Here is a 55,674-nt window from a genome sequence, read left to right as displayed (position 1 = left end):
TCTACCTCAGCCTGTACCGCAACCAGCTCATCGGCGGAAACCACTTCGTCGGCCTGGACAACTACAAGCAGGCCTTCCAGGACGACCAGTTCTGGTCCTCCCTGGAGCGGGTCTCGCTGTTCCTGGTGATCCAGGTGCCGATCATGCTCGGCATCGCGCTGTTCGTGGCGCTCGCGCTGGACAGCGGCCGGCTCTTCGGCCGGGACTTCTTCCGGATCTCGATCTTCCTGCCGTACGCGGTGCCCGCCGTGGTCGCCACCCTGATGTGGGGCTTCATGTACGGCACCCAGTTCGGTCTGGTGGGTGACATCAACAGCGCGTTCGACATCACGCTGCCCGACCCGCTGTCCGCGAACCTGGTCCTGGCGTCGATCGGCAACATCGTCACCTGGGAGTTCGTCGGCTACAACATGCTTATCTTCTACTCCGCGCTGCGGGTCATCCCGAACTCGCTGTACGAGGCGGCGGAGATCGACGGTGCCGGGCAGTTCCGCGTCATCACGGCCATCAAGCTCCCCGCGATCCGAGGTGCCCTCGTCATCGCGACGATCTTCTCGATCATCGGCAGCTTCCAGCTCTTCAACGAGCCGAGCATCCTGCGGCCGTTGGCGCGCAACGCGATCACAACGGACTACACGCCGAACTTCTACACGTACTCGCTGTCCTTCAACGGACAGCAGCACAACTACTCCGCGGCGGTCGCCATCATCATGGGGCTGATCACCATGGTCATCGCCTATGTCGTGCAGCTTCGCGGCATGCGCAAGGGAGCCTGAGCCATGAGCACCCCCGTCACCACCGACTCCCCGTCCGCGCCCGCCGCGTCCGGCGGAGGTCCCAGGAGCGCGCCCCGCCTGCGCACGCCCCGCAAGAAGCACTCCCCCGGGCGCCCCAAGCGCAGCGTGCTGCTGACCGTGCTCACCGGTCTGATCCTGGTCTACACCGTGGTGCCGCTGCTGTGGCTGGTCATCAACGCGACCAAGACCCAGGCGGGACTCGCCGACTCCAACGGCCTGTGGTTCGCCCACCACTTCGCCCTCTGGTCCAACATCCACGACACGTTCACCTACCACGACGGCATCTTCGTCCGCTGGCTGCTGAACACCCTGCTCTACGTCGTGCTCGGCGCCGGCGGTGCCACCTTCCTGTCGATCCTCGGCGGGTACGCGCTGGCGAAGTTCAACTTCCCCGGCAAGCGCGCCATCTTCGCCGTGGTCATCGGCGCCGTCGCCGTCCCCGGTACGGCCCTCGCGGTGCCGACCTTCCTGATGTTCAGCAAGATGGGGCTCACGGACACCCCGTGGGCGGTGATCATCCCCTCGCTGGTCTCGCCGTTCGGCCTGTACCTGATGTGGGTGTTCGCCACCGAGGCCATCCCCGTCGAACTGCTCGAGGCCGCCCGGATCGACGGAGCGGGCGAGGTGCGGACCTTCTTCCAGGTCTCGCTGCCGCTGCTCGCCCCCGGTGTCGTGACGGTCCTGCTGTTCACCACGGTCGCGACATGGAACAACTACTTCCTGCCGCTGATCATGATCAAGAACCCGGACTGGTACCCCCTGACCCTGGGCCTGGACGCCTGGAACTCCCAGGCCCAGACGATCGGTGGTGACGTCATCTTCAACCTGGTGATCACGGGTTCGCTGCTCACCATCGTGCCGCTGATCGCCGCGTTCCTGCTGCTGCAGAAGTACTGGCAGTCGGGTCTCGCCGCCGGAAGCGTCAAGGAATAACCCAACCCTCAAGAAGTCCCACCCACGAAGAAGTGGAAGCACCTCCATGCGCAGAACCACCAGCCGCCTGCTGCGCGGCTTCGCCCTCCTCTCCGTCCTCTCCCTCGGGGCGACGGCGTGCGGCAGCTCGGACGACAGCGGCTCCAGCTCCAAGGCGGTCTCCGCCTCCGACATCCAGGCGGCTCTCAAGAAGGGCGGCTCGGTCACTGTCTGGGCCTGGGAGCCCACGCTGAAGACGGTCGCCGCCGACTTCGAGAAGAAGTACCCCAAGGTCAAGATCAACCTCGTCGGCGACCGGTCGGGCGACAAGCACTACACCGCGCTGTCGAACGCGATAGCGGCCGGCAAGGGCGTCCCGGACGTCGCCCAGGTCGAGTACTTCGCGCTCAGCCAGTACTCCCTCACCAAGGGCCTCACCAACCTGACGCCGTACGGCGCCGACAAGCTGGCCTCCAAGTACACGGCCGGTCCGTGGAACGCGGTGAGCGACGGCGACAAGGTCTACGGCCTGCCGATGGACTCGGGCCCGATGGCGATGTTCTACAACAAGAAGGTCTTCGACAAGTACAAGATCGCCGTCCCGACCACGTGGGACGAGTACGTCGTCGCGGCCCGCAAGCTGCACAAGGCCGACCCGAAGGCGTACATCGCCGCCGACGCCGGTGACGCGGGCTTCACCACCAGCATGCTGTGGCAGGCCGGTGCGCACCCCTACAAGGTCGACGGCACCAAAGTGACGATCAACTTCGAGGACGCTGCCGCCACGAAGTTCACCGACACCTGGCAGAAGCTGATCACCGAGAAGCTCGTCGCGCCCATCAACGGCTGGACCGACGACTGGTACAAGGGCCTCGGTGACGGCACCATCGCCACCCTGACCACCGGCGCATGGATGCCCGCCAACTTCGTCAGCGGTGTGGCCGGTGCCTCCGGTGACTGGCGCGCGGCCCCGATGCCGCAGTGGACCGCGGGCGGCAAGGCCAGCGCGGAGAACGGCGGTTCGTCCCTCGCCCTGCCCACGCTGGGCAAGAACAAGGAACTCGCCTACGCGTTCGTCGAGTACGCCAACGCCGGCGCCGGCGTCCAGACCCGCGTCGACCAGGGCGCCTTCCCGGCGACCAAGGCGGAGCAGCAGTCCGCGGCGTTCCAGAACAAGGCGTTCCCGTACTTCGGCGGGCAGCAGGCCAACAAGATCTTCGCCCAGTCCGCGTCCGAGGTCGCTTCCGACTGGTCGTACCTGCCCTTCCAGCAGTACGCCAACTCGATCTTCAACGACACCGTCGGCAAGGCCTACATCTCGGGCACCACGCTGGCTCAGGGTCTGAAGAGCTGGCAGGACGCCTCCGTCAAGTACGGCAACGAGCAGGGCTTCACGGTCTCGAAGTGACCCGCTCGAAGTAACCGGCACCTCCTCGGGAGCCGCCGCCGAGCAGCAGCTCACTCGGCGGCGGCCGCCCGGAATCCACCACACCTCTCGAATCGCCTGTGCAGTAACCGGAAGGACCACCATGATCTCCACCCTCCTGTCCCAGTTGCGGCACGGGCCGGACGGTGACACCACCCCCCGCCTCGCCTACGGCGCCGACTACAACCCGGAGCAGTGGCCGCGCGAGGTGTGGGACGAGGACATCCGGCTGATGCGCGAGGCCGGCGTCAACATCGTCTCGTTGGGGATCTTCTCCTGGGCCCGCATCCAACCCGCCCGGGACGCATGGGACTTCGGGTGGCTGGACGAGATCATGGACCTGCTGCACGCGGGCGGCATCGGCGTCGACCTGGCCACCGCCACCGCGTCCCCGCCGCCGTGGCTGAGCACGGAGCACCCGGAGATCCTCCCGGTGACCGCCGCCGGCGAGACCCTGTGGCCGGGCGGCCGTCAGCACTGGCGTCCCACCTCGCCGGTCTTCCGCGAGCACGCGCTGCGCCTGGTGCGGAAGTTGGCCGAGCGGTACGCCGACCACCCCGCGCTCGTGGCCTGGCACGTCTCGAACGAGCTGGGCTGCCACAACGTCTACGACTACTCCGACGACGCGGCCCGCGCCTTCCGCGACTGGCTGCGCGCCCGCTACACCACGATCGACACGCTCAACCAGGCCTGGGGCACGGCGTTCTGGTCCCAGCGGTACAGCGACTGGGAGCAGATACTGCCGCCCCGGCTGGCCGCGTCCTTCCCGAACCCCACCCAGCAGCTCGACTTCAAGCGCTTCTCCTCGGACGCGCTCAAGGACCATCTGCGCGCGGAGCGCGACCTGTTGCGCGAGATCACCCCGGATGTGCCGGTCACCACCAACTTCATGGTGATGGGCAACACCAAGGGCATGAACTACGCCGACTGGGCCGCCGAGATCGACTTCGTCTCCAACGACCACTACGTCACGCCGGGTTCGCAGGACCGCGACGAGCTGTCCTTCTCCGCGAACCTCGTCAGCGGCATCTCCGCCGGCAAGCCGTGGTTCCTGATGGAGCACTCCACCAGTGCCGTCAACTGGCAGCCCGTCAACGTGGCCAAGCGGCCCGGCGACCTGGCCCGCGACTCGCTGCTGCACGTCGCGCACGGCGCCGACGCCGTCTGCTACTTCCAGTGGCGCCAGTCGGCCGCCGGCGCGGAGAAGTACCACTCGGCGATGGTGCCGCACGCCGGTGCCGACAGCGAGGTCTTCCGCGCGGTGGCCGAACTCGGCCGCACGCTGCGGACGTTGGCCCCGGTCGCCGGCACGGACCGCGAGACGGCCCGGGTCGGCATCGTCTTCGACTGGGAGTCCTGGTGGGCGAGCGAGCAGGACTCGCACCCCACCGACCGGCTCGACTACCGCCAGGAGGCCCTGGACTGGTACTCCGCCCTCCTCGACCTCGGCGTCCGGGCCGACGTCGTCACCGCGCAGACCGCCCTGGACCGCTACGACGTGGTGATCACGCCGGTGCTGCACATGATCCCGGCGGCCCTCTCCAAGGAACTCACGCGGTACGTCGAGCAGGGCGGCCACCTGGTCTCCACGTACTTCTCCGGTGTCGTCGACGAGAACGACCACGTCTGGCTCGGCGGCTATCCGGGCGCCCTGCGCGACCTGCTGGGCATCCGCATCGAGGAGTTCGGCCCGCTGCTCGACGGCGACACGGTCGAGCTGGACCTCGGCGACACCGCCACGGGCTCCCTGTGGACCGACCGGATCACACTGGCCGACCCCGAGGTGGAGGTGCTGGCCCACTACCGCAGCGGTGCGCACACCGGCCGCCCCGCCGTCACCCGCCGTGCGGTGGGCGGGGGTTCGGCGGCGTACGTCTCCACGCGGCTCGGCCGCGACGGCCTCGCCGGTCTGCTCCCCCAGTTGCTCGCGCCCGCCGAGGTCACCAGTGAACTCCCGGACGGCGCACGGGGAGTTGTCGAACTGACCGTGCGCCGGGACAGCGACAGCCGCTATCTGTTCCTGGCCAACCGGACCGACGGGACAGTGCCGTTGACCGGACTGTCCGGGGAACTGCTGGTCGGCAGCGCGGGCGAGGACGGTTTCCCCGTGCTCTCCCCCCGGGATGTCGCCGTGGTACGCCGGCCCGTCAGCTGAGTTCGAGCAGCCCGCGGCGGACGGCCTCCGACACGGCCGCCGCCCGGTTGTCGACCCTGAACTTGCGGTAGATCCGCACGAGATGGGTCTTGACCGTGGCCTCGCTGAGGAACAACGCCTCGGCGATGGCCCGGTTGCTGCGCCCCTCGGCCATCAGCCGGACCACCTCGACCTCGCGCCGGGTCAACTCCTGCGCGGGATCGACCATTTGGCCGACGAGTTCGCCGACGATCTCCGCCGCCAGCCCGACCGAGCCGGCGGCGGCCGTACGGACCGCCTGGAAGAGTTCCTCCGGCGGCCCCGCCTTCAGCACATAGCCGCGCGCGCCCGCCTCCAACGCCCGTACGACATCGGCCCGTCCGGCATAGCTGGTCAGCATCACCACCGCCACACCGGGAGCCTGGGCGGCGAGCCGACGGACGGCCTCGACGCCGTCGATCGCAGTGCCCGGCCCGGCGAACCGCAGGTCCATCAGCGCGACATCGGGCGTCAACCGGGCCGCCAGGCGTACGGCTTCCTCACCACTGCCGGCCTCGGCGACCACGTCGAGGTCCGGCTCGCCGTCGAGCAGGGCGCGCAGCCCGGCCCGTACGACGGTGTGATCGTCCGCGACGAGGAGGCGGAGCGGTCCGGCGGTCATGAGACGGACACCGCGGTGAGAGGTGCGAGCGACTCGATCCGGGACGGGGCCAACACGGTGGCGCGGACCCTGGTCCCCCGTCCCGGCACGCTGCTCACGTCGAGGTCTCCGCCGCACTCCCGCAGTCGTGCCCTGGCGGCGGGCAGCCCGAATCCGCGGTCCGCGCGGGCATCGGCCGCGAAGGCCGCTGCGGGGTCGAAGCCCCGCCCGTCGTCGGTCACTTCGAGTTCCACGCGATCCCTGTGCCGCCGGAAGGTGACCCACACGCTGCCCGCACGGGCGTGTTCGCGTACGTTCGCCAGCGTGCTCTGGGCGACACGGAACAGGGTGGTCGCCGCGTGCTCGTCGAGTTCCGGGCGATACGCGCCGACCGCGCGGAACTGGACCCGGACTCCGACGCCTTCCGTCCTCGACCGGGCGCACAGCAGACGCAGTGCGCCTTCCAGACCTTCCTCGGCGACGGCGGCGGGAGTGAGATCGCGGATGATCCGCCGGGTCTCCGTCAGATTCGCGCCGAGGCCGTCGACCACGGCACGGACCCGGGTACGTGCCTGGTCCGGGCGCTCGTCCCAGTCGCGCTGGGCGGCCTGGAGCAGCATCACGCTGCCGGCGAGTTCCTGGGCCAGCGTGTCGTGCAGGTCGCGGGCGATACGGGTCCGCTCGGCCAGCACACCCGCCGCACGCTGTTGCTCGGCGAGGGTGTCCCGCGTGGCCCGCAGCTCCTCCACGAGCCGCTGGCGGACGGCCGCGTCCCGCTGCTGGTTCCGGTAGAGGGCGACGGTCGCCCACACCGCCGCGACGGGGACCAGCACGACTTCGGGATCGAACCGGTCCGCGGACCGGACGAGCACGCCGACGAGTACGACCGTGATCACGGCCACCGTCACCACGGCGGCGCGCCGGCCGAGCACGCGCAGGGCGGCGCAGGCGAGCGGCACAGCGCACCACACGTAGGCGGTCATCAGGGGCGCCCGGGTGAGGAAGGTCAGAACGGTCCACAGCACGAGCAGTACGGGGATCCAGGCGCGTCTGCCGAACGGCCCGAGCCGGTCCCACCACGTCAGCCCGCCCGCGTACACCAGGGCCAGTGCCCCGCTGAGGCTCACGATGTACCAGCACAACGGGTCGTCGATCAGGGCGAGTCGGACCAGGCCCGCCCCGACGACGAGGAACAACGCGAGGTGGGAGACGCGGTCCAGGGTGTGCCGACTGCCGCGAGCGGTCAGCGGAGCGCGAGCGGTCACGGCAGATCCCCTTGGGACGAAAGATCCGGACAGGGCTCCCGAGTCTATCGACCACCTGTATGACCGGTGTGAACGGTGGGTTCCGTCACGCGCCCGGGTGCAGTCCCAGCCAGCCCGGCGAGGGATCGCCCTTCACCTCGCCGAAGTAGAGGGCGAAGGTCTGCTTCCAGCGCTCGACCGCCGCGCGGTCGGCCATGAAGCGGGGGAAGCCGTCGATGTTCGCGTTCGGGTACTCCCAGATCGGCTTCAGTCCGGCGGGGAGCGTGATGTCGGTGCGTACCGACCAGCCGTTGAAGGACGCCTGCTGCTGGGCCTTGGACAGCTGCCAGTTGAGGTACAGCTTGGCGGCCGTCGGGTTCTTGGCCTGCTTCAGGATCGCGGCGCGCTGGCCCCAGGCCATGAAGGGGTGGCCGTCGGGCACGACCCACTTCGCCGGAGACGTGGAGACCAGCGTGCCCGCCGTGGCGATACCGATCGCCCGCTGCCCGCCGTAGACGGCGTCTCCCGGGGAGTTGCTGCCCCGGGCGAACCGCACGTCCTGCCCGGCGAGCGCGGCCACCCACTCCCAGCCGTACCGCTGCGCGTACAGCGTGTAGAGGTAGAGGGCCGCGTCGTCGTCGTTCGGGTACGACGAGGCGATCTTCCCCTTCCACTTCGGGTCGATCAGTTCGAGCGGGGACTTCGGGGCGTCCGCGCCGACCGCGGCGACGTCGTACAGGAAGCTGAAGGCGATCGCGGCGATGGCGACCCAGGCGCCCTGCGGGTCCTTGAAACCGTCGTGGACCTTGGAGAACCCGGCCGGCTTGTAGGGCAGCAGCCGGCCCTGCTCCTTCCAGCGCGTGAAGTCCTGCAGGGTCTGGAGCTGTACGACGTCGGGTACGAGGGTGCCGGTCGCGAACTGGTTGTCCACGCGGACGTCGTGGTACTTGCTGTAGTCGACGACCAGCGTCAGGTCGATACCGGGGAAGCGCTTCCTGAACGCCGCCTTGGTGGCGTCCTGCTGGGTCGACGTGTCACCGCCGGCGTAGATCACGAGCCTGCCGCCGTCCGCGAGAGCGGCCCGGTACAGCTCGTCGAGCGTCCTGGTCTCCTCCCGCGGGGACCGGAGGGACGGGGCAGCGGCGGCGGGAGTGCCCGCGACACCGAGCGCGCTCATCCCGAGGGCGGCACCGGCTCCGCCGGCAAGTACACGTCGTCTGCTGAGGAAGCTGGACACGCTCTGGGGCCTCTCTGACGGGGGGGTAGGCCATGGGCTGCGTGGGCGGCAACCCGGTGCCATGGTCATCCGTGATTCTTCAGCCGCCCGGGGGTAGTTCGCGTCGTCCGTACGGAGCGAGGGGGGTGCGGGAGGTTGAAGCCGCGTTCAACCGATCGGTTGAACGGCCTGACGCCCCGGCTCTGCACTTCATACCCCCAGGGGGTATAGTCCTGCCCGACGTACAACCAGAGAGGGGCGGGTTCATGGAAGCGATCGGGCACGCGTTGTCCATTGCCGGTTCGATGACCTGGGAGGTCACCTGGGCACTGATCCTCGGCTTCACACTCTCCGCCGTCGTGCAGGCGGTGGTACGCCGGTCGACGGTCGTACGGCTGCTCGGTGACGACCGGCCGCGCACGCTCGTACTGGCCGCCGGGCTGGGCGCGGCCTCGTCCTCGTGTTCGTACGCGGCCGTCGCGCTCGCCCGTTCCCTGTTCCGCAAGGGTGCGAACTTCACCGCGGCGATGGCCTTCGAGATCGCCTCCACCAACCTGGTCGTCGAACTCGGCGTGATCCTGGCCCTGTTGATGGGCTGGCAGTTCACGGCCGCGGAGTTCGTCGGCGGGCCGATCATGATCGTCGTCCTCGCGGTGCTGTTCCGCCTCTTCCTGCGTCAGCGCCTGCTGCACGGGGCGCAGGAGCAGGCGGAGCGCGGGCTGGCCGGTTCCATGGAGGGGCACGCGGCGATGGACATGTCGATCGGGGGCGAGGGGAGCTTCGTCCGGAGGCTGTTCTCGCGGGACGGGTTCACGTCCGTCGCGCACATCTTCGTGATGGAGTGGGCCGCGATCCTGCGCGACCTGGTGGCCGGGCTGCTGATCGCGGGCGCGATCGCGGCCTGGGTGCCGGACAGCTTCTGGCACACGTTCTTCCTCGCGGACCATCCCCTCGCCGCGAAGCTGGTCGGCCCGCTCGTCGGCCCGCTGGTGGCCATCGCGACCTTCGTCTGCTCGATCGGCAACGTGCCCCTCGCGGTGGTGCTGTGGAAGGGCGGGATCAGCTTCGGCGGGGTGATCGCCTTCATCTACGCCGACCTGCTGATCCTCCCGATCCTGAACATCTACCGGAAGTACTACGGCGCCCGGATGGCCGGCTTCCTGCTGGTCACCTTCTTCACCGCCATGGCCGTCGCCGGCTACCTCGTCGAGTTCGCCTTCGGCGGTCTCGGGCTGATCCCCGACCAGGCCGACGCGAAGATCCCCGACGACGGGATCACCTGGAACTACACGACCTGGCTGAACATCGCGTTCCTGCTGCTGGCCGCGAGCCTGGTCGTACGGTTCCTGCGCAGTGGCGGCCCGGCCATGCTGCGGATGATGGGCGGTTCACCGGATCACGGCGAGCAGGAGACGGACCACGAGCACCACCCTCACCACTAGCCGGAGACGCGACCTCCCGCCGAATTCCCACGCCGTCCCGGTCAGTTAACTGTAAAGAACCTTGACAGACAATTGGTCTAGTCCAAATATGGTCGCTGTTCGCCCCGGTCTGGGGCGGCTTCTCTCCTTTCACCATGGGAGCGTCAATGAGACGACCTGGGCCTCTTCGCGCGTCACTGTCCTGCGCGGCCGTAACCGCCTTGTCCACGGGACTTGTTGCTCTCGGCGGGGGTGACGCGAGCGCGGATCATCGCGCACAGCCCATGCCGGACCACGTGGCGGCACCGTACTTCGAGGCGTGGACCGGTGAGAGTCCGGCCGCGCTCGCGGCGGCCTCGGGCAACAAGTACCTCACGATGGCCTTCCTGCAGACCGAGGCGGCCGGCTCGTGCACGGCGTACTGGAACGGTCTGCCCGCCCAGCCGATCGCCAAGTCCACCTTCGGCGAGGACATCGCCACGATCCAGGCGCGCGGCGGCAACGTCATCCCGTCCTTCGGCGGCTACAGCGCCGACACCACCAACACCGAACTGGCCGACAGCTGCACCGATGTCGACGCCATCGCCAAGGTCTACGAGAGCCTGGTCACGACCTACGGCGTGAGCCGGATCGACCTCGACGTCGAGGCGGACTCCATCAACAACACCGCCGGTATCGACCGCCGCAACAAGGCGATCGCGAAGGTGCAGCGCTGGGCCGAACGCACCGGCCGCAGCGTCGAGTTCTCCTACACCCTGCCGACCACCACCACCGGACTCGAGGCCAACGGCCTGGCCCTGCTGCGGAACGCGGTCGACAACGGCGCGCGTGTCGACGTCGTCAACATCATGACGTTCGACTACTACGACGGCGCCACCCACGACATGGCCAAGGACACCGAGACCGCCGCCACCGGTCTGCACGGCCAACTCGCCGCGCTCTACCCGAAGAAGAACCCGGCGAAGCTGTGGAAGATGATCGGCGTCACCGAGATGCCCGGCATCGACGACTTCGGTCCGGCGGAGACCTTCACCACTCAGAACGCGGTCACCGTGAAGAAGTGGGCCGTCGCCCGGGGCATCAACACGCTCTCCTTCTGGGCGCTCCAGCGCGACAACGGGGGCTGCGTGGGCACCGGGGGCGCCAACGACTGCTCCGGGATCGCCCAGGACACCTGGTACTTCAGTCACACCTTCAAGTCGTTCACCCGGAGGTGACGGGAAGGGTCAACTCCCAGGTGTCGACGCCGTAGTCGAGGGTCATGCCGTGCCGTTCGTACAGTGCGAGCGCGTTGCTGGTGTTGTCGGTGTCCACGCCCAGGCCGATCCGGTCGCGGCCCAGTGCCGCGTAGTGGCCGAAGCCGTAGCGCAGGAGGTGGCTGCCCAGGCCCCGGCCGCGGGCCTGGCGCAGGACGGCGAGGTTGCCGATCCAGGCCATGGAGGCGCGGTCGTTGTGGCTGCGGAGCATCGCGGCGTCTCCGAGGCCGTCGACGTGGGCGATCCAGATCAGTGACCAGTCGACCCGCTCGGCGTCGATGTCGTCCAACCACTGTGTGTAGGTGCGGTACTGGAAGTCGAAGTGCTCCGTCATGGCTTCCTGGAGCAGTGCGTGGGCGCGTCGGCGGTCCGGTTCCGTCAGGCAGGGGCGCAGGGTCACACCGGGCGGGGAGGTCGGCAACACGTCTGCCGTGGGAGACAGTTGACGGGCCATCACGTTGTAGCGGCGGACCGGTCCCCAGCCCCGGTCCCGCAGCGCGCCCACGTCCATGGTGGGGGCGAGAGTGAGGTGCAGGTGCACCACCGCCCGGGGTGCGCCGTTGGCGGCGGCCCGTTGCGCGGCGCGGGCCTCCATCAGGTCGAACAGGTGCAGGGCGCCCGCGAGTCGGCCCGGCAGGATGTAGTGGTCGATGTCGATCCGCTCGCCACCCGAGTCGTCCCAGAGGAGTCCGTATCCGATCAGGCGATCGCCCTCGAAGAGCAGCCAGGAGTCGTGCTCCAGGTCCACTTCGGGGTGTTTCAAGTCCGTCTGGATCTCGGCGAGTTCGGTGTCCGCGCGGCCGATCTCCAGAAGGTCGATCTCGTTCAGCAGGGCGCACACCGCCGTCGCGTCGTCCGGTGTCACCGGGCGCACGCTCAGGCCGGGCGGCGGAGAGGTGGGGGCGGTCATGGACCCACTGTCGGGTGATCGCACCCGGCTCGCAACGGGGTTTCCGATCCCCCGTGCGTTCAGGCCTCCATCAGTTCGCGCACCAGCGGCGCCACCTTCGTGCCGTACAGCTCGATGTTGGTCATGAGGGTGTCGTGGGGCATTCCGGTGATCCCGTACTTCAGGTTGAAGCGGGTCGCGTCGAGGGTCTTGAGGGTGTCCGCGATCTTCCGGGCGACGGTCTCGGGTGATCCGACGTGCAGTGCGCCGCCGGGGCCGACGTCCCGCATAAGGCTCTCGCGGGTCGGGGTGCGGAACCCGCGTTCCCGCGCCACGCTGCGGATCAGCTCCTGGAAGGCCGGCACGAACTCCTCCACCGCCTGTTCGTCGGTGGCGGCCACATGGCCGGGCGCGTGCACGCCGATGGGCCGCGCGGGGTGGCCGAACTCCGCGAGCGCCCGCCGGAACAGCTCGGAGAACGGGGCGAAGCGGGCTGTGTCACCGCCGATGATCGCCAGCATCAGCGAGAACCCGTACTGGGCGGTGCGGATCACCGACCGGGGGCTGCCGCCGACGCCGATCCAGGTGGGGATCGAGCCCGTCTCGCTGTGCGGGTAGACGGAGAGGCCGTCGAGGGCGGCACGGGTGCTGCCGGACCAGGTGACGGGCTTCTCCTTGAGCAGTTCCGCGAACAGGGCGACCTTCTCCTCGAACAACTCCTCGTAGTCGTCGAGGTCGTAGCCGAAGAGCGGGAACGACTCGGTGCTCGATCCTCTCCCGAGGATCACTTCGGCGCGGCCCGCGGAGACGGCGTCGAGGGTGGCGTAGCGCTGGAAGACGCGGACGGGGTCGTCGGAGCTGATGACGGTCACGGCCGAGCCGAGGTGGATGTGCTCGGTGCGCGCGGCGACGGCCGCGAGGACGACGTCGGCGGCCGAGAGCGGCATCGCCTCGGTGTGGTGCTCGCCGATGCCGAAGTGGTCGACGCCGACCTGGTCGGCGAGGACGCCTTCCTCGACGAGGCGTCGGATGGCCTGGCCGTGGGTCAAGGGCGCGCCCTCGGCGTCGTTCGTGACGTCACCGAAGGTGTCCAGGCCGAGCGTGATACCGAAGGGGGTGGTCATCTCGTGCTCCTTGGGGCTGCTCGGTGGGTCAGGTGGCGATGCGGCGCATCACGCCGAGGAGCCGGGGCAGGTCGGCGGCGTCGACGTGGTCGAGGACATGGCGCCGGACGCTGGCGAGATGGGCGGGCCATGCCTCCTGGAGGCGGGCGAGGCCCTGGTCGGTGAGGACGGCGTTCCAGCCGCGGGCGTCCTCGGGGCAGCGTTCGCGTCCGACCAGGCCCTGTGTCTCCAGGCGGGTGACAACGCGGGTCATGCCGCTCAGCGAGAGGTTGCAGACGGAGGCCAGCTCGCTCATGCGCATCCGCCGGTCCGTGGCCTCGGACAGGTGCATGAGGGTCGTGTACTCGGACAGCGGCAGGCGCTGCTCGCGCATCATGTCGGCGTCGACGGCCCGGGGCAGCACGAGCATCACCCGTGCGAGTTCGCGCACCAGTTCCTCCTCGTGCGGACTCATGGGGCGCAGTGGCTGCTCGGGCGTGGTCATGCCGCCAGCTTACTTGATTGACGAAGCAAGCACATGGGGTGCACCGTGCGCCGGCGCGGACCTGTCGTGCTCACCCGAGGGGCAAGGCGGGTCCCGTCGTGTCCGTGTGGTCGTGATAGCGCAGCAGGAGCATCGCCGCGTCGTCGTGCAACGGCCCGGCCGTGTGGCGGACCAGGTCCTCGCGCAGGGAGTCGAGCGCGCTCTGCGCGTCGGGCTCCTTCAGGAGGTGGGCGCGCTCACCGAGCGGGTAGAAGGTACCGCGGTCGTCGCGGGCCTCGGTGACGCCGTCGGTGTAGAGAAGCAGCTGCTCGCCCGGTGCGAAGCGCACGGAGAACGGCTTCGGGTTCTCGCCGCCCGGTGCGCCGCCCAGGCCCAGCGGCGGGGCGTAGGCGGGCGGCGCCGGGAAGTCGGCGGTGCCGTTCTGGCGTACGACCATCGGGGGCGGGTGGCCGTAGTTGAGGAACAGGACCTCGTGGTCCGTGCCGATCTCGGCGAGGACGGCGGTCACGAACTTCTCGTCGGACAGGACGCGGGAGACGCTGCGTTCCAGGCGCTCGCCGAGTCCCACCAGATCGGGTTCGTCGTGCGCGGCCTCCCGGAACGCGCCGAGCACCACGGCGGCCGTCTCGACGGCGGCGAGCCCCTTGCCCTGCACGTCGCCGACGATGACCCGCACGCCGTGCGGGGAGGCGACCACCTCGTAGAGGTCACCGCCGATACGGGCCTCCGCGACGGCCGAGGTGTACGAAACCGCCGCCTGGAGGGGGCCCGCGGTCAGGGGCACCGGCCGCAGCAGGACGCGTTGCGCCACCTCCGCGATGGATCGCACGCTGGCGAGTTCGGCCTCGCGGTGTCCGCGCATCACGGCGGCGGCTATGCCCGCGCCGGTCACGCCCACCACCGACACCATCGCCAGGAACCCTCGGCGTTCCTGGAACAGGCCGTCGTACAGGCCGAGTCCGACGCACAGGGCGAGCGCGGCGGCGCCGAACCACGCCGTACGACGCCAGCCGCCGACCAGTCCGGCGAAGGCCGGGCCGAGGGAGGCCAGAGGCAGGAATCCCAGTCCGGGGCCGGTGAGGACGTCGCCGACCGCGACCACCGCCATCACCGCGGCGGGCAGCCAGGTCAGCACGGAGAGACTGCGCTGCGGCTTCGCTGCGGCCATGGTCCACTCCAAGTGCGCCGGCGGCTTCCGGGAGCCACCTTCCGCAGGGGCCCCTCCCCCACCTTTGGACATCGCAAGGCTGCCAGGCAATCCCCTCGGTGCGCCCGGCGCTTTACCCAATTGAGTCCGAGAACGGACATTTCCCGATCGACGGCAACCATGTGGCGCCGCCTGGTTGGCGATCACGGACTGCGGGCAAGTGAACCGTGTAGGACCGGCCGCGCAAGACCTGCGACGGCCCCGGTGCGGTCGCGCCGCGGGGATACCGGGTTGTCCTAGGAGGGGAAGTGATTCGCCATGCGTACGCATCGGCGTACCCATAGGCGTGCTGTACGCGTGGAGTACCTGCTGCCCGACGAGGCGGCGTCGGCGGGTCGGGCACGACGGCTGACCTCGGAGTTCCTCGCCCGTTCCCGCCCTCAACTGGCACGGGTGGACGCGGAGCAGATCGACGACGCGACGCTCATCGTGTCCGAACTGGTCGCCAACGCGACCGAGCACGGTCGCGGCGAGTGCCGGCTGCGCCTCCAGCTGTCCGACGAGAAGGTCACGGTCGAGGTCTACGACCGCAGTCCGACCCCTCCCCATGTGCGGCCGTTGACGGCCGAGGGCGAGAGCGGGCGCGGTCTGGCCATGGTGCGCTGCCTGGCCCACCGGCTCGACGTCACGCCACTCACCGGGGGCGGCAAGCGGGTGCGCGCGATCCTGGCCATCTGACCCGGCACCCGGGCTCCGACGGACTTAACAGCAAGGCAACGCGGGCGTACTGCCGAGCGAAACCTGGCCGCGCGATTTTTTACTCTACGAACGTAGAGAAAAAGATCCCCGGAGGCTCGTATGGCTGTCGCCCGTCATCCTCTCGACCCACTCGCCCCGCTCGCCCCGGAAGAGATCACCGTCGCCCGCGAGCTGCTCGCGGCGGCCGGACTGGTCGCGGAGACCACCCGCTTCGCCTATCTCGGGCTCCTCGACCCGCCCAAGTCGGCTCCGGCACAGGACGATCGCCGACTTCGGGTCCTGCTGCTCGACATCGGCGGCGGCCCCTCCTGCGACGCGACGGTCTCACTGACCGAGGCGCGGGTCGACTCGCACCGGCTGATCGACGCCGCGACGGAGGGACAACTCCCGGTCCTGGACGCGGAGTTCGCGCTCGTCGAGGAGATCCTCGCCAAGGACGAGCGCTGGCTGGACGCCCTCGCCGCCCGCGGCCTCGACGTCGGCTCGGTGCGGGTCGCCCCGCTGTCCGCGGGCGTGTACGACGCGGAGTACCCGCAGGAGCGGGGCCGCCGCATCCTGCGCGGGCTGGCCTTCGTACAGGAACACGCCAAGGACCACGCGTGGGCGCACCCCGTCGACGGACTCGTCGCCTACGTGGACGTCCTGAACCGGACCGTGGACCAGGTCATCGATCTCGGCCCGGTACCGGTGCCCGCGGAGTCGGGGAACTTCGACGACCCGGCCGTCACCGGCCCGCCGCGCACCACCCTGAAGCCCATCGAGATCACCCAGCCGCAGGGCCCGAGCTTCGCCCTCGACGGCAATGCGCTGACGTGGGAGAACTGGTCGCTGCACATCGGCTTCGACGCCCGCGAGGGGCTGATACTCCATCAACTCGCCTTCGCCGGGCGCCCGGTGATCCATCGCGCGTCGATCGCCGAGATGGTCGTCCCGTACGCCGACCCCTCCCCCGTCCGGTCCTGGCAGAACTACTTCGACACCGGCGAGTACCTCATCGGCCGCTACGCCAACGCGCTCCAGCTCGGCTGCGACTGCCTCGGCGACATCACCTACCTGGACGCCGTGATCGCCGACGAGACCGGCGCACCGCATACCCTCACCAACGCCGTCTGTCTGCACGAGGAGGACTACGGCATCCTCTGGAAGCACACCGACCTCTGGGCGGGCACGGCCGAGACCCGGCGGCAACGGCGCATGGTGCTCTCCTTCTTCACCACGGTCGGCAACTACGACTACGGCTTCTACTGGTACCTGTACCTCGACGGCACGATCGAGTTCGAAGCCAAGGCCACCGGCGTCGTCTTCACCTCCGCCCACCCCGGCGGCGACTACCCCTACGCCACCGAACTCGCTCCCGGTCTCGGCGCCCCTTACCACCAGCACCTGTTCAGCGCACGGCTGGACATGGCCGTGGACGGTCCCGTGAACCGTGTCGAGGAGGTCGAGACGGTCCGGGTGCCGAAGGGACCCGACAACCCGCGCGGCAACGCCTTCGCCCTCAAGCGCACCCCGTTGACGCGGGAGAGCGAGGCACAGCGGATGGCCGACGCGGGCGTGGACCGGGTGTGGCACATCTCCAACCCCGAGTCACTGAACCGGCTCGGCCGGCCGGTCGCCTACGCGCTGCACCCCGAGGGCAAGCCGGCCCTGCTCGCCGATCCCGAGTCCTCGGTGGCGGCCCGCGCGGCCTTCGCCACCAAGCACCTCTGGGTCACCGCCTACGACCCGGCCGAGCGGTATCCGGCGGGCGACTTCGTGAACCAGCATCCGGGCGGGGCCGGGTTGCCCGCGTACGCAGCCGCCGACCGGGATCTCGACGGCCAGGACCTCGTCGTCTGGCACACCTTCGGCCTGACCCACGCACCGCGTCCCGAGGACTGGCCGATCATGCCGGTCGACACCACGGGCTTCACGCTCAAGCCGGTCGGCTTCTTCGACCGCAACCCCACCCTCGACGTACCGCCCAGCACCTCCGCCCACTCCGCCTGCGGAACGGGCTCAGGAGGCTGTCATGTCTGAACGGACCATCAGCGCGGGCACAGTTGAGGCACCGTCAAAACTCCGTGGCTCCATCGGCGTCGGCGGCATCGTGTTCATGGTCGTCGCGGCGGCGGCCCCCCTCACGGCCATCGGCGGCGCCCTCCCGGTGATGCTGGCCATCGGCAACGGCCCCGGCGTACCGGCCGCCTACCTGCTGGTCGCCGTCGTCCTGCTGCTGTTCAGCGTCGGCTACGCGGCGATGAGCCGCCATGTCGTCGACACCGGCGCCTTCTACTCCTACGTCACCGCCGGGCTCGGCCGGACCACCGGCACCGGAGCGGCAGGGCTGGCCCTGCTCACGTACAGCGCGATCCAGGCCGGGATCTACGGCCTGTCCGGCGTCACGCTGCAAGGGCTGGTCGTGAAGTACGGCGGGCCCGACCTGCCCTGGTGGTTGTGGGCCGGTGTGCTGTGGGGACTGGTCGCGGTGCTGGGCTACCGCAACATCGAGGTCGGCACGAAAGTGCTGTCGGTGCTGCTGATCCTGGAGGTCGGCATCGTCACGGTGATGACGGTGGCGATCCTCGCCCAGGGCGGCGCGCACGGCATCGACTTCGACTCCTTCACGCCCGGTGCCTTCACCACGGGGTCGGCGGGCATCGGGGTGATGTTCGCGGTCGCCTCCTTCGTCGGCTTCGAGGCGACCGCCATCTACAGCGAGGAGGCGAAGGACCCCAAGCGCAGTGTGCCCAGGGCGACTTACCTCGCGGTCATCGCCATCGGCGGCTTCTACGCGCTGTCGAGTTGGGCGGTCGTGCTGGCCGTCGGTACGCACGACGTGCAGGGCGCGGCGGCCAAGGACACGACCGGGCTGGTCTTCACCGTGGCCGGTCAGTACGTGGGCCCGGCCGCCTCCGACACGATGGAAGTCCTGCTGCTGACCAGCCTGTTCGCCGCGCTGCTCGCCTTCCACAACGCGATCTCCCGCTACCTCTTCTCCCTCGGCCGTCAGGGCGACGCCCCCGCCGTCCTGGGCCGCAGCCACGCCAAGCACGGCTCGCCGCACGCCGGTTCGCTGGTGCAGAGCGTGTCGGCGGCCGTGGTGGTGGGGGCGTTCGTCCTCGCCGGGTCGGATCCGGTCCTGGAACTGTTCACCTGGATGAGCGGTCTGGCCACGCTCGGGGTGCTGGTGCTGATGATCCTGGTCGGGGCCGCGATCATCGCCTTCTTCGCCCGCACGGGCACGGACACCCGACTCTGGCACACCCGGCTCGCGCCGGCGCTCGGCGCCCTGGGGCTGTGCGGGATCACGTTCATGGTGCTGGCCAACTTCACCACCCTGATCGGCGGTTCGGCCGGGCTCGCGCGGCTCTTCGAGGGGATCGTCGTGCTGTTCTTCGGGGTCGGGGCCGCCTCGGCCGTCGTCCGGCGCCGTCGCGATGCATGACGTCCTCCCGGCCGCCGTCGCACTGACGGGCTCCGGTCTGTGCCTCGCGGGGCAGGTGCCGGGGCCCGTACGACGCTGGGCTCCGCACGCCGTCGTCCTCGGCGTGACGGCGGGGATGGTGGTGGGGAGCCCGGGGCCGTATCCGCTGCTCGCGGGCGCCGCCGTGACGGCGGGGATGTGTCTGTTCGCCCGAGGACCCTTCGCCGCCGACCTCGCCGTGATGGCCGTGGTCACGGCGGCCATGGCCCGGCTTCCGCAGGGGCATCACGATCACACCGGCGGCCACGGGTTGTTCGCGCTGGCGGTGGTGCTGTGGGTGCTGGCGCGAGCGGGCGCCTTCCTGCACCGGGCGCTACGTCCCGGAACGCCCAGCGCCGGTCCGCCCGGCGGGCTCGGCGGGCTCGGCGGGCTCGGCGGGCTCGGCGGGCTCGGCGGGCTCGGCGGGCTCGGCGGGCTCGGCGGGCTCGGCGGGCTCGGCGGGGCGATGATGGCGCTGGGGATGGCCGGCATGCTGGCCTGACCGGTGCGGATCGGCGCGGAACGGCGCGGAACGGCGCCGGAGCGGCTGGATTAAGGTCGGGGCATGCCCAAAATCGTCGATCATGAGGCTCGGCGCCGCGAGATCATCGAGGCCGTATGGGCCCTGATCGCAAGACGCGGGCTCGACGCCGTCACCATGCGCGACCTCGCCGCCGAGGCCGGATACGCCAACGGCGCGCTGGCCGGCTATTTCCGCAACAAGGACGAGATCCTTCTCGCCGCCTTCCAGCACGCCTTCGAGAGCACCAATGTCCGCGCCCGCGAGTCCATCGCCGACGCGACCGGCCTCGCCGCCCTGCGTCTGCTCTGCCTGGAGATCATTCCGCTGGACGACGTGCGTCTCATGGAGGCCCGGGTCGTCATCGCCTTCTGGGACCGCGCCGTTCACGACGCGCGCATGGCCGAGGTGCACGAGAACGCCATGGCGGCCTGGCGCGAGCAGATGCGCGGCTACCTCCAACAGGCCCGCAGGCAGGGCGACATCGGCACGAGCACGCCCGACGACGAGGTCGTCGACACCCTCCTCGCGGCTCTCATGGGGTTCCAGATCAACGCGGTCCTGCTGCCCCACAGCACCACGCCCCGGCGTCAAGAGGCGGTGCTCAACGGCTTGTTGGGCGCGTTGCGGCCATAGCCGCGGGTGGACGAAACCGTCCGGCTGCGCGTCCTGCCCCACCTCGCCGACGGCAACTGGCAGCTCGGCCGCTGGACTTGGCGGAACACCGCCCATCTCCCATGGGTGCCGCCCGACACATGGTTCAGCGTCAACGCGTTCTTCGATGTCACGGGTGACCGTCAACTGACGCACTGGGACGTCAACTTCCAGCATCCGACGCGCCGGACGCCCAACCGTTGCCCGCCGAACGGGGGTTGGGAAGCTGGCGTCCCGAACTGCACTGGTCGACTCCCCAACTTCCCACCGACGTCCCGGCCTTGAGCTAGCCAACACCGCCCGGAGCCGCCGGCTGGCCGAAACGCACCGGCAGTTCGGTCAGGCCCCGTAGCAGCGTGCTCGTTCGCCACGTCAGCGTCGCGGGGTCGGTGGCGAAGGCGAGGTCGGGACGGTGATCCAGCAGGAGGCGTACGGCGACGGCGGCTTCGGCGCGGGCCAGGGGTGCGCCCAGACAGTGGTGGAGGCCGTGGCCGAAGGCGAGGTGCCCCGGGCCCCGGCGCCGCAGGTGGAAGCGGTCGGGATCGGGGAAGTGGAGGGGATCGCGGGAGGCCGCGGCCAAGGAGATCTGTACCGCGTCACCGGCCTGGACGCGGGTGCCCGCGAGGTCCAGCGCCTCGGCCGCGAAGCGGAACGCGGTGGCGTGGACGGGCGCGCTGTACCGCAGCGCCTCCTCCACGGCGGCGCCGACCAACTCCGGTTCCGCCCGCAGGAGTTCGAGCTGATCGGGGTGGGTGAGCAGGGCGTGGACGGTAGCGGAGATCAGGTTGACGGTCGTCTCGTGTCCGGCGACCAGGAGGAGGAAGGCCATTCCGAGGAGTTCCTCGGAGGTGAGGGGGGATTCGGGGGCGGGTACGCGGGCCGCGGCGACCAGGTCGCCCAGCAGGTCGGCCTCTCGTGTGCCGCGCTTCCGGTGGATCAACTCGGTCAGGTAGGCGCCCAGAGCGGCGGCGGCCGAGGCACCCGTCTCGGGCGAAGCGGGCATGACGAGTTCGTTCGACCAGGCGTGGAACACCGTACGGTCCGCGGCGGGCACCCCGAGCAGGTCGCAGATCACCGTGACGGGCAGTGGCAGGGCGTACCGGCTCACCAGATCCGCCGTTCCGCGCGTCGGAAGCTCGGCGAGCAGATCGACGGCGATCGCCTCGATACGCGGGCGGAGCGCGGCGATCCGCGCGGGGGTGAAGTGGCCCGCGACCAGGCGCCGTAGCCGCGTGTGGTCCGGTGGGTCGGTCTGCAGCATGTTGCGGCCGAGGGCGTGTCCGCCGTCGTCCTGCCAGGTCGCGGAGTGCCGGATGTCGTTCCGCAGGCGGGGGTCGCTCAGCGCGGCGCGGGCCGCGTCCCGGGTGACCACCAGCCAGGTTTCGCCGCTCTCCGGGACCAGGACCCGGTGTACGGGACCTTGGGCGCGCAGGGCCGCGTAGAAGAGGTGGGGGTCGGGGGCCAGGTCCTGCGGGATGGGTGCCGGCACGGCACTCCTTTCGGTGGTCACCGGACGTGCGGGTCGCGTGGTCAGAAGGAGGCGCGCCATACGGCATGCACCGTGTGCGCGAGGACCGTTCCCTGGACGTGGCCCGCCCGGGCGGCTGCCGGGCGGCGGGTGTCGGCGGTCATGTCGCGGCCCATGGCGCGCCGGGCCGCGCGGTCCGGGGTGATCAGGGTGATCTCGGCTCCCCGGGCGGCGAGTCGGGCCGCCTGCTGGTGGGCGCCGGGGTGCGGGCCGACGGCCGTCGGGATCGGTGAGACGGCCAGGACGTGGCGGTGGCCGTCGGCCAGGTGCACATTGGTGGTCGTACGGCTGCCGCCGTCGATCCAGCGCCGGCCGGCCGCCGTGACGGGCGGTGCGACGAGGGGTACGGCGCAGCTCGCGGCGACGGCTTCGCGGAGGGTCGCCTTCGCGTCCGCGTCGAAGGTGTCCAGCGATCCGGTCACGGCGTCGACGGCCGTGATCCGCAAGGCTCGGCCGGGCCAGTCCCGTGCGCCGCGCAGCCACGCGCCGACCGCGTCCAGGAAGTCGGACTCGGGTCCGATGGGTGCGCCGAGGGCCGCCCGGCCCAGCCGTTGTACCGAACGCTGCGGATCGCGGGAACCCAGCGCCGCCCACAGGAAACGGGCCGTCTGCGCCGCGGTGACCCTCAGCTCGATCTTGTCGGCGCCGGCCAGTTGACGCTCGTACAACTCCCGCGATGCCTCGCCGGACGCGAGCCGTGCGCCGAAGATCGCACCCGCCGAGGTGCCGATGATCACGTCGGCGCGGTCGAGGTCGACGCCGGCGTCCGCGAGTCCGGCGAGCACCCCCGTCATCCACGCCCCGCCGACGGGCCCACCACCACCCAGGACCAGTGCTGTGCCACGCATGACGCCACCCCCTTGCCACAAAAATGGGGACCACTCCCCACTTGATGGATGGACGATAGCATCACTACCGGGGAGCACTCCCCACTAATGCGGAGGGTGATGATGACGAGCGCGAACGACGCGACGGCGCCTGTGCGACGCCGCGACGCACGGCGCAATCGCGAGCTTCTGATCGAGGCCGCCCACGAGGTCTTCACCGAGCAGGGCCTGCACGCGCCGATCGACGTGATCGCCCGCAGGGCCGGCATCGGCAACGCCACCCTGTACCGGCACTTCCCCACCCGTGCCGCTCTCGTGGACGCGGTCTTCCACGACCTGCTCACCGACACGATGACCATGGGCGAGCAGGCGCGCACCGCCGACGACGCCTGGGCGGGCCTGACCGGCTATCTGCACACCGTCTTCGCGGGACTCGCCGCCGACCGCGGCACCAACGACCTCATGACCACCCACCTCGACGGTGTCGACTCGCTCCAGGCCGTGCACGCCCACAACCGCCGTACCGTGGAACTGCTGCTGAGCCGCGGCCGGGACCAGGGGGCGATCCGCGCGGACGTCACCCCGGAGGACGTCCTGTTCGCACTCGCCGCCCTGGGCCGGACCGTCCCGTCCCTCACCGCGTCCGCCGGCCCCGACGCCTGGCGCCGCCCCCTCACCCTCCTCCTCGACGGCCTGCGCGCCACGCCCACCGCCCCGGCACTCCCCTCCCCCGCCCTCACCCCGGCCCAACTCAACGACACACTGCAAGGCCTCTGACCGCCCGGCCGACTCGGCTACGGCGTGAACACGTCGTCGGGGACCGGTAGTTCGCCGGCGTCGGCCACGGCGAAGCCGGTGGCCGCGGGAACGGCGGTACGGGCCGAGGCGGTGAATCCGGCGGACCGTTCCAGGCCGACCACCGTCCGGGGCCGGCACCGGTCGACGACCGTCGCGGTGAGCGCTCCGGTACCGCATCCCCCGCCCGGCCGGCGCGCGCCGGGCCCGCACCCGGGCCATGCGACGAAGCTCTCGGCGACCCGGCGGCTCCACCGGCGCATGTACCGCTCGCAGGCGTCTCCCGTCGCCCACATATCGTACCGCCGCCCCTCCGTACCGACCACGCTCCCGCCGGCGGGCCCGCCGTCAGCCGCGAGGGCGCTGGTACCGCTCGGGAGCCGCGAGGGCGCTGGTACCGCTCGGGAGTCGGGCGTCGGACAGACCGCTGCCCGGCGCCGAAGGCCGGTCCCCCGGTCCTTCGGCGCCGGGCAGCGAGTCCCCGTGCGTTCAGCGTGCTGCGGTCAGGACTCGACCCCGGCCTCCTGGCGCGCGGCGACCGGCTCGGGCTTCTCCTCCTCCGGCGCGGCCTGGCGTACGGCCGGGATCGCCGCCGCGACCAGGGCCGCGAGCAGGGCGACGCCGCCACCGACGAGGAGGCCGGTGCGGAAGCCGCTCTCGGAGGTGAAGGTGTAGCCGCCGGCCGTGTTGGTCATCTGGGCGAGGACCACGCCGATCACCGCCGCACCGATGGAGGTGCCGAGGGAGCGCATGAGGGCGTTGAAGCCGTTGGCGGCGGCGGTCTCGGAGAGCGGGACCGAGCTCATGATGAGGGCGGGCATCGCGCCGTAGGCGAGGCCGACGCCGCTGTTGATGACGATGATGACCACCATGAGGCCCCAGGCGGAGCCCATCAGGCCCATCGACAGGGCGTAGCCGGCGGTGATCACGAGCACGCCGCTGATCAGGGTGAACTTGGGGCCGCGGGCGTTGGTGAGCTTTCCGCCCAGCGGGGAGACGATCATCATCATGATGCCGCCGGGCGCCATCCAGAGGCCGGCCGCGAGCATCGACTGGCCCAGGCCGTAGCCGGTGGCCTCGGGGAACTGGAGCAGCTGCGGTATGACCAACAGGCTGGAGTACATGCCGACGCCGACGAAGACCGAGGCGATGTTGGTGATCAGGACCCGGGGTCGGGCGGTGGTGCGGAGGTCGATCAGCGGGTCGCTCGTGCGCAGTTCCCACACGCCCCAGGCCAGGAAGGCCACGAGCGCGACGGCGAACAGGCCGAGGACGGTGGCCGAACCCCAGCCCCAGTCGGCGCCCTTGGAGATGCCCAGCAGCAGACAGACGAGGCCGACGGCGAGGCCGACGGCGCCGGGGGCGTCGAAGCGCTGGCCCTTGGCGGCGGCCGGTACGTCCGGGATCAGGAACCAGATCAGCGTGGCGACCACCACGGCGAGGGCGGCCGAACCCCAGAACAGGGCACGCCAGTTGGCGTACTGGGCGATGGCCGCGGCGATCGGCAGACCGAGGCCGCCGCCGATGCCCATGGAGGCGCTGACCAGCGCGATGGAGGGGCTGAGCCGCTCCTGCGGTACGACGTCCCGCAGCAGGGCGATGCCCAGCGGGACCATGCCCATGCCCATGCCCTGGAGACCGCGTCCGACGATCATCGGGACGATGGAGGAGGACAGGGCGCAGACCACCGAGCCCACGATCAGCGGGACGGAGCAGGCCAGCAGCATGCGGCGCTTGCCCAGCAGGTCGCCGAGGCGGCCGACGACCGGCACGCACACGGCCGCCACCAGCAGGGTGGCCGTGATCACCCACGCGGCGTTCGAGGACGAGGTGTGCAGCATCTTCGGCAGATCGGCGATGAGCGGCGTGACCAGCGTCTGCATGATCGCGGCCGTGGTGCCGGCGAAGGCCAGCGTGGCGACCACGCCGCCTGCGCGGGCTGAGGGCTGGGGGGCGTCCATGACGGGACTCCTCGGCATGTCTGTTCAGTCGGGAGGTGAAGGGATATGCATCGTACACATCGTATGTATCGTCCATGTGATCTGGATGATGCATACCGCCGTGCGAGGATGTGCCGGACCGCCCCGAACCGCACGAAACGGCGGCGGCATCGGCGGGAAGCAGGAGGCAGCGGACCGATGGACAGGCGTACGCGCGAGATCGAGTACGAGCAGATGCTCCTCAGCCGGCACGGGCTCCTCGCACAGCGGGGCGGTCGCCGCAAGGACGGCGTGCTGGAGCGCAGCGCCTACATCCTGCTGAGCCGGATCCGCGTCCAAGGGCCCATGTCGATCGGCGAGTTGAGCGACGCCTTCGGCCTCGACACGTCCACCCTCAACCGGCAGACGGCGGCGGCCATGCGCTCCGGGCTGGTGGAGCGCATCCCCGACCCGCAGGGCGGCATGGCCCGCAAGTTCCGCATCACGGACCTGGGCGCGCGGATGCTCGACGAGGAACGCGAGGGTCTCGTCCGGTCCCTGGACCAGATCATGGACGACTGGTCGGACGAGGACATCGACACCTTCGCGGCATTTCTACGACGCTTCAACACCGACATCGAACGGATCGGCGGGCGTCCCTGGCCACGGCCGTGAGCCCCGCCCCGTGACCACGCACGGGGCGGGACGGTCGGTTCACGCCGGGCGTGCTCGTGTCAGGAGGAGCGGCGCGCGCGGCCGGCCGCGAACATCGCACCGGCACCCAGGGCGACCACGAGGGCCGCGCCACCGGCTATGAGGCCGACCGGCGCGTTGGAACCGGTCTCCGCCAGCGGCTGCTTGTCGCCGTTGGGGGTCGGCTTCGGCGTGGGCGACGGCGTCGACTTCAGCGGCGGGACGTGCGCGGACGTGGGAGGCGTCGTCGACGGCTTGGGGGTGACCGGCGGGGTCGACTCCTCGGCGGGAGGCGTGCTGCCGGCCGGGGCCGACGGCGTCACCGGCGGGGCCGAGGCCGGCTGGGTCGGCGTCGGGGTGGGCGAGTCCGGCGTGCTGGGGGTGCACTTCTTGTCGCCGCCGTTCCAGGCCGCGATGAGGTGGTACGGCGTCGTGATGTTGTCGGGCTCGTAGGGGAGCGGGCCGTGGCCCTCGCCCGTACCGCCGTCGTAGGTGACGTCGTCGCCGTACAGGTCGATCTGGCCGTAGCAGTCGGGCGACTTGACCTTCAGCTGCTGCCAGGTGTGCTGGGCGTCGTCCGCGCCGGCGACGTCCTTGGCGGTGAGGTAGACCGTGGCCTTGTCGACCATGGTCTGGTGGCCCGAGGTGTACCAGGTGGAGCCCTCGGTGGTGTATTCGGCGAGGGAGACGGGGTACTTGCAGCTGTCTCCCACTCTCTGGTCGGGAGCGAGCCGGACCTGGACGGTGCCGGGGACGGTGTCCCACTGGTGGAATCCGCCCTGCGAGGTCCAGTCCGCGCCGACAACGTTTCCATCGGCGCCGACGATGCGGTACTGCACGGTGGCGGACTGGCATGAGGCGCCGTCGGTGGCGCTCGCCGGGCCGGCCGCGAGCACGGGCGCGGCGGCGGCGAGGAACGCGGTGGCCGCGAGGGCGGACAGGGAGGGGAGGTGGAGCGAACGTGACAAAGTGAGCCTCGACGATGGTGAAAGGTGTGGGAGGTGGCAGATCACGAGCGGCGGGCGCACGAAAGGAAACGATCTAGGGCGTGCGCGACCGGACCGCTCGCATGTGCTTCAGTGAAGTCACAGCGAAGCTGGCTGAATTGTTGTCACCTTTCACAACTCCCGTCAATCCTTCACCAGTTGGCCACAGGTCAAGATCGCGGCATCACCGCGACCAGATGCCAACGCAGACCCTCCAACTCGACATACAGACCGGGGTCGACCAGCTCGTCGCCGTCCCGGTCGTAGGTCCGGTCGGCGAGGAGTTCGGTGAGCCGGTGGGAGCCACCGCGCAGGTCGGCCCACGGGAGGCGGACCCGCCCCTGGGCGGGCTGGTCGGAGAGGTTCACGACGACCACGTGGCGGCCGGAAGCGGTGGTCCAGGACCAGGCGACCAGGTTCTCGTGGGACGGATTGTCCGGCCAGCCGGTGCAGTCGAGCAGTTGCCACGTCCCTTCTGTGCGCATGCCGGAGGAGGCGACCGCGGCGAGCAACTGGTGGTGGAACGCGCGGAGTTCCTTGTCGACGGGCTCCTCCGGCCGACGGGACAGGAACACCGGTGGCCGCACCTTCCGTCCCTCGAACTGGCCCTCGTGCCACAGCGTCGCACCCGGCAGGGTCGCGATGGTGATCGCCGCCGCCCGCTCCCGCTCGGGTGACAGGGTGGCGGCGGCCCGGGGTTCGTCGTGGTTCTCCAGGAAACGGACCAGGCCGCGCTGGTAGCCGAGGTCGGCCTGCAGATGGCCGTGCACCGATTCCGCACCCTCGTGCAGCAGCCGGTCGTAGAGCCGTTTGTCGTAGCAGTGGTCGAACCCCTGCTGCTGGAGGGCCCATTCGAGGTCCCAGTACGCCTCGGCGACGAAGAGGAGGTCGGGGTGACGCTCGCGGACCTTGGGGATGACGTACGGCCAGAAGTCCTCGGCCGGTGCCGTGCCGGCCCGTTCTCCCCAGGTCTTCGCGAACACGTCGGTCATCAGCAGCATGGCCATGTCGCAGCGCACGCCGTCCGCCTGGTCGCCGATCGAGACCAGGGTGTCGACGGCCGCCGTACGCGACTCGTCGCTGAAGGCGTTGAGTTGGACGACGTCGGGCCAGGGCGGGAAGTAGGGGTCGCGGCCCCGGGCGAACACCCGGCCGCCGGCTTCGAGGAAGGCTGCGGGGTCGCGGGCCAGGTCGTCCGGGGTGCCCTGGACCAGGCAGCCGGGGCGCTCGGTCAGCCAGGGGTGGTCGGGGGCCACATGGTTGGGGACGTGGTCGAGGATCAACCGGACGCCACGGGAGGCCAGTTGGGCGCGGGCAGCAGCCAGCCCTTCGGGGCCGCCGAGGGACGCGTCGACGACGTAGTTCCGTACGCAGTACGGCGATCCGGCCACGTCCTCCGGGCGGAGGTCGGGCAGCGCGGCGCGGAAGGATGCCTGGAGTGAGGCGTCGCGCAGCGCGATCTCCAGTCCGGCGGGGCTGCGTTCCCACACGCCCATCAGCCAGACGGCGTCGACGCCGTCGAGCGCGACCTCGTCCCAGGCGGCCTCGGGCACCTCGCCGAGGGTGACGGGGTGGCCGTAGCGGCTGCTCAACTCCCCTAGCCAGATGAGGGTGTTGATCTCGTAGATCACCGGGTGGTCGGGCCAGGCGGTCATGACAGCGGCTCCTCTCGGTCGCCGGTCGGGCGCAGGCTCTCGCGGCCCCTGGCCGACCACTCGCCGTCGCCCAGGGTGCGGAAGAGGGTGGCGGTGACGGCCGACAGGCCGGTCCAGCCGGTCTGGTGGGAGGCGCCGAGACCGGCGCCGTTGTCGCCGTGGAAGTACTCGTAGAAGAGGATCAGGTCCTTCCAGTGCGGGTCCTTGGCGAACTTGGCCTGGGCGCCGTGCACCGGCCGGTGTCCGTCCTCGTCGCTGAGGAAGGTGGCGGTGAGCCGGTCGGAGATCTCGCGGGCGACCTCGTAGAGGGTGAGCTGCCGGCCCGAGCCGGTCGGGCACTCGACGGTGAAGTCGGCGCCGTGGAAGGCGTGCAGGTTGAGCAGGGCGCGGATCAGCAGCAGGTTGACCGGGAACCACACGGGGCCGCGCCAGTTGGAGTTGCCGCCGAACATCCCGGAGTCGGACTCGGCGGGCAGATAGCCGACACCGTACGACTCCCCGTGCACCTCGAAGCTGTACGGGTGCTCGGCGTGGTAACGGGAGAGGGAGCGGATGCCGTGCGGGCCGAGGAACTCGCCCTCGTCGAGCATCCGGGACAGGACTCGCCGCAGCCGGTCCTCGCCGAACAGGGCGAAGAGATAGCGGCCGTCGGCGTTCGGGCCCAGCGTCTCGTGGGAGGAGATGGTGGCTTCCACGGCCGGATGGCGATCGATGAACTCCCGTGCTCCCGCGACCAGTTCGGGGAAGCGCTGGTCCGCCCAGCCGCCGACCAGGCTGGTGGCCGCGAGGGGGATCAGTCCGACCAGGGAGCGGACCTTGAGCCGGGTCGCCGTGCCGTCGGGCAGTCGCAGCACGTCGTAGAAGAAGCCGTCCTCCTCGTCCCACAGGCTCGCGTTGTCGGCGCCGATGCGGTTCATGGCGACGGCGATCCACGCGAAGTGCTCGAACAGGGACTGCGCCTGCTCGATGTAGACGGGGTTGTCGACGGCCAACTCTATGGCGATCTCCAGGAGGTTCTGGCAGTACAGCGCCATCCACGCGGTGCCGTCCGCCTGGTCGAGGTGGCCGCCGGTGGGGAGGGGGGCGCTGCGGTCGAAGACGCCGATGTTGTCGAGGCCGAGGAAGCCGCCCTGGAAGACGTTGTTGCCGTCGGTGTCCTTGCGGTTGAGCCACCAGCTGAAGTTCTTCATCAGCTTGTGGAAGGCGTTCTCCAGGAAGGCGCGGTCGCCCTTGCCGGTGCGGTGCTTCTCCAACTCGTAGAGGAGCAGGGTGGCCCAGGCGTGCACGGGTGGGTTGACGTCCCCGAAGTTCCATTCGTAGGCCGGGATCTGGCCGTTGGGGTGGAGGTAGAGGCGGCGCAGCAGCAGGTCCAACTGGCCCTTGGCGAAGGTGAGATCGACCGTCGACAGGGCGACGGTGTGGAAGGCGAGGTCCCAGGCCGCGAACCACGGGTACTCCCAGGTGTCCGGCATCGACATGATCTCGTCGTTGACCATGTGGTACCAGTTGCTGTTCCGCACCCGGGGGTCGGAGGCGAGCGGGTCGACGCCGTGCTCGGACAGCCAGCGCTCGACGTCGAGGTAGTAGTACTGCTTGCTCCACAGCATCCCGGCCAACGCCTGCCGGACCAAACGCCGTTCGTCGACCGGGGTGTCGGCCGAGGTGATGCCGTCGTAGAACTCGTCTGCCTCGGCACGGCGTTGGGACATGACTGGGTCGAAGTCGGCGGTCCAGTCGGGCAGTTCGGTGGCGCTGAGGCGCAGGCGGACGGTGGCACTCTGGCCGCCCGGGATGGTGAGCACGTGGTGGACTGCGGCCTTGGTGCCGGTCCGGTCGGGGTTGACGGCTCCGGTCTCGCCTCCGACGACGTAGCGGTCGATGCCGTCCTTGACGTACGGGGAGGTGTTCGAACTGCCGAAGACCTTCTCGTTGTTGGTGTCGTTCTCGGTGAACAGGGTCCGCGCGTCCGCGTCGCAGTACAGCCAACGCGGGCCCAGCTCCTCGTGGTCGGCGCGGAGGTGGCCGCCGGGTTCCTGGCGGATGGACGGGACGGCGGTACCGCCCGCCCAGGACCAGGTGTGCCGGAACCACAGGGTCGGCAGCAGGTGCAGCGGCGCCTCGTCGGGGCCGCGGTTGTGGGCGGTGATCTCGATCAGCAGATCCTCGGGGCCCGCCTTGGCGTACTCGACGAACACGTCGAAGTAGCGGTCCTCGTCGAAGATGCCGGTGTCGAGGAGTTCGTACTCGAAGTCGCCGCGCCCACGCGCCTGGTTGGTGGCCTTGAGGTCCTCGTACGGGAACTCCGACTGCGGGTATTTGTAGAGGTACTTCATGTACGAGTGCGTGGGCGTGCTGTCGAGGTAGAAGTAGTACTCCTTGACGTCCTCGCCGTGGTTTCCCTCGGCGTTGGTGAGGCCGAACATCCGCTCCTTGAGGATGGGATCGCGGCCGTTCCACAGCGCGAGCGCGAAGCACAGCCGCTGCTTGTCGTCGCTGACGCCGGCGATGCCGTCCTCGCCCCAGCGGTAGGCGCGGGAGCGTGCCTGGTCGTGGGTGAAGTACGACCAGGCGTCACCGCCCTGGCTGTAGTCCTCGCGTACGGTCCCCCACTGGCGCTCGCTCAGATAGGGACCCCAACGGCGCCAGGGCACCCCGGAGTCGTCGGCCTCGGCCAGCCGTCGCCGCTCGGCGTCCGGTGTTTCAGCGCTCGTCCCCATCGCCCGTCCTCCCCTTGGCCCTACCCATTCCCCCAGACTCGGGTGTCCCGGACCCGACGGCAACACGAACAGCCGGGCGGAGGGCACCGGTGCCGGCCAGGAACACCGCTACGGCGAGCAGCAGAGCGGCCGTCGCCGCGATCGGCGCCACCAGGAACGCTCCGGCGCTGCCGTGGTTGTCGGCGAGATACCCGGCCACCACCTGCCCGGTCGCGGTGCCGAGCGGTCCGCCCGCGCACAGGATCGTCAGGGCGACGGTCGCCCGGTCGGCGGGCGCGAGGCGATCGGTGAGGGCATAGAGGCTGATCAGGTAGGGAGCCACGGTCACACCGGCGACGGCCATGGCCGTGGGAACGGCCCGCAGTCCCTCCCCCACGACCAGGGTGAGCGCGCCCAGCAGCAAGGTCGCCGCGAAGGTCACGTACCGGTGGCGGAGGGTGAAGCGCGCGGGAAGCCAGGCGCAGGCGGCACCGGCCAGGGCGCTGCCGATGCCGAAGACGGCGTAGAGGAGTCCTGCGCTACCGGGTCGCCCGCTCTCGTTGGCGTAGGCGGTGACGGCGGTCTGTGTGGCGCCGAAGATCGTGCCCATCGCGGCCATGGCGAGGAACATGGCGGCAAGTGGGAGCCGTGGCAGAGGAGTTCGCGAGGCGTGGGAGCTCTTCCGGTGCTCGGCTCCCCCGCCCGCGAGGGACAGGGCGAAGGGGAGGGTGGCCAGGACGAGGAGGGCGATGGCCGCCGTGGTCGGCGCCGTCGGGCCGAGGGTGGTGAGCAGTCCGACGAGCGCGGGTCCGGCGACGAAGCCGATCTCGTCGGCGGTCGCCTCGTACGAGAAGGCGGTCGGGATGAGGTCGGGCCGGTCGCGCGTGTGGAGCAGGCGTGACCAGTGGACTCGTACCAGGGCGCCGACCGGCGGTTGGGTGAGTCCGGCCAGGGCCGACGCGACGATCGTGCTTGCGCGGCCGGTGTGGCTCGCCGCGATGAGGCCGGTCAGGGCGACGGCGTTGGCGAGTGTGGTGACCGTCCCGACGAGGCGGTGGCCGTGGCGGTCGGCCAGCGCCCCGGAGATCGGACCGCCGAGCGCGTTCGCGACGCCCTGGGCGGCTGCGGCGAGACCGGCGAAGGCGTAACTGCCGGAGGCTGCCTGGACGAGGACGAGTGTCGCGAGGGAGGAGGTGGCGTAAGGAAGGCGGGCAAGGAACCCGAGCGGAAAGAATCCCGCGCCGGGAACGCGGAGGAGGGATCGGTACGCCATCGGCGTCTCCCGTGAACAGGTCGGAGAGACGCGCCACCCCGGCCACCAACGCGTCGACGATCCCTGTTCTGCCGCGCAGCCTAACCCTTCACTCCCTTCCGTGGTCGCCGAAGGCCGTGACGGACAGGAAGCGGATGGGGAGTTCGACCAGTTCCTGGGGGCCGTGCGCACCCTCGCCGTCGAGTTGGAGGGCGTCGCCGGGGCGCATGGTGTAGGTCGCCTCTCCGTGGCCGTAGACCATGACGCCTTCGAGCATGTAGAGCAGTTCGGTGCCGGGGTGCTGGAAGAGGGGGAAGACCTCGCTGGACTCGGTGAGGGTGACCAGGACCGCTTCCATGCGTTTGTGGGGGCCGCGCAGGGCGCCGAGGAGTTCGTAGAGGTGGCCTACGCGGCTGCCGCGGCGGATGATCTGGGCGCCGTGGCCCGAGGGGACGTAGACGGCCTCGCGTTCGGTGTCGACGCCCCGGAACAGGGCGGTGACCGGGACGTTCAGGCCGGTGGCGAGGCGGCCGAGGGTGGTGAGGCTGCACGAGGTGTGCGCGTTCTCGATCTTCGAGAGCATCGCCTTCGAAATGCCGACCCGGGCCGCCATCTCCGCCACCGACAGACCGGCCGCGATCCGGTAGCGGCGCACCTGGCGGGCGATCGCGGTCTCCAAGTCCACTGGCCCGTCGGCCTGTTCGGGGGTGATCTCGCGGTCGGGCAGAGCGGCTGTCTGGTCGTGGTCGGTGCCCATGGCGGTCATTCTGCCTGATGGGCCGTGGTGTGCCGGGAGTCGCGGGTTCGTGGTCACCGGTTCAGGGCGAAGCGTGGGTGGGGTTCGGCGCGGCCCTGGGCCAGGTCGGCGGCCATCGCCCCGATGAGTGGCGTGAACTTGGCACCGTGGCCCGAGCACGGGGAGACCACGACGAAGGGGCCGGTCCGGTCCAGGACGAAGTCCTCGTCGGGGGTGGTGGTGTAGAGGCAGCTGGCCTCGGCGACGGGCTTGGGGTCGAGGCCCGGGAGGGTGCGCTCCACCCATGCGGTGACCTTGTCGCGCGAGGCCGGGTCGATGGCGCCGGTGCGGGTGTCGGCGGTGGTCGGGGTGCCTTCGTCGTGCTGGGCGACCTTGAGTGCCGGGAACAGGCCGCCGTCAGTGCCGGACGGGAGGCCGTAGAGGCTCAGTTCGTCCTTGTGGACGAAGACGGGCCAGGTCGCCGACGGGTCGCGGCGGCGGAAGTGGAAGACCTGTTGCTGGGTCACCCGGAGGGGCGGCAGGGGCTCGGAAATGCCCAGCGGGGCGGCGAGTTGGGGCAGCCAGGCGCCGGACGCGATCACGACGGTGTCCGCGACGACCGCCGGGCCGTCCGTACGCAGCTCCACGCGGCCGTCGTCGCGGATGTCCGCGCCGGTCACGCGGACGCCGGTGAGTACGTGCGCGCCCAGTTCGGCAGCCCGGCGTACCGCGGCGGCCACCGTCGTGTCGGCGTCGACCGTGCCCGCGTCCGGATGGTGGAGCACGGGACCGTCGAAGCGGAACTGCGGCCAGCGGTCGGCCGCTTCGGCGGCGGTCAGCAGTTCGTGCGGTACGGCGGCTGCCGCCAGGATGTCCGCGATGCCCTCCGGATCGCGGGCCCTGCCGAAGTCCAAGCCCCCGGTGAGGCGGAGCAGTTGGGCGCCGGTGTCGTGCTCCAGCTCCTGCCAGAGTTCGCGGGCCTCGCCGGTCAGGCGGACGTAGAGGGGGTCTGCGTAGGCGCGGCGGTAGATGCGTGAACTGCCGTGGGAGCTGCCGTACTTGTGCCCGATGTCGTACGCCTCGACGAGGGTGACCTCGTGGCCCTGGCGGGCGAGTTGCCAGGCCGTGGCCGCGCCCATCAGACCGGCGCCGACGACGGCGATCACCGTACGGCTCCGGGGGTTCCAGGTGTTCCGGGGATCCAGTCGGTGCCTGCGAGGGGGACGCGGGCCATGGCGGCGGACTCGATGGTCAGGGCGACCAGGTCCTCGGGTTCCAGGTGGTGGAGGTGGGCCTTGCCGCAGGCGCGGGCGAGGGTCTGGGCCTCCATGGTGAGGACGCGGAGGTAGTTGGCGAGCCTGCGTCCGCCTTCGACGGGGTCGAGGCGGGCGGCGAGTTCCTCGTCCTGGGTGGAGATGCCGGCCGGGTCGCGGCCGTCCTGGAAGTCGTCGAAGTATCCTGCGGCGGAGCCGAGTTGGCGGTATTCGGCGTCGTGGCCGGGGTGGTTGTCGCCGAGGGCGATCAGGGCGGCGGTGCCGATGGCGACCGCGTCCGCGCCGAGCGCGATCGCCTTGGCCACGTCGGCGCCGGTGCGGATGCCGCCGGACACGATGAGTTGGACCTCGCGGTGGACGCCGAGTTCCTGAAGTGCCCGTACCGCGTGGGGAATCGCGGCGAGGGTGGGGATGCCGACGTGCTCGATGAACACCTCCTGGGTCGCCGCGGTACCGCCCTGCATGCCGTCGACGACCACGACGTCGGCGCCCGCGTGGACGGCGAGCTTCACGTCGTAATAGGTGCGCGTGGCGCCGACCTTGACGTAGACCGGCTTCTCCCAGTCGGTGATCTCGCGGAGTTCGCCGATCTTGATGGTGAGGTCGTCGGGGCCGGTCCAGTCGGGATGGCGGCAGGCGCTGCGCTGGTCGACGCCGACGGGGAGGGTGCGCATCCCGGCGACGCGGTCGGTGATCTTCTGGCCGAGCAGCATTCCGCCGCCGCCGGGCTTGGCGCCCTGTCCGAGGACCACTTCGATGGCGTCGGCCTTGCGGAGGTCGTCGGGGTTCATGCCGTAGCGGGACGGCAGGTACTGGTACACGAGGTGCTTGGACTGGCCGCGTTCCTCCGGGGTCATGCCGCCGTCGCCGGTGGTGGTGGAGGTGCCGGCCGCGCTCGCCCCGCGCCCCAGCGCCTCCTTGGCGTTCGCGGACAGCGCACCGAAGCTCATGCCGGCGATGGTGACCGGGATGTCCAGGTGCAGCGGGTACTTGGCGTTGCGGGTGCCGAGGACCACGTCGGTGTCACAGCGCTCGCGGTAGCCCTCCAGGGGATAGCGGGACATGCTGGCGCCGAGGAAGAGCAGGTCGTCGAAGTGCGGGAGGGGGCGTTTGGCGCCCCAGCCGCGGATGTCGTAGACGCCGGTCGCGGCGGCCCGTTGGATGGCGTGGATGGTGGCGCGGTCGAAGGTGGCCGACTCACGCAGACCGTGCGATGCGAAGTCCACGCCCGTGTCCCTTTCCATGCCCATGCCCTTGTCCCTGTCCATGGCGGCAACAACTCCCTCAGTACGCCGTCGAGTTGTCGACCTTGAAGTGGTACAGCTGCCGGGCCGAGCCGTAGCGCCGGAAGTCGGCGGGGTCCTCGTCGAACTCCGCCGCCTTCAGCAACTCGGCGAGTTCTACGCGGTGTTCGTCCCGTATCTCCTTCTCCACGCAGTCCGCGCCGAGGGACTTGACCTTGCCCTTGACGTAGAGGCGGGCCTCGTAGAGGGAGTCGCCGAGTGCGTCACCGGCGTCGCCGCAGACCACGAGTCGGCCCGCCTGTCCCATGAACGCGCTCATGTGGCCGACGTTCCCGCCGACGACGATGTCCACGCCCTTCATCGAGATCCCGCACCGGGCCGCCGCGTTGCCCTCTATCACCAGCAGGCCGCCGTGTGCCGTGGCTCCGGCGGACTGGGAGGCGTCGCCGCGCACCCGGACCGTGCCGGACATCATGTTCTCGGCGACGCCTACTCCCGCGTTGCCGTGCACGGTGACGGTGGCGTGCTGGTTCATGCCGGCGCAGTAGTAGCCGACGTGACCCTCGATGTCGACGGTCACGTCGTCCCGGAGACCGCAGGCCACACTGTGCGCGCCCCGGGGGTTCGACACCCGCCAGGACGGGACTGGTTGAGGGGCGTGCAGCGCCTGGTTGAGATCGCGCACGGAGGAAGCCGCGAGGTCCACCTCGGTCAGCGACGCCATATGTACACCTCTTCCGGCTCGGGTTCGAAGATGCGGGCGTTCTCGATGCCCGGCAGGACGTCCAGGGCGCGGTACTCGGAGGCCATCGCCACCCAGGCGTCGGTCTCGGCGACCAGCGCGGGCTTGCAGGCGATGGCGTCGCGGACGACCGCGAAGGAGTCGGTGGTGGAGACGAGCAGCGTGTAGAAGCCGTCGAAGCGCTCGCACAGCAGCCGCAGCGCCTTCTCCAGGTCCGCGCCGAGCGCGAGGTGGTGGGCGACGAAGCGGGCGCCGACCTCGGAGTCGTTCTCGCTGTCGAACTCCACTCCCTGGGCGCGCAGTTCGCGTCGGACGGTGGCATGGTTGGCGAACGACCCGTTGTGGACCAGGCATTGACCGGGGCCGACGGAGAAGGGGTGCGCGCCCTCGGGGGTGACGGCCGACTCGGTGGCCATCCGGGTGTGGCCGACACCCTGGTAGCCGGTGACTCCGGCGAGGTCGAACGACTTCGCCAACCGGACTGGATTTCCAGTGCCCTTGAGGACGGCGAACCCCTCGCCCGAGCCGATCACGGTGGCCTGCGGCAACGCGGTCGCGATCGTGGCGAGCAACTCGGCGACCGGCGACGGCGCGTGCACCACCGTCGTGGCGTCGGCGGCGACAACCACCGCGTCCGGCAACGCCGTTGCCGCCTCGCGCGGGGTCACTCCGAGCAGGGAGACGACGGCACGCCCGGACGGCGACAGGCGCGGGTCGCCGTAGACCGCGACGCCCGCCGAGTCCGGGCCGCGTTCGACGACCTGGCCCAGCATGGCGGTGAGCAGTTCACCGAGCCGGGGTTCGAGGGAGGGCTCACGCAGATGGAGCCCGACGATTCCGCACATGCGGCTCTCTTCCGACGAGGAGGAACGGGTGGGTCAGAAGGCGGTGAGGTAACGGTCCAACTCCCAGGCGCCGACCGTGCCGTGCCAGTCGAAGAACTCCTGGCGCTTGACCTCGCCGAAGTACTCGCTGACCCCCGGGCCCGCCGCGTCGAGGGCGCCGCCGATCACCGGGTCGGCGGCCAGTGCCTCGACAGCGTGCAGGAGCGTCGGGGGCAGTTCGGGGCGGGATGCCGTGGCCGCCGCGTCTCCCGGTTCACCGGGGTCGAGGGCGCGCTCGATGCCGTCGAGTCCGGCGGCGAGGGCCGCGGCCGCGGCGAGATAGGGGTTGGCGGAGCCGTCGCCGCCGCGCAGTTCGATGCGGTCGCCGTCGGGGACGCGGACGAAGTGCGTCCGGTCGTTGCCGCCGTAACCCGCCTTGCGGGGCGACCAGGTGGCGCCCGAGCGGGTGGAGACCGCGCCGGTGCGCTTGTACGAGTTGACGGTGGGCGCGATGACGGCCTGGAGGGCGCGGGCGTGGTCGAGGATGCCGCCGACGAAGGAGTAGGCGAGCGGGGACAGGCCGAGGCCGCGGGTGTCGGAGGCGTCGGGGAAGGCGGGCTCGCCGCCCCGCCACAGCGACAGGTGCATGTGCATCCCGGAGCCGGTGCGGTCGGTGAACGGCTTCGGCATGAACGTGGCTGTCATGCCGCGCTGTTCGGCCAGTACCGACACCAGGTACCGCATGGTGATGACCCGGTCGGCGGTGGTGAGGGCGTCGGCGTAGGCGAAGTTCTGCTCGAACTGGCCGTTGCCGTCCTCGTGGTCGTTGGCGTAGTTGCCCCAGCCGAGGGAGTTCATCGCCTTGGAGACGGCGGTGAGGTGGTCGTACATCCGGGTCAACCCGCGGGCGTCGTAACAGGGTTGGGCCGCGGTGTCGCGGCTGTCGGCGACGGTGAGTGTGCCGTGTTCGTCGCGGTTGACGAGGAAGTACTCGATCTCCGCGCCGACCGCGAGGGACAGTCCGAGTTCGGCGGCCCGCGCCAGTACGGCGCGCAGGACGACGCGGGGCGCGTACGGCCAGGGCTTTCCCTCGACGTGCGGGTCGCAGTGCACGAGGGCGAGTCCGGGGCGCACGAAGGGCAGTGGGGTGTACGAGGTGACGTCCGGGAGCGCGATGACGTCCGGGTCGCTGGGCTGCTGGCCGAGCGCGCCGGCCGCGTAGCCCGCGAATCCGACGCCGTCGGACTGGAGTTCGTCGACCGCCTCGACGGGGACGAGTTTGGCGCAGGGCTTGCCCGCGAGGTCGACGAAGACGGCCAGGACGAACTCGACGCCGTCCGCGCGGACTTGGGCGGCGAGGTCGGGTGCGGGGTCGGCCGCCGGCGCGGGGCCGGTGGTCGTGGGCGGTGCGGCTGCGGTGTCCATCGCCATGGGAGGCTCCCAGCATCCGGGGTTTCCTGGTGTGAATCTCGATTTCCCATGAGGAAATCCTCTCGCGATTACGGCCTCATTTCCCGCAGGGAAGCACCCTGTTGCCGGTGCCGGGCGGCCCAGCTCCGGCCCCCTGTCGTGGATATGGCGTTCTCAAATTGCGAGAGGTAGCCTCTCATCCGTTCGTCACGTCTCGCCGGGGAGGCCGTCATGGCAGGCACGATGCAGGGCAAGGTCGCCGTGATCAGCGGAGGTTCGACCGGCGTGGGGCGTGCCGTCGGAGCGCTGCTCGCCGAGAGCGGGGCGCGGGTGGTCCTGCTCGCCCGGCGTGCCGACCGGCTGGACGCCGCCGCGCGGGAGATGGCCGGGTCGGTGCTGACGATCCCGACCGACGTCAGCAGCGGCGACGATGTCCGTGCGGCGTTCGCTCAGGTCGAGGAGCGGTTCGGGCGGGTGGACATCCTGGTGAACAGTGCCGGTGTCGCCCGCATCCGTGCCATCGAGGAGACCGCCGACGAGGACATCCACGCCTGCGTCGGCACCAATCTCCTGGGTCCGATCCACACGATCCGCTCGGCGGTGCCCCTGCTGCGGGCGGCGGGAGGTGGTGACATTCTCAACATCTCCTCGGAGATCACCCTGGACCACATGCCGCTGATGGCCATGTACGCGGCCAGCAAACACGGACTGAACGGCTTCACCGCCGCGATGCACAAGGAGCTGCGCGGCGACGGCATCCGGGTCGCGCTGGTGATCCTGGGCTCCATCTCGGACAGCGCCTTCATCGAGAACTTCCCCGGCGAGGACCGGCAGCGCGCGGCCCCCGTGTGGGAGGCGGACGGCTATCTGACCAGGGTGGGCGCCATGAAGCCGCTCCCCTCGGCCACCGTCGCGCGGGTCATGGTCCAGTTGCTCAGCGCACCGCCCGAGGTCGTACAGGACGTGGTACACATTCGTCCGGCCGGCTGAGGACTCCCGCCCGGTCCACATATCAGGCTTGGACACCCCATAAGTCGGCCTTATGAGGTCATAGACCGGACCCGCATACCGACTTAGGCATGCCTCAGTTTAGGCTTCCCGTCGAGTCGCTTGTCATCGCTCGAAGGGAACCTGATCATGCCGCGCCCCCTGCGGGTAGCCATCGTCGGAGCCGGCCCCGCCGGGATCTACGCCGCCGACGCCCTGCTCAAGTCCGAGGTGGCCGCCGAACCCGGCGTGTCCATCGACCTCTTCGAGCGGATGCCCGCGCCCTTCGGCCTGATCCGGTACGGCGTCGCCCCCGACCACCCGCGCATCAAGGGCATCATCACCGCCCTGCACCAGGTCCTGGACAAGCCGCAGATCCGCCTCTTCGGCAATGTCGACTACCCGACCGACATCAGTCTGGACGACCTGCGCAGCTTCTACGACGCGGTGGTCTTCTCCACCGGCGCCACGGCCGACCGCGACATGTCCATACCCGGCATCGACCTCGACGGTTCCTACGGCGCCGCCGACTTCGTCTCCTGGTACGACGGCCACCCGGACGTCCCGCGCACCTGGCCGCTGGAGGCGGAGAAGGTCGCCGTCCTCGGTGTCGGCAACGTGGCCCTCGACGTGGCCCGCGTCCTCGCCAAGACCGGCGACGAGCTGCTGCCGACCGAGATCCCGCCGAACGTCCACGAGGGCCTGAAGGCCAACAAGGCGCTGGAGGTCCACGTCTTCGGCCGCCGTGGCCCGGCGCAGGCGAAGTTCAGCCCGATGGAGCTGCGCGAGCTGGACCACTCCCCCAACATCGAGGTCATCGTCGACCCCGAGGACATCGACTACGACGAGGGCTCGATCGCCACCCGCCGTGGCAACAAGCAGGCCGACATGGTCGCCAAGACCCTGGAGAACTGGGCGATCCGCGATGCCGGCGACCGCCCGCACAAGCTCTTCCTGCACTTCTTCGAGTCGCCGTCCGAGATCCTCGGCGAGGACGGCAGGGTCGTCGGCCTGCGCACCGAGCGCACCGCCCTCGACGGCACCGGCAACGTCAAGGGCACCGGCGAGTTCAAGGACTGGGACGTCACCGCGGTCTACCGCGCGGTCGGCTACCTCTCCGACAAGCTCCCCAAGCTCCCCTGGGACATCGAGTCGGGCACGGTCCCGGACGAGGGCGGCCGGGTCATCCAGGAGACCGGCGAGCACCTCCGGTCGACGTACGTCACCGGCTGGATCCGGCGTGGCCCGGTCGGTCTGATCGGCCACACCAAGGGCGATGCCAACGAGACGGTCGCGAACCTGCTCGCCGACCACGCGGGCGGCCGTCTGCACACGCCTGTCTCGCCCGACCCGGAGGCCGTGGAGGCGTTCTTCGCCGAGCGGAACGTCCGCTTCACCACGTGGGACGGCTGGTACAAGCTGGACGCCGCCGAGAAGGCGCTGGGCGAGCCGCAGGGCCGTGAGCGCGTGAAGATCGTCGAGCGTGAGGACATGCTGCGGGCGAGCGGCGCGTAAGTCTCGGTCAGCTGAAGCTGACGTCGAGGGGCCCCGCGGCCGTACCGCCGGGCCCCTCCGCGCGTCAGCTCACGGCCCTCCCGTACCGGGCGAACTCGGTGGATCCCGTCTTCTCGGCCTCCCGGCACTCCAGGTGCACGGACGGACCGTCCGGGGCGAACAGCCGCTCGCCGGCGCCGACGACGGTGGGGAAGGTGATGAGTCGGTACTCGTCGACCAGGTCCTCCGCCATCAGCGTGTGGACGACGCTCAGGCTGCCCATGACGACGACCTCCCGTTCCTCGCGTTTCACGGCGTCGACGAGATCGCCGTCGAGGACGGTCGAGTTCGCCCACGCCGACACGTCGGTCAGGGTGCGGGAGGCGACCAGTTTCGACGCGGCGTTCATGCGGGCGGCGAACAGGTCGTCGCGGCCCGGCCACAACCGCGCGAACGCCTCCCACGTGCCACGGCCCAGCAGCACCACCCCGTCGTCCAGGGTGTCGCCCAGCCGGAACCTGTCGCCCTCGATCTCCGCACGGCCGTAGCGGAAGAGCCAGCCGCCGTACGGAGTGCCGTCGGACCCGTCGGGGTCGGAGACGACCCCGTCCAGGGTGGTGAACTGAATGACGGTGACGCTCATGATCCATGTCCTTTCGGTCGATGCTCACCGGTACGTACCGGCGGCGTCGGCCGAACTCATCGCGGCGGGTGCGGTCGGTCCGAAGAAATCCGCTGCGGCAGGTCGAAGGCGGCCAGTACCCGCGGTTCGGTGAAGACGACGTTGCGGGTGACACGGCCGCCGGTGACCGTGAACACCTGGAGGCTGTGCAGCCAGCGGTGTCCGCCGTCGGGGTCCCGCGCGTACGCGGCGAGTGCGGGCTGTCCGTTGGCGGCGAGTCGCGTCAACGCCCAGTCCGTGCCCCGGAGTTCGAAGACCCGGCGCATGAAGGCGGCGTAGTGCTCGGTGCCCCGGAACCAGTACGGGATCGGCGGCATCTCCAGGACCACGGCGTCGGCCAGCAGCCGTACCAGGGCCGGGACGTCGGCGGCCTCGAACGCCCGGAGGTAGCGGTCGACGACCTCGCGTGCCTCGGGGTCGTCCGGTTCGGCGATCGCGGAGTCGTCACCGATGTCCGTGAGGGCGGCGCGGGCGCGCTGGAGGGTGCTGTTGACGGCCGGGACGGTGGTGTCGAGCTGTTCCGCTACCTCGGCGGCGCTGAACTGCAGCACCTCGCGCAGCACGAGTACGGCCCGCTGCCGTGCCGGGAGCCGTTGCAGGGCGACGACCAGGGCGAGCCGCATGTCGGCGCGGGCCTCCATGTCGTAGCGCGCGTCGGGGAAGGGCTGCAGCCAGGGGATGTCGGTCGCCGGGGTGAGCGGTGTCCCGGGGTCCTCGCTCGGCGCGCCGAGGCCGGACGGCAGGGGGCGGCGCGCCCGTCCTTCGAGCGCGGTGAGGCACACGTTGGTGGCGATGCGGTACAGCCACGTCCGTACGGAGGCGCGGCTCGGGTCGTAGCGGTCCCGGGCCTTCCACGCGCGCAGCATCGTCTCCTGCACCAGGTCCTCGGCCTCGTGGAAGGAGCCCAGCATCCGATAGCAGTACGCCACCAACTCGCCCCGGTACGGCTCGAAGTCCACCCGCCCATCATGGCGTACGGGGCTGTTGACGTCCTCCGGTGTTCTCCCTCCTCGAACCCCCGTTCTTCTCCCGACTGCGCGACGCGCGCCGGATACTCGTCGCCGGCGCGGGCGGCGGCTTCGACGTCTACGCCGGGCTGCCGCTGGCCCTCGCACTGCGCTCGGCCGGCAAGGAGGTGCACCTCGCCAACCTGTCCTTCGCCGACCTGTACGGCCTCGACCTGGACGTGTGGGTGGACCGGGACGTCGCCGCCGTACGGCCCGACACGGCGGCCCGGGGCGACTACTTCCCCGAGCGGTCCCTCGCCCGGTGGCTCGCCCTGCACGACCTGCCGTCCACGGTGTACGCGTTCCCCCTGACCGGTGTGCGGCCCCTGCGGGACGCGTACCGCACGCTGATCGGCCATCTCGGCGGTGTCGACGCGATCGTGCTGGTGGACGGCGGGACCGACATCCTGATGCGGGGCGACGAGCACGGGCTGGGCACACCGGAGGAGGACATGGTCAGCCTCGCGGCGGTGAACGGGCTGGAGGACGTGCCGGTGCGGACGGTGGCCTGCCTCGGGTTCGGCGTCGACGCGTATCACGGGGTCAACCACGCGCTGGTGCTGGAGAATCTGGCCGCGCTGGAGCGTGCGGGTGCCTACCTCGGCGCGTTCTCCCTGCCGTGCGAGAGCCGCGAGGGGCAGTTGTATCTCGACGCGGTGGCCCACGCCCAGGAGTGCACGCCGGAGCATCCGAGCATCGTCAACGGTTCCGTGGCGGCAGCCGTACGCGGGGACTTCGGCGACGTCCGCTTCACCGAACGCACGCGCGGCGGCGAGCTGTTCATCAATCCGCTGATGGCCGTGTACTTCTGCGTGGACGCGCCGGGACTCGCGCGCCGCAACCTCTATCTCGACCGGCTGGAGTCAACCACCCTCATCCGTCAGGTCGGTTCGCTCATCGAGGACTTCCGCGACGAACTGCCCCGGCAGCGGGCGCCGCGCGTCTATCCCCACTGAAGGAGACGCACCGCGGGCTCGAACGAATACTTGGGGGCCGCAAATGATGTGAACTGCCCCACGCCGGGTAGTTCTTAACTCAGCGCCTCTTCCGCGTGAACACCTCCACTCAAAGGAACTGTGGTCTTGGCTCTCGCGTACCCTGACGCCCCGTCAGCCCGTCGGCCCGGGCGTACCTGGACTATTCGCATCACAGGTCACCGCGACCGTACCGCCTCGGTCAGCTGCTCCTCCGGGTGCGGCATGCCCGCCCGGTCGCGCGACATCGCGGCCCTGCGCCGCTTCGCCGAAGCCCATGCGGCGGCCCACGTCAGAGCGGCGACCGTACGGCCCGACGCGGCCTGCGGCTGCCGTCGGCAGCGGTGTGCGGCGCACGAGGGGACCCGGGTCGACTGCTCGGGCTCGGTGCTGCTCGTCCTGCGGCACGATCCCGCGGTGGGCCAGGTGTGGACCCTCGCCGAGGTCTGCGCGGCCTGCGCCTCGCTGATGACGCACACCCGCGTCGTCGGCCGGCCCGTGCCGCGTACCCGGCCGCCGCGCGAGGAGACGGTCGTCCCCCTGGAAGTGCCTTCCGCGACGAGCGCGCGCCCGGTGCCGGCCGGGTTCAGCGCGCCCCGGCCCGAAGCGGGCGTCCCGTCCCGGCCGGGCGCCGCGGACGGTCGTCGGCGGAGGTGAGGACCGGTGGCACACGGACGGGACCCACCCCGAGCGGATGGTGGGCGGGTCCCGTCCGCCCCACCATTCTGGGGACGTTGCCATGTCACGGACACGAGTGAAACCCGGCCACCCGGAGTGGACCGATCACACCCCGCGCGCAAGTTCGCGCGGTATCGCAGGAAATTCGGGCATACGAGACCCTACGACCCCCGCTTGACCCGCCAAGATCTCCCACGGTCATACTGGTGGGTCAGCACCGCCCCCGCCCGCAGATTGGCCTATGTCGAACTCCTCCACAACTCCGCCCACGATCCCCCACACGGTGTGGCTGGGTCGCGGCAGCCATGTCGGTTCCGACGCGGCAGACGTCGTACGGCGGCAGTTGCAGCGACTCAAGGACCGCGAGGTCATCGACGACCATCTGGAACCGGACGAAGATCAGCATGGTGTTGAGCGGGTCTTCGAGGCGCGTTGGCGGGTCGAGGGGACGGTGACGGTGCGGGCGCGGCTGACGCTGCCGCCCGTTCCGGAACCGGGACCGGGATCGGGCTCCTCCTCCTCTGCTGCTTCGGCCGCGGCTCAGGGGCAGGAGTGGGTGCTGGTCGCGGAGGCCGAGCGGGTCTGGGATCCTCGGTGGCCCTCCCCCGCGACCGTGTTCTGGCCCGAGGACGCGGACGCCGACTGGGACCATGTGACGGTTCCTGGGCTGCGCTTCCGGGAGGTAAACCCGCTGCCTTCGGACGAGAAGGACCTGCGGCGCCTGTTCAGGAGCTGCGCGCAGGACGGCTGGAGCACGCACGTCGTCGTGCACGAGGCCATGACGCCCGAGGCGCTCGGCCGGCTGCCCCTTGCCCGGCTGCTGCCGCCGAGTCTCCGGCACTGCGTGGTGGAGCACCGGGCCACACCGGACCAACTACGGTCCGTCAACTGGGCGTTGCTGCGCGAGTTCGACTTCCAGGTGCCGCGCGGCGGTGCGGTGGTCCTGCCCACGAACCCGGCCGCCCCCGGCTACGACGTACGCGACTTCTCCGTGCGCAGTGTCTTTCTCGACGGTTCCGAACCCACCGCACTCGTGGACGTGCTGTGCCGCTACGCCGTGTCCGCGCGCCCGCTGCCGGAGGGCGGCGAGGCGGCCGTCACCGCACTGCGGGAGCGGTGGAGCCTGATGACCCTGGAGGAGGAACTCGCCCGCGAGCGCAGGCTCGTGGCGATGTACGCCGAGGCGCTGGAGGCGATGACCAAGTCGCGGGACCTGTACCGGGAGTCCGCCGACCGCGCCAACGAGGCGCTGGCCGCGCTGCGTGAATCCTCCGGTGACGTGTCCGGGCCGCCTTCTCGGACGACCGGGGCGGCCGGGTCCCCGTTCCAGCCCTTCCAGCGAACTTTCGGTCGGCTGAGGGACGCGACGAAGGCACTGCGCCCGGCGCCGCCGACCGGCGGAGCCGGTGAGGGTCCGTCGCGTGACGGTGGCCGGTCGGCTGAAGAGCAGTAGGCGGCCGGGGCCGAAGCGGGGGCCGGGGGGCCGTCGTGCGGTCCCTCGGCCAACGGCACTCGGCCTCCGGCGACACGTGCGCGAGGGGCTGCCCGCCGAGGCCGGTTGGATCGACACCGCGCCCGGAGCCTGAGCAACTCCGCGACAGGGCCGAGGTGTTGAAGGCCGGCCTCGACAGCGACCGTCCCCCTGTCACGTGGCCGACCACCCGCGCAGCGCGGTGACGCCGGTGAAAATGGACCACCAATGGTGACCACCACCCACGCGCCCCCGCCACCCCCCGACCTACTTTGGCGGCATGCCGATGCAACCCTGGTTCCGCGATGCCAAGTTGGGCATCTTCCTGCACTACGGGATCTACGCCGTCGACGGTGTGCCGGAGTCCTGGTCCTTCTACAACGGCCAGGTCCCGCACGACCAGTACATGCGGCAGCTGGATGGGTTCACCGCCGCGCACTACGACCCGCGGGCCTGGGCCCGGCTGTTCGCGCGGGCGGGGGCCGGGTACGCGGTACTGACCGCCCGTCACCACGACGGCGTGGCCCTGTGGGACTCGGCCCACGGCGACCTGAACGTGGTCCGCCGCACCCCGGCCGGCCGCGATCTGATCGGCCCGTACGCGGACGCGCTGCGCGAGGAAGGCCTCAAGGTCGGGCTCTACTACTCCCATTCCGACTGGAACCACCCCGACTACGCCAGCACGGTGCACCCGCGGCCACCCGACGAGGAGATCCGCACCAACCCGTACGCCTCCGCACGGCCCGGCGAGGAGGACCCGGCCGCCTGGGCACGCTACCTCGCCTATCGCAACGGCCAGGTCGGCGAACTCGTCGACCGCTTCCGGCCCGACCTGCTGTGGTTCGACGGGGAGTGGGAGCGGAGCGAAGAGCAGTGGGGCATGCGGGAGTTGGCCGAGCTGATCCTGGCCGGGAACCCCGACACGGTCCTCAACGCCCGCATGCTGAGCCACGGCGACTACGCGACGCCCGAGCAGGGGGTGCCGCTGCAAGCCCCGGACGGGCCCTGGGAGTTGTGCCTCACGGTCAACGACTCGTGGGGTTTCCAGCATCAGGACGAGCATCACAAGTCGGTGCGGCAGCTGGTGCGTTACTTCACGGAGACGATCGGGATGGGCGGCAACCTCCTGCTCGCCGTGGGCCCGAAGGAGGACGGGACGACAACGCCCGCACAGACGGAGCGCCTTGAGGGCCTCGGCGCGTGGATCGCCCGGCACGCGGAGGCGGTGTACGGCACCGTCGCCGGACTGCCCGCCGGACACCACTACGGACCCAGCACCCTCTCCGCCGATCGCCGCACGCTGTACCTGGTGTGCTTCGATCCGCCGCGCGAGTCGGTCTCGGTACGCGGCCTCCGTACGCCCGTCAAGCGGGTCACCGTTCTGGGCACCGGCGCCGAACTCGGTCACGACGTCATCGGCGGGCTCGGTGACGTGCCCGGTGTGACGTGGATCGACGCGCCGGGCACCGCCGATGTGGACGAGCGGGCGACGGTCCTGGCGGTCGAGCTGGACGGGGAGTTGGACCTCTACCGGGGTGCGGGCCGGGACTGATTCACCCGGTGCCGGCGCGAACTCCCCTGGGTGAGTCGCCCAGTTCGCGTCGGCACGCCTTGTTGAAGGCCTGCAGATCGCCGATGCCGACGGCGGCGGCGATCGCCGTGACGGAGAGGGTCGACTCGCGCAGGAGATGCCGGGCGCGTTCCATACGGCGGCGCCGGATGTAGGCGACGACCGTGCCGCCGGTCTCGGCGCGGAACAGGCGGATGAGGTGGTTGTGCGAGACGCCCGCCGCGTACGCCACTTCGGGCACCGTCAGCGGTGCGGCCAGGTGCGACTCGATATGGGCGACGGCGAGGGCAAGCGCGGGGTGTGGCCCGGCGGTGCCGCCGGCGGCCGGGGTCGCGAGGTCCGCCACGCGCCACAGGACGGTCCACAACTCCGCCGCCGCACGCGCGGAGTTGCGCGGCGCCGCCGCGACGGCCCGCAGCATCAGGTCGGTCAGCACGGGTGTCTGCGTACCCGCGTCCTGCATCATGGGGACGGTCAACCGCTCACCGTCCGACGGGAGTTCGAGGTGGGCGAAGAGGTGCTCGGAGCGGCCCCGGTAGTGGAACCGCACCAGCGCGCCGGGCGGCACCAGGCTCACATGGCCGGGCCTGATCTCGTGCGGGACACCGTCGACGGTCAGCTCCGCCTCGTAGCGGTAGAGGTGCAACTGCCACAGGTCCGGCAGCCGGAACACGTCACGCGGGCTCACCGTGCCGTGCACACCGACGCCGAGGCTCGCCACGCGGGGCGGGGCGTCGAGGCCGATCCGTACGTGGGTGCCCGCGCTGTGGGTGTCGCTCACGGTGAAAACGTACCAGTGGCCGACAAGGGGTCGTCGACTGTCAAGGCCCTGCCGCGCGTTCGAGTGTGATGTTCCCCTCGTCGGCCATACCGGGGCCGTAACCGGGCATCCGGATAGGGCACATGCCGTGCCGTCGGACCGGAAAAAGGGGCGCCAGTGGACTCGACCACAACCGTGATCGTCATCGCCGCGGTGCTCGCGGCGACGCTGCTCGCCGTGGCCGTCGGAGTGCTGGTGCGGCTCGTCCGTCTGCGGCGCGGACTGCGGCGCGCAGGGCTTCCGACCGGCCCCACATGGGTTTTCTGGGGGGCCGTCCTCTATTTCGTACTGCCGACGGACCTGATGCCCGATCCCGTGTATCTGGACGACATCGCCGTCCTTCTCCTCGCCCTGCGCACGATGCGCAACTCCCTCGGCGAGCAGGAGGAGGGGCGGCCGGGCGACCCCGGCTGACCCCTGTACGGCTCTTACCTTCCTTACCCTGATTACGGAGCGTAAGGAAACCAATCACTCGTTCGATTCGTATAAGTCTCTGGAAGCAGACGGAAGTCAGCGGGCCGAGCGACCTCGCAGGGTGGCCACCGCTTGCACGAGGCAGTACCGACGAGGGAGAGACGATGCAACCGTTCGCGCTCAACTACGCTCGCCCGGCAGCACAGTTGGAGCTGACCGCTCCGTACAGCTACGACTCCGGACTGCAGTTGAACGTGCTCGCCGACGGACGGGTCGCCGCCCATGATCTCGCTCTGCTGAGAGATTGGGGGACCACGACGTCCACCGCGGGATCGAAGACTCACTTCGACGACTGAACACGGAACGACGAAAATGACCGTGTTGGTCCTTACCTGCGAAGAGGACGTCACGGCGGACATGGTGGTGGTCCACCTGCACGCGTCCGGCGTCCCCGTGGTCCGGATCGATCCCGCCGACCTCACCGGCGGAGTCGCGCTCTCCGGGGAGTACGTCCACGGAGCCTTCCGCGGCCATCTGTCCGCCGGGGGGCGGCTGGTGAGCCTGAGCGGACTGCGGTCGATCTGGGTGCGCAGACCCGGCACCCCGGCGACCCGCGCACCCCAGCCCTCCGAGTGGCTGACCGAGGAGGCCTCCCAGGCGCTCTACGGCATGCTGCGCGGCTCCGGCGCCCGCTGGATGAACCACCCCGACGCGGCCCGCCGCGCCCGGCACAAGCCCTGGCAGCTGCGGCTCGCCCAGCGCAGCGGGCTGCCCGTGCCGGCCACCCTGATCACCACCTTCCCGCAGGCCGCCCGCGAGTTCTCACGCCGCTTCCCTGACCTGGTGGTCAAGCCGGTCTCCGGCGCCCACCCGCAGGATCCGCCCCGGGCGGTGCCGACCAGCCGGGTCGCGCCGGACGCCGACTTCGCCGCCGTCGCGTTCGGTCCCACGCTGCTGCAACGGCGGATCGCCAAGCGCGCCGACATCCGGCTCACCGTGGTGGGCGAGCGGATGCTCGCTGCCCGCACGGCGACCGCCCCGGACCCCGACCCCACCGAGGTCGACGTCCGCTTCGCCGCACCCGCGCAGCCCTGGCACCCCACGGACGTCCCGCCGCGCATCGCCGCGGCCGTCCTGACGTACATGCGCGACGCCGAACTGGCCTACGGCGCCTTCGACTTCGCCGAGGACCGGGACGGCACCTGGTGGTTCCTGGAGTGCAACCAGTCGGGCCAGTTCGGGTTCGTCGAGGCGGACACCGGTCAGCCGATCGCGCGGACCATCGCGGAGTGGCTGTCCCTGCCCGCGTCCGCGGAACAGGAGGGATGCGTCAACGGGTCGGACAGCAAGGTCACTTGAGGTAGCGGAAACGGTTCACCGGAGTCACGACCCGTACGTTCCGCCCAACAGGCTGCACACAGCCTCCTCCTCGACGGCGCGTAGCTTCCGCAGCAGATCAGGGCTGCCCGCCTGGTTCACCTGAGTTGTCAATGAGAAAGTGAGCGCGCGCCGGCCGTCGGGGGTCGCCGCCATCAACTGTGTGTAACCAAGGGTGTTTCCGGTATGTCCGAGAACCACCCCGCACCGGGTGTCGTAGCGGAACAGGGCGAGTCCGGCGCTGTTGCTGCCCGGACCGGCCGGTTCGGAGGCGCCGGGGATCCAGTGCCGCTGTTCCCGGAGTGCGGCCTGCGAGGTGAGGGCTCCGGCGGCGTAGCCGCTGATGAAGGCGGCCAGGTCGCGGGGTGTGGAGGTGATGCCGCCCGAGGCCCACACGCCGGACATGCCGATCGCCTCGCTGACGTCCTCCGGGCCGGTCGGGCCGCCGAGGGCGTAGCCGTGCATGTAGGGGTCCGGCATCTCGTAGCCCTGGGGCAGGCTCGTGTCGCGCAGGCCCAGCGGCCGGTAGACCTCGTGGCGCAGCAGGTCCTCGTAGCGCGCGCCGGTCGCCGCCTCGGCCATCAGCGCCACGGCGATGTTGTCGGAGTTGGAGTACTGGTACTGCGTGCCCGGGGCGAAGCGGAGCGGATCACCGGCCACGAAGTCGAGCAGGCGCCGCGAGTCGAAGTGCCGGCGCGGGTCGGCCGCGATGAGGCTGCGGAACTGCGGGCTCTGGCTGAAGTCCGGGAGGCCGCTGGTGTGTTGGAGCAGCTGGCGCAGGGTCACGGCCCGCCAGGCTCGGGGCAGTTGGGGCAGCCGGGTGCCGATCGTGTCGTCGAGGCCGAGCCGGTGCTGTCGTACGAGACTCAGGGCCACCGCTCCGCTGAACGCCTTGCTGGTGCTCGCGGTCCGGGTGTGGTCGTGCGCTTCGAGCGGGCGGCCGGTGGTGAGGTCGGCGGTGCCGGCCCGCAGGACGCGCTGCCGGTCGCCGTCGCGGAGCACGACGATCACGCCCGGCGGGCCGTCGGGGGCCGCGACCAGTTCGTCGAGACCGCGCTGGAGGGAGTGGTTGTCGGCCGCGGCGGGCGACACGGGCACGAGGGCGCCCACGCAGGTGGCGACCAGGAGGGAGACGAGGCGGAGCGGGAGGGGCATGGAGTGTCCTGGGGTCTGTGGGGGCAGGGCACGACCAGAATCCGGGGGCACGTCGGCGCCCGCACGGGCGCGTGCTCCATACGGCCCCCTCCGCCTTCCCGCCCCACGGTGTTGCCGCGCGGCCGGTGCTGTGCCGTAATCGGATGACCCGCGGTGCGGATCTTGGCGGTGCCGTGTCGCGCCGGAAGGAGCGGCTGGGATGGACGCGTACGGTGCCGGGGACGACGTCACGGCCACCCCGGGAGGGCTGCTCGACCTGTTGCAGGTCGCGGCGGTGGTCCTGGACGCCGGCGGGTACATCGGGCTGTGGAGTCCCGAGGCGGAGCAGTTGCTCGGCTACTCGCCCGAGGAGGCGCTGACGCAGCGCGCGGACCGGCTGCTGGTGTCGCCCGACGACCGGGTCCGGGCGCGGGAGCTGTTCGCCCAGGTGGGTTCGGGTGCCCGTTGGGCGGGTGTCTTCCCGCTGCTGCACCGGGACGGCACGGAGCGGCCCGTGGAGTTCCGCACGATGCGGCTGCGCGACAGCCGGGGCCGGCCGCATCTGCTGGGACTGGCCGCGGACGCCACGACGGTGCGGGGTGTGGAGCGCGACCTGGCGCTGTCCCACAGCCTCGTGCGGCAGACGCCGGTGGGCATCGCGGTGTTCGACACCGACCTGCGGTGGGTCGGCGTCAATCCTGCCCTGGAGCGGATGAACGGCGTCCCGGAGGCGCGGCTCGTCGGGCGCCGGGTCGGCGAGATGCTGCCGAACCTGGACGTGGCGGCCATCGAGTCCCGTATGCGCCATGTGCTGATCACCGGCAAGCCGCTGCTGGACCAGCAGACCGTGGGCCGGACGGCGGCCGACGTCACCGACCGGGCCTACTCGGAGTCGTATCACCGCATCGAGGACGCGCAGGGCCGGGTGCTGGGGCTGGCGATGGCCGTCCTGGACGTCACCGAGCGGGAGCAGGCCGCGGCCGAGGTCGCGCAGGCGCGGCAGCATCTGTCCGTCGTGGCGGAGGCCGGGGTGCGGATCGGGACGACGCTGGACCTCCAGCAGACCGCGCGGGAGCTGGCCGACGTCGCGGTGCCGCATGTGGCCGACCTGGCCGCCGTCGACGTACTGGAATCGGTCGTCACCCACGGCACGCTCACTCCGGTGACCGGGGACGCGCAGGTCGAGTTCCGTGCGCTGGCCGTCGCCGCCGGATACCTCACCGACGCGATCCACGCGGCGGACCCGGTGGGGGAGCTGGCCACCTACGGCCCGAACCGCATCATCACCCAGTGCGTGCGCGAGGCCGGCCCGATCCTGGTGGAGCGGGTGGACCCGCCGATGATGCGCCGCATCGCCCGGGACGGACGCGCCGCCCAGACCCTGCGCGCGGCGGGCGTCCACTCGTACCTGGCCGTCCCGTTGATGGCCCGCGGCGAGGTGCTCGGCACGCTGAGCCTCTACCGCACCGTCAACGAGCGCCCCTTCGACGAACAGGACCGCGTCCTCGCCTCCGAACTCGCCGCGCGCGCCGCGATCTGCATCGACAACGCCCGCCTCTACGGCCGTGAGCGCACCACCGCGCTGACCCTGCAACGCAGCCTGCTGCCGCCGGCCCCGGCCCGGCAGGAGGGGCTCGACACCGCGGCCCGCTACCTCCCGGCGCTGAGCGAGGTCGGGGGCGACTGGTACGACGTGCTGCCGCTGGGGCCGGGGCGGACCGGTCTCGTCGTGGGCGACGTGATGGGCAAGGGGGTGCAAGCCGCCGCCATCATGGGCCAGTTGAGCACCGCGACCCGCGCGCTGGCCCGACTCGACCTCCCGCCCGCGGAGTTGCTGCACCACCTGGACGACCTCACCGGCTCCCTCGGCGACACGATCGCCACGTGCGCGTACGGCGTGGTCGACCTCGGGCGCGGCACCTGTGCCCTGTCCAGCGCGGGGCATCTGCCGCCCGTGCTGATCCGCCCGGACGGCTCGGCGGAACTCCTCGACATTCCCGGCGGAGTCCCGCTCGGTGTCGGCGGGGTGGACTTCGGGACCGCCGAAGTCGACTTCACGACGGGCGCGTTGCTCGCCCTGTACTCGGACGGACTGGTGGAGAACCGGGGCGAGTCGATCGACGTGGGACTGCACACGCTGACGCGGCTGTTGCAGAGTTCGCGCCGTCCTCTGGAGGAGACGAGCGACATGCTCCTCGACGCGCTGCGCCCGGAGCCGGACGACGACGTCGCGCTCCTGCTGGTGCGCGCCACCGGCTGACCGGTCAGGCGCCCGTGGTCGAGCCGGGGCGAATGATCATGAGGACGGTGACGGTCGCCCACAGGAGGTTGAAGATGCCGGTGAACATGGCGAGTTGAACGGTCCCGGCCCGCTCCACGGGCCGCCGCGCGCCCAGTTCCTCCAGGAGTTCGTCCTGGCGGGGCAGGACGAAGGCGATCAGGATGCCGGCCGCCACCGCGGTGAGGGTGATGGAGGCGATGAGCCAGCCGCTGCCCAGGACGCCCATCGCGGAAGCGGTGGCGAAGCCGAAGAGGGGCACGGCGAGTCCGACCGCGCCGTAGACGCGGCAGATGCGGTGCAGCAGCCGTACGGTCGTCACACCCGTGTCGGGGCCGTCCGTGCCCGTGCGGGCGCGGCGGGCCGCCGCCGGGAACATGCTGGCGGCGACGGTCACGGGGCCGACCGCGACGATGGCGGCGAGGACGTGCAGAGCGAGAAGGATCTTGGTCACCGGCCCAGGCTAGGCACGTCCCACGCGAGAGCACAGAGGCTGAAACGACAGCTTCCAACGGATTCCCGCCAACGTCTCCAACCAGGCCACAGAGACATAGGGCCATGTCACACCCTTGGCGGGAATCCGCCTATCGTGGTGTTCGTGCATACCGTGGTGATCCTCGCTCTCGATCATGTGGTGCCGTTCGACATGGCGACACCGATGGAGGTGTTCGGCCGTACCCGGCTGCCGGACGGCCGCAACGCCTACCGGGTGCGGGTGTGCGGCGAGACCCCGGACGTGCGGACCGACGGGTTCGCCCTGCGCGTCGACCACGGGCTCGAAGCGCTGGCGGACGCCGACACCGTCATCGTCCCGGGCCGCTCGGAGCAGGCCGCGCCGCCCTCGGCCCGGGTGCTGGAGGCACTGCGCGAGGCGGCAGCGGCGGGCACCCGGATCGTGTCCCTCTGCGCGGGCGCCTTCGTGCTGGCCGAGGCCGGACTGCTGGACGGGCTGCGCGCCACCACGCACTGGATCGCCGCCGACCTGCTGGCCCGCGCCTATCCGCTGGTCGAGGTGCAGCCGGACGTGCTCTACGTCGACAACGGCCAGATCCTCACCTCGGCCGGGGCCGCCGCGGGCCTCGACCTGTGTCTGCACGTCATCCGCCGGGACCTGGGTTCGGCGGTCGCCGCGGACGCGGCCCGGCTGTCGGTCATGCCGCTCGAACGCGAGGGCGGGCAGGCCCAGTTCATCGTCCACCGGCATCCACCGGTCCCCCAGGGCTCGGCCCTCGAACCGCTGCTGCGGTGGATCGAGGACAACCTCTCCCACGAGGTCACCCTGGGCGCGCTGGCGACGCGATCGGGCATGAGCGAGCGGACGTTCAGCCGCCGTTTCCGCGAGCAGACGGGCAGTACACCGCTTCAGTGGCTGCTGCGGGCCCGGGTACGACGCGCCCAGTACCTGCTGGAGCACAGCGACCACACCATCGAACGCATCGCCCAGCAGGCCGGGTTCGGCTCCCCCACCGCGTTCCGCGAGCGCTTCCGCCGCGTGGTCGGCACGAGTCCGCAGGCGTACCGCTCGGCGTTCCACGGCAGGACGGTCGCCGAAGTGGCGCTGTCCTGACGGATCTACGCGACGGCACGGCCGTCGGCAGCCGTGCCGCGCGCCGCCGCCGGCAGGGCGTCCGCCTTGACGATCGCTTCCCGGATGCCGGTGGTGCCCATCATCGCGCAGAGGGTGTCGACGACGTCGTTCAACTCGTCGGCCGTTTGCGGACGGTGCTTCTCCGCCTGGGAGATGCGGAGGACCGCATACCGGGTGAGCAGTTCCCTGACGGCCGTCGGGTCCGGCACGAGCACGGAGCGCCCCTCTCTCGCTTTCCACTCCGTGTGCCCAGCCGGTGCCGGGCCAAGCGCGGTCAGGCGACCTGCCCGCTGTGCAGCGCCGTGTACGCCCCGCCCCGGCGCAGGAGTTCGTCGTGCGTGCCGACCTCCAGGATCTCCCCGTCGCCCATCACCACGATCCGGTCGGCCCCGCGCACCGTGGACAGCCGGTGCGCCACCACGAAGGTCGTACGGCCGCGCAGCAGCCGGGCGAGTGCCTGCTGGACGAGGGCCTCCGAGCGGGTGTCGAGCGCCGAGGTCGCCTCGTCCAGGACGAGCACCTTGGGGTCTCGGATCAACGCCCGCGCGATA

Annotated in this window: 51 protein-coding genes and 1 pseudogene (2 of these 52 cut by a window edge); 24 read left to right on the top strand and 28 right to left on the bottom strand. The window is 70.7% G+C overall.

Features of this window, described 5'->3' with window-relative positions:
- From ACIQBL_RS28680 to ACIQBL_RS28665, 4 genes are all read left to right on the top strand, one after another.
- Positions 1–776: the 3' portion of a carbohydrate ABC transporter permease gene (locus ACIQBL_RS28680; RefSeq protein ID WP_401946134.1), read on the top strand. Its footprint begins 151 nt before the window's first position; 776 of the gene's 927 nt are visible here — the last part of the coding sequence; the start codon falls outside the window, past its left edge; its stop codon occupies positions 774–776.
- Between the two features lie 3 nt (positions 777–779).
- Positions 780–1,730 (top strand): carbohydrate ABC transporter permease, encoded by a 951-nt coding sequence (locus tag ACIQBL_RS28675; protein ID WP_401946133.1) that lies wholly within the window; start codon positions 780–782, stop codon positions 1,728–1,730.
- A gap of 46 nt (positions 1,731–1,776) precedes the next feature.
- Positions 1,777–3,117 carry an ABC transporter substrate-binding protein gene (locus tag ACIQBL_RS28670; protein WP_401946132.1) on the top strand — a complete coding sequence of 447 codons (1,341 nt, stop codon included), beginning with the start codon at positions 1,777–1,779 and terminating at the stop codon, positions 3,115–3,117.
- Positions 3,118–3,238: 121 nt separating this feature from the next.
- The gene (locus ACIQBL_RS28665) at positions 3,239–5,290 is read left to right on the top strand and encodes a beta-galactosidase (protein ID WP_401946131.1); all 2,052 of its coding nucleotides are present in this window, start codon (positions 3,239–3,241) and stop codon (positions 5,288–5,290) included.
- Here the strand turns inward: ACIQBL_RS28665 and ACIQBL_RS28660 are convergent.
- The 3 genes from ACIQBL_RS28660 to ACIQBL_RS28650 form a co-directional block, all read right to left on the bottom strand.
- Positions 5,283–5,930, bottom strand: coding sequence for a response regulator (locus tag ACIQBL_RS28660; protein WP_401946129.1), 648 nt, complete (start codon positions 5,928–5,930; stop codon positions 5,283–5,285). The genes ACIQBL_RS28665 and ACIQBL_RS28660 overlap by 8 nt on opposite strands.
- Entirely contained in the window at positions 5,927–7,174 is a 1,248-nt protein-coding gene (locus ACIQBL_RS28655) for a sensor histidine kinase (RefSeq protein ID WP_401946128.1), read from the bottom strand. Before ACIQBL_RS28655 ends, ACIQBL_RS28660 begins: the two co-directional genes overlap by 4 nt.
- An 85-nt stretch (positions 7,175–7,259) precedes the next feature.
- Positions 7,260–8,390, bottom strand: a complete 1,131-nt coding sequence (locus ACIQBL_RS28650; protein ID WP_401946127.1) for an ABC transporter substrate-binding protein — start codon at positions 8,388–8,390, stop codon at positions 7,260–7,262.
- A gap of 245 nt (positions 8,391–8,635) precedes the next feature.
- Between ACIQBL_RS28650 and ACIQBL_RS28645 the strand changes: the two genes are divergently transcribed.
- Both ACIQBL_RS28645 and ACIQBL_RS28640 read left to right on the top strand, forming a co-directional pair.
- Positions 8,636–9,811, top strand: a complete 1,176-nt coding sequence (locus ACIQBL_RS28645; protein ID WP_401946125.1) for a permease — start codon at positions 8,636–8,638, stop codon at positions 9,809–9,811.
- Positions 9,812–9,957: 146 nt separating this feature from the next.
- Positions 9,958–10,998, top strand: a pseudogene (locus tag ACIQBL_RS28640) (chitinase); the annotation flags it as partial.
- On the opposite strand, the gene ACIQBL_RS28635 reads toward ACIQBL_RS28640, so the two are convergent.
- The 4 genes from ACIQBL_RS28635 to ACIQBL_RS28620 all read right to left on the bottom strand — a co-directional run bounded on the left by ACIQBL_RS28635 (position 10,994) and on the right by ACIQBL_RS28620 (position 14,711).
- Positions 10,994–11,956, bottom strand: coding sequence for a GNAT family N-acetyltransferase (locus ACIQBL_RS28635; protein WP_401946123.1), 963 nt, complete (start codon positions 11,954–11,956; stop codon positions 10,994–10,996). The pseudogene ACIQBL_RS28640 and the gene ACIQBL_RS28635 sit on opposite strands and share 5 nt — an antisense overlap.
- 59 nt (positions 11,957–12,015) lie before the next feature.
- Positions 12,016–13,059, bottom strand: a complete 1,044-nt coding sequence (locus ACIQBL_RS28630; RefSeq protein WP_401946122.1) for an Atu2307/SP_0267 family LLM class monooxygenase — start codon at positions 13,057–13,059, stop codon at positions 12,016–12,018.
- Between the two features lie 28 nt (positions 13,060–13,087).
- Positions 13,088–13,543 carry a MarR family winged helix-turn-helix transcriptional regulator gene (locus tag ACIQBL_RS28625; RefSeq protein ID WP_401946120.1) on the bottom strand — a complete coding sequence of 152 codons (456 nt, stop codon included), beginning with the start codon at positions 13,541–13,543 and terminating at the stop codon, positions 13,088–13,090.
- A 70-nt stretch (positions 13,544–13,613) separates the two neighbouring features.
- Positions 13,614–14,711, bottom strand: coding sequence for a PP2C family protein-serine/threonine phosphatase (locus ACIQBL_RS28620; protein ID WP_401946118.1), 1,098 nt, complete (start codon positions 14,709–14,711; stop codon positions 13,614–13,616).
- 336 nt (positions 14,712–15,047) lie between these two features.
- Between ACIQBL_RS28620 and ACIQBL_RS28615 the strand changes: the two genes are divergently transcribed.
- The 5 genes from ACIQBL_RS28615 to ACIQBL_RS28595 all read left to right on the top strand — a co-directional run bounded on the left by ACIQBL_RS28615 (position 15,048) and on the right by ACIQBL_RS28595 (position 20,050).
- A complete protein-coding gene (locus tag ACIQBL_RS28615; protein ID WP_401946116.1) occupies positions 15,048–15,428 on the top strand; it encodes an ATP-binding protein in 381 nt (126 codons plus the stop codon).
- A gap of 120 nt (positions 15,429–15,548) precedes the next feature.
- Complete coding sequence (locus ACIQBL_RS28610) at positions 15,549–17,468, top strand: primary-amine oxidase (RefSeq protein ID WP_401946114.1); 1,920 nt, start codon at positions 15,549–15,551, stop codon at positions 17,466–17,468.
- Positions 17,461–18,876, top strand: a complete 1,416-nt coding sequence (locus ACIQBL_RS28605; protein ID WP_401946113.1) for an APC family permease — start codon at positions 17,461–17,463, stop codon at positions 18,874–18,876. The genes ACIQBL_RS28610 and ACIQBL_RS28605 overlap by 8 nt, the downstream gene beginning before the upstream one ends.
- Positions 18,869–19,396: a hypothetical protein gene (locus tag ACIQBL_RS28600; protein WP_401946112.1), complete on the top strand. Its 528-nt coding sequence runs from the start codon at positions 18,869–18,871 to the stop codon at positions 19,394–19,396. The genes ACIQBL_RS28605 and ACIQBL_RS28600 overlap by 8 nt, the downstream gene beginning before the upstream one ends.
- A gap of 63 nt (positions 19,397–19,459) precedes the next feature.
- A complete protein-coding gene (locus ACIQBL_RS28595) occupies positions 19,460–20,050 on the top strand; it encodes a TetR/AcrR family transcriptional regulator (RefSeq protein WP_401946110.1) in 591 nt (196 codons plus the stop codon).
- A gap of 304 nt (positions 20,051–20,354) precedes the next feature.
- Here ACIQBL_RS28595 and ACIQBL_RS28590 read toward each other — a convergent pair whose 3' ends face one another.
- Both ACIQBL_RS28590 and ACIQBL_RS28585 read right to left on the bottom strand, forming a co-directional pair.
- The gene (locus tag ACIQBL_RS28590) at positions 20,355–21,557 is read right to left on the bottom strand and encodes a cytochrome P450 (protein WP_401946108.1); all 1,203 of its coding nucleotides are present in this window, start codon (positions 21,555–21,557) and stop codon (positions 20,355–20,357) included.
- A gap of 41 nt (positions 21,558–21,598) precedes the next feature.
- Positions 21,599–22,444 (bottom strand): patatin-like phospholipase family protein, encoded by an 846-nt coding sequence (locus ACIQBL_RS28585; protein ID WP_401946107.1) that lies wholly within the window; start codon positions 22,442–22,444, stop codon positions 21,599–21,601.
- 99 nt (positions 22,445–22,543) lie between these two features.
- Between ACIQBL_RS28585 and ACIQBL_RS28580 the strand changes: the two genes are divergently transcribed.
- Positions 22,544–23,200 (top strand): TetR/AcrR family transcriptional regulator, encoded by a 657-nt coding sequence (locus ACIQBL_RS28580; protein WP_401946106.1) that lies wholly within the window; start codon positions 22,544–22,546, stop codon positions 23,198–23,200.
- Positions 23,201–23,217: 17 nt separating this feature from the next.
- Here the strand turns inward: ACIQBL_RS28580 and ACIQBL_RS28575 are convergent, their stop codons facing one another.
- Entirely contained in the window at positions 23,218–23,514 is a 297-nt protein-coding gene (locus tag ACIQBL_RS28575; RefSeq protein ID WP_401946105.1) for a methyltransferase domain-containing protein, read from the bottom strand.
- Positions 23,515–23,721: 207 nt separating this feature from the next.
- Positions 23,722–25,179: an MFS transporter gene (locus ACIQBL_RS28570; RefSeq protein WP_401946103.1), complete on the bottom strand. Its 1,458-nt coding sequence runs from the start codon at positions 25,177–25,179 to the stop codon at positions 23,722–23,724.
- A gap of 177 nt (positions 25,180–25,356) precedes the next feature.
- On the opposite strand from ACIQBL_RS28570, the gene ACIQBL_RS28565 reads away from it, so the two are divergent.
- Positions 25,357–25,812, top strand: a complete 456-nt coding sequence (locus ACIQBL_RS28565; RefSeq protein ID WP_401946101.1) for a MarR family winged helix-turn-helix transcriptional regulator — start codon at positions 25,357–25,359, stop codon at positions 25,810–25,812.
- A 59-nt stretch (positions 25,813–25,871) separates the two neighbouring features.
- On the opposite strand, the gene ACIQBL_RS28560 is transcribed toward ACIQBL_RS28565, so the two are convergent.
- From ACIQBL_RS28560 to glnT, 10 genes are all read right to left on the bottom strand, one after another.
- Entirely contained in the window at positions 25,872–26,798 is a 927-nt protein-coding gene (locus ACIQBL_RS28560; protein ID WP_401946100.1) for a hypothetical protein, read from the bottom strand.
- A gap of 188 nt (positions 26,799–26,986) precedes the next feature.
- The gene (locus ACIQBL_RS28555) at positions 26,987–28,471 is read right to left on the bottom strand and encodes an alpha-amylase (protein WP_401946098.1); all 1,485 of its coding nucleotides are present in this window, start codon (positions 28,469–28,471) and stop codon (positions 26,987–26,989) included.
- Positions 28,468–31,188 (bottom strand): MGH1-like glycoside hydrolase domain-containing protein, encoded by a 2,721-nt coding sequence (locus tag ACIQBL_RS28550; RefSeq protein WP_401946096.1) that lies wholly within the window; start codon positions 31,186–31,188, stop codon positions 28,468–28,470. Before ACIQBL_RS28550 ends, ACIQBL_RS28555 begins: the two co-directional genes overlap by 4 nt.
- Positions 31,172–32,440, bottom strand: coding sequence for an MFS transporter (locus ACIQBL_RS28545; protein WP_401946095.1), 1,269 nt, complete (start codon positions 32,438–32,440; stop codon positions 31,172–31,174). The genes ACIQBL_RS28550 and ACIQBL_RS28545 overlap by 17 nt, the downstream gene beginning before the upstream one ends.
- An 88-nt stretch (positions 32,441–32,528) precedes the next feature.
- Positions 32,529–33,176, bottom strand: coding sequence for a helix-turn-helix domain-containing protein (locus ACIQBL_RS28540; RefSeq protein WP_401946093.1), 648 nt, complete (start codon positions 33,174–33,176; stop codon positions 32,529–32,531).
- 53 nt (positions 33,177–33,229) lie between these two features.
- The gene (locus ACIQBL_RS28535) at positions 33,230–34,321 is read right to left on the bottom strand and encodes an FAD-dependent oxidoreductase (RefSeq protein WP_401946092.1); all 1,092 of its coding nucleotides are present in this window, start codon (positions 34,319–34,321) and stop codon (positions 33,230–33,232) included.
- Positions 34,318–35,697, bottom strand: a complete 1,380-nt coding sequence (locus tag ACIQBL_RS28530) for an FMN-binding glutamate synthase family protein (protein ID WP_401946090.1) — start codon at positions 35,695–35,697, stop codon at positions 34,318–34,320. The genes ACIQBL_RS28535 and ACIQBL_RS28530 overlap by 4 nt, the downstream gene beginning before the upstream one ends.
- A 16-nt stretch (positions 35,698–35,713) precedes the next feature.
- On the bottom strand, positions 35,714–36,397 hold the full coding sequence (locus tag ACIQBL_RS28525; protein ID WP_401946088.1) for a glutamate synthase: 684 nt from the start codon (positions 36,395–36,397) through the stop codon (positions 35,714–35,716).
- Positions 36,385–37,260: a glutamine amidotransferase gene (locus ACIQBL_RS28520; RefSeq protein WP_401946086.1), complete on the bottom strand. Its 876-nt coding sequence runs from the start codon at positions 37,258–37,260 to the stop codon at positions 36,385–36,387. Before ACIQBL_RS28520 ends, ACIQBL_RS28525 begins: the two co-directional genes overlap by 13 nt.
- Positions 37,261–37,293: 33 nt before the next feature.
- Positions 37,294–38,670, bottom strand: coding sequence for a type III glutamate--ammonia ligase (gene glnT, locus ACIQBL_RS28515; protein WP_401946085.1), 1,377 nt, complete (start codon positions 38,668–38,670; stop codon positions 37,294–37,296).
- Positions 38,671–38,880: 210 nt separating this feature from the next.
- Between glnT and ACIQBL_RS28510 the strand changes: the two genes are divergently transcribed.
- Together ACIQBL_RS28510 and ACIQBL_RS28505 are read left to right on the top strand one after the other, a co-directional pair.
- A complete protein-coding gene (locus tag ACIQBL_RS28510) occupies positions 38,881–39,639 on the top strand; it encodes an SDR family oxidoreductase (protein WP_401946084.1) in 759 nt (252 codons plus the stop codon).
- Between the two features lie 147 nt (positions 39,640–39,786).
- Positions 39,787–41,151 carry an FAD-dependent oxidoreductase gene (locus tag ACIQBL_RS28505; protein WP_401946083.1) on the top strand — a complete coding sequence of 455 codons (1,365 nt, stop codon included), beginning with the start codon at positions 39,787–39,789 and terminating at the stop codon, positions 41,149–41,151.
- Positions 41,152–41,215: 64 nt separating this feature from the next.
- Here the strand turns inward: ACIQBL_RS28505 and ACIQBL_RS28500 are convergent, their stop codons facing one another.
- Together ACIQBL_RS28500 and ACIQBL_RS28495 are read right to left on the bottom strand one after the other, a co-directional pair.
- Positions 41,216–41,773: a dihydrofolate reductase family protein gene (locus ACIQBL_RS28500; RefSeq protein WP_401946082.1), complete on the bottom strand. Its 558-nt coding sequence runs from the start codon at positions 41,771–41,773 to the stop codon at positions 41,216–41,218.
- A gap of 56 nt (positions 41,774–41,829) precedes the next feature.
- Positions 41,830–42,771 carry a sigma-70 family RNA polymerase sigma factor gene (locus ACIQBL_RS28495; protein WP_401946081.1) on the bottom strand — a complete coding sequence of 314 codons (942 nt, stop codon included), beginning with the start codon at positions 42,769–42,771 and terminating at the stop codon, positions 41,830–41,832.
- A gap of 38 nt (positions 42,772–42,809) precedes the next feature.
- On the opposite strand from ACIQBL_RS28495, the gene ACIQBL_RS28490 reads away from it, so the two are divergent.
- From ACIQBL_RS28490 to ACIQBL_RS28475, 4 genes are all read left to right on the top strand, one after another.
- Positions 42,810–43,775, top strand: coding sequence for a DUF1152 domain-containing protein (locus ACIQBL_RS28490; protein WP_401946079.1), 966 nt, complete (start codon positions 42,810–42,812; stop codon positions 43,773–43,775).
- A gap of 243 nt (positions 43,776–44,018) precedes the next feature.
- Positions 44,019–44,450, top strand: coding sequence for a hypothetical protein (locus ACIQBL_RS28485; protein ID WP_401946078.1), 432 nt, complete (start codon positions 44,019–44,021; stop codon positions 44,448–44,450).
- Positions 44,451–44,712: 262 nt separating this feature from the next.
- Positions 44,713–45,924, top strand: coding sequence for a hypothetical protein (locus ACIQBL_RS28480; RefSeq protein ID WP_401946076.1), 1,212 nt, complete (start codon positions 44,713–44,715; stop codon positions 45,922–45,924).
- A 298-nt stretch (positions 45,925–46,222) separates the two neighbouring features.
- Positions 46,223–47,494: an alpha-L-fucosidase gene (locus ACIQBL_RS28475; protein WP_401946074.1), complete on the top strand. Its 1,272-nt coding sequence runs from the start codon at positions 46,223–46,225 to the stop codon at positions 47,492–47,494.
- Position 47,495: 1 nt separating this feature from the next.
- Here ACIQBL_RS28475 and ACIQBL_RS28470 read toward each other — a convergent pair whose 3' ends face one another.
- Complete coding sequence (locus ACIQBL_RS28470; RefSeq protein ID WP_401946073.1) at positions 47,496–48,293, bottom strand: helix-turn-helix domain-containing protein; 798 nt, start codon at positions 48,291–48,293, stop codon at positions 47,496–47,498.
- A gap of 156 nt (positions 48,294–48,449) precedes the next feature.
- Between ACIQBL_RS28470 and ACIQBL_RS28465 the strand changes: the two genes are divergently transcribed.
- The 3 genes from ACIQBL_RS28465 to tgmB all read left to right on the top strand — a co-directional run bounded on the left by ACIQBL_RS28465 (position 48,450) and on the right by tgmB (position 50,105).
- Complete coding sequence (locus ACIQBL_RS28465) at positions 48,450–48,746, top strand: YkvA family protein (RefSeq protein WP_401946071.1); 297 nt, start codon at positions 48,450–48,452, stop codon at positions 48,744–48,746.
- 164 nt (positions 48,747–48,910) lie between these two features.
- Positions 48,911–49,102, top strand: coding sequence for a putative ATP-grasp-modified RiPP (gene tgmA, locus ACIQBL_RS28460; protein ID WP_401946069.1), 192 nt, complete (start codon positions 48,911–48,913; stop codon positions 49,100–49,102).
- 16 nt (positions 49,103–49,118) lie between these two features.
- Positions 49,119–50,105: an ATP-grasp ribosomal peptide maturase gene (tgmB, locus tag ACIQBL_RS28455; protein WP_401946067.1), complete on the top strand. Its 987-nt coding sequence runs from the start codon at positions 49,119–49,121 to the stop codon at positions 50,103–50,105.
- 24 nt (positions 50,106–50,129) lie between these two features.
- Here tgmB and ACIQBL_RS28450 read toward each other — a convergent pair whose 3' ends face one another.
- Positions 50,130–51,278 carry a serine hydrolase domain-containing protein gene (locus ACIQBL_RS28450; RefSeq protein WP_401946065.1) on the bottom strand — a complete coding sequence of 383 codons (1,149 nt, stop codon included), beginning with the start codon at positions 51,276–51,278 and terminating at the stop codon, positions 50,130–50,132.
- A gap of 199 nt (positions 51,279–51,477) precedes the next feature.
- Here ACIQBL_RS28450 and ACIQBL_RS28445 point away from each other — a divergent pair, with 199 nt between their 5' ends.
- Positions 51,478–53,517 (top strand): SpoIIE family protein phosphatase, encoded by a 2,040-nt coding sequence (locus ACIQBL_RS28445; protein ID WP_401946064.1) that lies wholly within the window; start codon positions 51,478–51,480, stop codon positions 53,515–53,517.
- Between the two features lie 4 nt (positions 53,518–53,521).
- On the opposite strand, the gene ACIQBL_RS28440 is transcribed toward ACIQBL_RS28445, so the two are convergent.
- The gene (locus tag ACIQBL_RS28440) at positions 53,522–53,989 is read right to left on the bottom strand and encodes a hypothetical protein (RefSeq protein ID WP_401946062.1); all 468 of its coding nucleotides are present in this window, start codon (positions 53,987–53,989) and stop codon (positions 53,522–53,524) included.
- Positions 53,990–54,133: 144 nt separating this feature from the next.
- Between ACIQBL_RS28440 and ACIQBL_RS28435 the strand changes: the two genes are divergently transcribed.
- Positions 54,134–55,102 (top strand): GlxA family transcriptional regulator, encoded by a 969-nt coding sequence (locus tag ACIQBL_RS28435; RefSeq protein ID WP_401946061.1) that lies wholly within the window; start codon positions 54,134–54,136, stop codon positions 55,100–55,102.
- Between the two features lie 5 nt (positions 55,103–55,107).
- Here ACIQBL_RS28435 and ACIQBL_RS28430 read toward each other — a convergent pair whose 3' ends face one another.
- A complete protein-coding gene (locus ACIQBL_RS28430) occupies positions 55,108–55,338 on the bottom strand; it encodes a DUF5133 domain-containing protein (protein ID WP_401946060.1) in 231 nt (76 codons plus the stop codon).
- A 59-nt stretch (positions 55,339–55,397) separates the two neighbouring features.
- A protein-coding gene (locus ACIQBL_RS28425; protein ID WP_401946058.1) for an ABC transporter ATP-binding protein crosses the window boundary here: on the bottom strand, positions 55,398–55,674 show its final stretch. 1,496 nt of this gene lie beyond the right edge of the window; the window shows 277 of its 1,773 coding nt (coding positions 1,497–1,773); its start codon lies beyond the right edge, outside the window — the gene reads right to left on this strand; it ends in the stop codon at positions 55,398–55,400.

Origin of the sequence: Streptomyces sp. NPDC088350 (assembly GCF_044753545.1) — a bacterium.
Taxonomy (GTDB): Bacteria; Actinomycetota; Actinomycetes; order Streptomycetales; family Streptomycetaceae; genus Streptomyces.
The sequence above is the reverse complement of the archived record's forward strand: the minus strand, read 5'-3'. Positions and strand labels throughout refer to the sequence as shown.

What these genes read in the sequence shown, in the direction of transcription:
- ACIQBL_RS28545 (WP_401946095.1), bottom strand. Translation starts at nt 32,440, where the DNA reads ATGGCGTACCGATCCCTCCTCCGCGTTCCCGGCGCGGGATTCTTTCCG.
- ACIQBL_RS28525 (WP_401946088.1), bottom strand. Translation starts at nt 36,397, where the DNA reads ATGGCGTCGCTGACCGAGGTGGACCTCGCGGCTTCCTCCGTGCGCGAT.
- ACIQBL_RS28520 (WP_401946086.1), bottom strand. Translation starts at nt 37,260, where the DNA reads ATGTGCGGAATCGTCGGGCTCCATCTGCGTGAGCCCTCCCTCGAACCC.
- ACIQBL_RS28660 (WP_401946129.1), bottom strand. Translation starts at nt 5,930, where the DNA reads ATGACCGCCGGACCGCTCCGCCTCCTCGTCGCGGACGATCACACCGTC.
- glnT (WP_401946085.1), bottom strand. Translation starts at nt 38,670, where the DNA reads ATGGCGATGGACACCGCAGCCGCACCGCCCACGACCACCGGCCCCGCG.
- ACIQBL_RS28450 (WP_401946065.1), bottom strand. Translation starts at nt 51,278, where the DNA reads ATGCCCCTCCCGCTCCGCCTCGTCTCCCTCCTGGTCGCCACCTGCGTG.
- ACIQBL_RS28565 (WP_401946101.1), top strand. Translation starts at nt 25,357, where the DNA reads ATGGACAGGCGTACGCGCGAGATCGAGTACGAGCAGATGCTCCTCAGC.
- ACIQBL_RS28445 (WP_401946064.1), top strand. Translation starts at nt 51,478, where the DNA reads ATGGACGCGTACGGTGCCGGGGACGACGTCACGGCCACCCCGGGAGGG.
- ACIQBL_RS28665 (WP_401946131.1), top strand. Translation starts at nt 3,239, where the DNA reads ATGATCTCCACCCTCCTGTCCCAGTTGCGGCACGGGCCGGACGGTGAC.
- ACIQBL_RS28630 (WP_401946122.1), bottom strand. Translation starts at nt 13,059, where the DNA reads ATGACCACCCCCTTCGGTATCACGCTCGGCCTGGACACCTTCGGTGAC.
- ACIQBL_RS28645 (WP_401946125.1), top strand. Translation starts at nt 8,636, where the DNA reads ATGGAAGCGATCGGGCACGCGTTGTCCATTGCCGGTTCGATGACCTGG.
- ACIQBL_RS28620 (WP_401946118.1), bottom strand. Translation starts at nt 14,711, where the DNA reads ATGGCCGCAGCGAAGCCGCAGCGCAGTCTCTCCGTGCTGACCTGGCTG.
- ACIQBL_RS28550 (WP_401946096.1), bottom strand. Translation starts at nt 31,188, where the DNA reads ATGGGGACGAGCGCTGAAACACCGGACGCCGAGCGGCGACGGCTGGCC.
- ACIQBL_RS28580 (WP_401946106.1), top strand. Translation starts at nt 22,544, where the DNA reads ATGATGACGAGCGCGAACGACGCGACGGCGCCTGTGCGACGCCGCGAC.
- tgmA (WP_401946069.1), top strand. Translation starts at nt 48,911, where the DNA reads ATGCAACCGTTCGCGCTCAACTACGCTCGCCCGGCAGCACAGTTGGAG.
- ACIQBL_RS28500 (WP_401946082.1), bottom strand. Translation starts at nt 41,773, where the DNA reads ATGAGCGTCACCGTCATTCAGTTCACCACCCTGGACGGGGTCGTCTCC.
- ACIQBL_RS28635 (WP_401946123.1), bottom strand. Translation starts at nt 11,956, where the DNA reads ATGACCGCCCCCACCTCTCCGCCGCCCGGCCTGAGCGTGCGCCCGGTG.
- ACIQBL_RS28555 (WP_401946098.1), bottom strand. Translation starts at nt 28,471, where the DNA reads ATGACCGCCTGGCCCGACCACCCGGTGATCTACGAGATCAACACCCTC.
- ACIQBL_RS28670 (WP_401946132.1), top strand. Translation starts at nt 1,777, where the DNA reads ATGCGCAGAACCACCAGCCGCCTGCTGCGCGGCTTCGCCCTCCTCTCC.
- tgmB (WP_401946067.1), top strand. Translation starts at nt 49,119, where the DNA reads ATGACCGTGTTGGTCCTTACCTGCGAAGAGGACGTCACGGCGGACATG.
- ACIQBL_RS28480 (WP_401946076.1), top strand. Translation starts at nt 44,713, where the DNA reads ATGTCGAACTCCTCCACAACTCCGCCCACGATCCCCCACACGGTGTGG.
- ACIQBL_RS28625 (WP_401946120.1), bottom strand. Translation starts at nt 13,543, where the DNA reads ATGACCACGCCCGAGCAGCCACTGCGCCCCATGAGTCCGCACGAGGAG.
- ACIQBL_RS28505 (WP_401946083.1), top strand. Translation starts at nt 39,787, where the DNA reads ATGCCGCGCCCCCTGCGGGTAGCCATCGTCGGAGCCGGCCCCGCCGGG.
- ACIQBL_RS28610 (WP_401946114.1), top strand. Translation starts at nt 15,549, where the DNA reads ATGGCTGTCGCCCGTCATCCTCTCGACCCACTCGCCCCGCTCGCCCCG.
- ACIQBL_RS28540 (WP_401946093.1), bottom strand. Translation starts at nt 33,176, where the DNA reads ATGGGCACCGACCACGACCAGACAGCCGCTCTGCCCGACCGCGAGATC.
- ACIQBL_RS28605 (WP_401946113.1), top strand. Translation starts at nt 17,461, where the DNA reads ATGTCTGAACGGACCATCAGCGCGGGCACAGTTGAGGCACCGTCAAAA.
- ACIQBL_RS28675 (WP_401946133.1), top strand. Translation starts at nt 780, where the DNA reads ATGAGCACCCCCGTCACCACCGACTCCCCGTCCGCGCCCGCCGCGTCC.
- ACIQBL_RS28575 (WP_401946105.1), bottom strand. Translation starts at nt 23,514, where the DNA reads ATGTGGGCGACGGGAGACGCCTGCGAGCGGTACATGCGCCGGTGGAGC.
- ACIQBL_RS28475 (WP_401946074.1), top strand. Translation starts at nt 46,223, where the DNA reads ATGCCGATGCAACCCTGGTTCCGCGATGCCAAGTTGGGCATCTTCCTG.
- ACIQBL_RS28595 (WP_401946110.1), top strand. Translation starts at nt 19,460, where the DNA reads ATGCCCAAAATCGTCGATCATGAGGCTCGGCGCCGCGAGATCATCGAG.
- ACIQBL_RS28585 (WP_401946107.1), bottom strand. Translation starts at nt 22,444, where the DNA reads ATGCGTGGCACAGCACTGGTCCTGGGTGGTGGTGGGCCCGTCGGCGGG.
- ACIQBL_RS28570 (WP_401946103.1), bottom strand. Translation starts at nt 25,179, where the DNA reads ATGGACGCCCCCCAGCCCTCAGCCCGCGCAGGCGGCGTGGTCGCCACG.
- ACIQBL_RS28530 (WP_401946090.1), bottom strand. Translation starts at nt 35,697, where the DNA reads ATGGACAGGGACAAGGGCATGGGCATGGAAAGGGACACGGGCGTGGAC.
- ACIQBL_RS28485 (WP_401946078.1), top strand. Translation starts at nt 44,019, where the DNA reads ATGCCCGCCCGGTCGCGCGACATCGCGGCCCTGCGCCGCTTCGCCGAA.
- ACIQBL_RS28510 (WP_401946084.1), top strand. Translation starts at nt 38,881, where the DNA reads ATGGCAGGCACGATGCAGGGCAAGGTCGCCGTGATCAGCGGAGGTTCG.
- ACIQBL_RS28600 (WP_401946112.1), top strand. Translation starts at nt 18,869, where the DNA reads ATGCATGACGTCCTCCCGGCCGCCGTCGCACTGACGGGCTCCGGTCTG.